47 protein-coding genes (1 of these 47 running past the window's edge) are annotated in these 57,671 nt (G+C 63.8%); 15 read left to right on the top strand and 32 right to left on the bottom strand.

The genetic code is table 11. The features are described from left to right. The 14 genes from aspS to ACOX7T_RS04210 form a co-directional block, all read right to left on the bottom strand. Positions 1-1,321, bottom strand: partial view of an aspartate--tRNA ligase gene (gene aspS / locus ACOX7T_RS04275; protein ID WP_433440210.1) — the 5' portion only. The gene continues 479 nt to the left of window position 1, outside the view; only the first 1,321 of its 1,800 coding nucleotides appear in the window; it begins with the start codon at positions 1,319-1,321; the stop codon falls past the left edge of the window. Positions 1,322-1,378: 57 nt separating this feature from the next. Beyond that, a complete protein-coding gene (locus ACOX7T_RS04270; protein WP_433440208.1) occupies positions 1,379-2,791 on the bottom strand; it encodes a hypothetical protein in 1,413 nt (470 codons plus the stop codon). 104 nt (positions 2,792-2,895) lie between these two features. Next, positions 2,896-4,335, bottom strand: coding sequence for a histidine--tRNA ligase (hisS, locus tag ACOX7T_RS04265; protein WP_433440206.1), 1,440 nt, complete (start codon positions 4,333-4,335; stop codon positions 2,896-2,898). Positions 4,336-5,489: 1,154 nt separating this feature from the next. Next, positions 5,490-5,906: a methylglyoxal synthase gene (locus ACOX7T_RS04260; protein WP_433440204.1), complete on the bottom strand. Its 417-nt coding sequence runs from the start codon at positions 5,904-5,906 to the stop codon at positions 5,490-5,492. Between the two features lie 16 nt (positions 5,907-5,922). Further along, positions 5,923-6,531, bottom strand: a complete 609-nt coding sequence (locus ACOX7T_RS04255) for a zinc-ribbon domain-containing protein (protein WP_433440202.1) — start codon at positions 6,529-6,531, stop codon at positions 5,923-5,925. A gap of 91 nt (positions 6,532-6,622) precedes the next feature. Continuing rightward, positions 6,623-7,360, bottom strand: coding sequence for a septum site-determining protein MinD (gene minD / locus ACOX7T_RS04250; protein WP_433440200.1), 738 nt, complete (start codon positions 7,358-7,360; stop codon positions 6,623-6,625). Between the two features lie 100 nt (positions 7,361-7,460). Continuing rightward, positions 7,461-8,177 carry a 16S rRNA (guanine(527)-N(7))-methyltransferase RsmG gene (gene rsmG / locus ACOX7T_RS04245; protein WP_433440198.1) on the bottom strand — a complete coding sequence of 239 codons (717 nt, stop codon included), beginning with the start codon at positions 8,175-8,177 and terminating at the stop codon, positions 7,461-7,463. A gap of 4 nt (positions 8,178-8,181) precedes the next feature. Next, complete coding sequence (locus ACOX7T_RS04240) at positions 8,182-8,550, bottom strand: hypothetical protein (RefSeq protein WP_433440196.1); 369 nt, start codon at positions 8,548-8,550, stop codon at positions 8,182-8,184. Positions 8,551-8,561: 11 nt separating this feature from the next. Continuing rightward, on the bottom strand, positions 8,562-8,954 hold the full coding sequence (mscL, locus tag ACOX7T_RS04235; protein ID WP_433440586.1) for a large-conductance mechanosensitive channel protein MscL: 393 nt from the start codon (positions 8,952-8,954) through the stop codon (positions 8,562-8,564). A 104-nt stretch (positions 8,955-9,058) separates the two neighbouring features. After that, positions 9,059-10,360, bottom strand: coding sequence for a serine--tRNA ligase (gene serS, locus ACOX7T_RS04230; RefSeq protein WP_433440194.1), 1,302 nt, complete (start codon positions 10,358-10,360; stop codon positions 9,059-9,061). An 81-nt stretch (positions 10,361-10,441) separates the two neighbouring features. Next, entirely contained in the window at positions 10,442-11,026 is a 585-nt protein-coding gene (locus tag ACOX7T_RS04225; protein WP_433440192.1) for a hypothetical protein, read from the bottom strand. Beyond that, on the bottom strand, positions 11,023-11,916 hold the full coding sequence (locus ACOX7T_RS04220; protein ID WP_006570936.1) for a ParB/RepB/Spo0J family partition protein: 894 nt from the start codon (positions 11,914-11,916) through the stop codon (positions 11,023-11,025). The genes ACOX7T_RS04225 and ACOX7T_RS04220 overlap by 4 nt, the downstream gene beginning before the upstream one ends. A gap of 37 nt (positions 11,917-11,953) precedes the next feature. After that, a complete protein-coding gene (locus tag ACOX7T_RS04215; protein ID WP_433440190.1) occupies positions 11,954-12,715 on the bottom strand; it encodes a ParA family protein in 762 nt (253 codons plus the stop codon). Positions 12,716-13,043: 328 nt separating this feature from the next. Continuing rightward, entirely contained in the window at positions 13,044-13,850 is an 807-nt protein-coding gene (locus tag ACOX7T_RS04210; protein WP_433440188.1) for a ParB/RepB/Spo0J family partition protein, read from the bottom strand. Between the two features lie 241 nt (positions 13,851-14,091). Here ACOX7T_RS04210 and ACOX7T_RS04205 point away from each other — a divergent pair, with 241 nt between their 5' ends. Genes ACOX7T_RS04205 through ACOX7T_RS04195 form a run of 3 tightly spaced genes read left to right on the top strand, consistent with a single transcriptional unit; the run spans position 14,092 to position 18,067 of the window. Continuing rightward, positions 14,092-15,729: an S-layer homology domain-containing protein gene (locus tag ACOX7T_RS04205; protein WP_433440186.1), complete on the top strand. Its 1,638-nt coding sequence runs from the start codon at positions 14,092-14,094 to the stop codon at positions 15,727-15,729. Between the two features lie 57 nt (positions 15,730-15,786). Continuing rightward, complete coding sequence (locus ACOX7T_RS04200) at positions 15,787-16,671, top strand: YitT family protein (protein WP_433440184.1); 885 nt, start codon at positions 15,787-15,789, stop codon at positions 16,669-16,671. Positions 16,672-16,717: 46 nt separating this feature from the next. Further along, the gene (locus ACOX7T_RS04195; RefSeq protein WP_433440182.1) at positions 16,718-18,067 is read left to right on the top strand and encodes a butyryl-CoA:acetate CoA-transferase; all 1,350 of its coding nucleotides are present in this window, start codon (positions 16,718-16,720) and stop codon (positions 18,065-18,067) included. 92 nt (positions 18,068-18,159) lie between these two features. Here the strand turns inward: ACOX7T_RS04195 and ACOX7T_RS04190 are convergent, their stop codons facing one another. Together ACOX7T_RS04190 and ACOX7T_RS04185 are read right to left on the bottom strand one after the other, a co-directional pair. Then, positions 18,160-22,143: an FtsX-like permease family protein gene (locus tag ACOX7T_RS04190; RefSeq protein WP_433440180.1), complete on the bottom strand. Its 3,984-nt coding sequence runs from the start codon at positions 22,141-22,143 to the stop codon at positions 18,160-18,162. 37 nt (positions 22,144-22,180) lie between these two features. After that, positions 22,181-22,882, bottom strand: coding sequence for an ABC transporter ATP-binding protein (locus ACOX7T_RS04185; RefSeq protein WP_433440178.1), 702 nt, complete (start codon positions 22,880-22,882; stop codon positions 22,181-22,183). A gap of 179 nt (positions 22,883-23,061) precedes the next feature. Here ACOX7T_RS04185 and ACOX7T_RS04180 point away from each other — a divergent pair, with 179 nt between their 5' ends. Beyond that, the gene (locus ACOX7T_RS04180; RefSeq protein WP_433440176.1) at positions 23,062-23,646 is read left to right on the top strand and encodes a TetR/AcrR family transcriptional regulator; all 585 of its coding nucleotides are present in this window, start codon (positions 23,062-23,064) and stop codon (positions 23,644-23,646) included. Positions 23,647-24,032: 386 nt separating this feature from the next. Here the strand turns inward: ACOX7T_RS04180 and ACOX7T_RS04175 are convergent, their stop codons facing one another. The 6 genes from ACOX7T_RS04175 to tadA all read right to left on the bottom strand — a co-directional run bounded on the left by ACOX7T_RS04175 (position 24,033) and on the right by tadA (position 31,257). Then, complete coding sequence (locus ACOX7T_RS04175) at positions 24,033-25,016, bottom strand: ABC transporter permease (RefSeq protein ID WP_433440174.1); 984 nt, start codon at positions 25,014-25,016, stop codon at positions 24,033-24,035. After that, the gene (locus ACOX7T_RS04170) at positions 25,009-26,118 is read right to left on the bottom strand and encodes an ABC transporter permease (protein WP_433440172.1); all 1,110 of its coding nucleotides are present in this window, start codon (positions 26,116-26,118) and stop codon (positions 25,009-25,011) included. The genes ACOX7T_RS04175 and ACOX7T_RS04170 overlap by 8 nt, the downstream gene beginning before the upstream one ends. Then, positions 26,118-27,692 carry an ABC transporter ATP-binding protein gene (locus tag ACOX7T_RS04165; protein ID WP_433440170.1) on the bottom strand — a complete coding sequence of 525 codons (1,575 nt, stop codon included), beginning with the start codon at positions 27,690-27,692 and terminating at the stop codon, positions 26,118-26,120. Before ACOX7T_RS04165 ends, ACOX7T_RS04170 begins: the two co-directional genes overlap by 1 nt. A 150-nt stretch (positions 27,693-27,842) precedes the next feature. After that, positions 27,843-29,054 (bottom strand): BMP family ABC transporter substrate-binding protein, encoded by a 1,212-nt coding sequence (locus tag ACOX7T_RS04160; protein ID WP_433440168.1) that lies wholly within the window; start codon positions 29,052-29,054, stop codon positions 27,843-27,845. 288 nt (positions 29,055-29,342) lie between these two features. Next, entirely contained in the window at positions 29,343-29,912 is a 570-nt protein-coding gene (locus tag ACOX7T_RS04155) for a xanthine phosphoribosyltransferase (protein WP_433440166.1), read from the bottom strand. 574 nt (positions 29,913-30,486) lie between these two features. Next, positions 30,487-31,257 carry a tRNA adenosine(34) deaminase TadA gene (tadA, locus tag ACOX7T_RS04150; protein ID WP_433440164.1) on the bottom strand — a complete coding sequence of 257 codons (771 nt, stop codon included), beginning with the start codon at positions 31,255-31,257 and terminating at the stop codon, positions 30,487-30,489. Between the two features lie 166 nt (positions 31,258-31,423). Here tadA and yqeC point away from each other — a divergent pair, with 166 nt between their 5' ends. From yqeC to ACOX7T_RS04120, 6 genes are all read left to right on the top strand, one after another. Then, a complete protein-coding gene (gene yqeC / locus ACOX7T_RS04145; protein WP_433440162.1) occupies positions 31,424-32,146 on the top strand; it encodes a selenium cofactor biosynthesis protein YqeC in 723 nt (240 codons plus the stop codon). Between the two features lie 53 nt (positions 32,147-32,199). Beyond that, entirely contained in the window at positions 32,200-33,006 is an 807-nt protein-coding gene (gene yqeB, locus ACOX7T_RS04140) for a selenium-dependent molybdenum cofactor biosynthesis protein YqeB (protein ID WP_433440160.1), read from the top strand. After that, the gene (locus tag ACOX7T_RS04135) at positions 32,994-33,749 is read left to right on the top strand and encodes an XdhC family protein (protein ID WP_433440158.1); all 756 of its coding nucleotides are present in this window, start codon (positions 32,994-32,996) and stop codon (positions 33,747-33,749) included. Before yqeB ends, ACOX7T_RS04135 begins: the two co-directional genes overlap by 13 nt. 25 nt (positions 33,750-33,774) lie before the next feature. Further along, a complete protein-coding gene (locus ACOX7T_RS04130; protein ID WP_433440156.1) occupies positions 33,775-35,352 on the top strand; it encodes a CAP domain-containing protein in 1,578 nt (525 codons plus the stop codon). A gap of 39 nt (positions 35,353-35,391) precedes the next feature. Continuing rightward, entirely contained in the window at positions 35,392-36,705 is a 1,314-nt protein-coding gene (locus ACOX7T_RS04125; protein WP_433440154.1) for an alpha-amylase family glycosyl hydrolase, read from the top strand. 112 nt (positions 36,706-36,817) lie between these two features. Beyond that, on the top strand, positions 36,818-37,231 hold the full coding sequence (locus tag ACOX7T_RS04120) for an EamA family transporter (protein ID WP_433440152.1): 414 nt from the start codon (positions 36,818-36,820) through the stop codon (positions 37,229-37,231). Positions 37,232-37,305: 74 nt separating this feature from the next. Here the strand turns inward: ACOX7T_RS04120 and ACOX7T_RS04115 are convergent, their stop codons facing one another. The 5 genes from ACOX7T_RS04115 to ACOX7T_RS04095 form a co-directional block, all read right to left on the bottom strand. Beyond that, positions 37,306-37,884: a nucleotidyltransferase family protein gene (locus ACOX7T_RS04115; protein WP_433440150.1), complete on the bottom strand. Its 579-nt coding sequence runs from the start codon at positions 37,882-37,884 to the stop codon at positions 37,306-37,308. Next, a complete protein-coding gene (gene hydA, locus ACOX7T_RS04110; RefSeq protein ID WP_433440148.1) occupies positions 37,875-39,269 on the bottom strand; it encodes a dihydropyrimidinase in 1,395 nt (464 codons plus the stop codon). Before hydA ends, ACOX7T_RS04115 begins: the two co-directional genes overlap by 10 nt. Before the next feature lie 43 nt (positions 39,270-39,312). Further along, on the bottom strand, positions 39,313-40,551 hold the full coding sequence (gene thrC / locus ACOX7T_RS04105) for a threonine synthase (protein ID WP_433440584.1): 1,239 nt from the start codon (positions 40,549-40,551) through the stop codon (positions 39,313-39,315). Between the two features lie 558 nt (positions 40,552-41,109). Next, entirely contained in the window at positions 41,110-42,579 is a 1,470-nt protein-coding gene (locus tag ACOX7T_RS04100) for a pyridoxal-phosphate dependent enzyme (protein ID WP_433440146.1), read from the bottom strand. A gap of 49 nt (positions 42,580-42,628) precedes the next feature. Continuing rightward, positions 42,629-43,261: a helix-turn-helix transcriptional regulator gene (locus ACOX7T_RS04095; protein WP_433440144.1), complete on the bottom strand. Its 633-nt coding sequence runs from the start codon at positions 43,259-43,261 to the stop codon at positions 42,629-42,631. A gap of 239 nt (positions 43,262-43,500) precedes the next feature. Between ACOX7T_RS04095 and ygeW the strand changes: the two genes are divergently transcribed. Both ygeW and ACOX7T_RS04085 read left to right on the top strand, forming a co-directional pair. Then, positions 43,501-44,697, top strand: a complete 1,197-nt coding sequence (gene ygeW, locus ACOX7T_RS04090) for a knotted carbamoyltransferase YgeW (protein ID WP_433440142.1) — start codon at positions 43,501-43,503, stop codon at positions 44,695-44,697. A gap of 166 nt (positions 44,698-44,863) precedes the next feature. Then, a complete protein-coding gene (locus ACOX7T_RS04085) occupies positions 44,864-45,322 on the top strand; it encodes an FMN-binding protein (protein WP_433440140.1) in 459 nt (152 codons plus the stop codon). Between the two features lie 81 nt (positions 45,323-45,403). Here ACOX7T_RS04085 and ACOX7T_RS04080 read toward each other — a convergent pair whose 3' ends face one another. Next, the gene (locus ACOX7T_RS04080) at positions 45,404-46,219 is read right to left on the bottom strand and encodes a MerR family transcriptional regulator (protein WP_433440138.1); all 816 of its coding nucleotides are present in this window, start codon (positions 46,217-46,219) and stop codon (positions 45,404-45,406) included. A 119-nt stretch (positions 46,220-46,338) separates the two neighbouring features. Between ACOX7T_RS04080 and ACOX7T_RS04075 the strand changes: the two genes are divergently transcribed. Beyond that, entirely contained in the window at positions 46,339-48,105 is a 1,767-nt protein-coding gene (locus ACOX7T_RS04075) for a flavocytochrome c (protein ID WP_433440136.1), read from the top strand. An 89-nt stretch (positions 48,106-48,194) separates the two neighbouring features. Here ACOX7T_RS04075 and ACOX7T_RS04070 read toward each other — a convergent pair whose 3' ends face one another. Continuing rightward, a complete protein-coding gene (locus ACOX7T_RS04070; RefSeq protein ID WP_433440134.1) occupies positions 48,195-50,423 on the bottom strand; it encodes an FAD-binding protein in 2,229 nt (742 codons plus the stop codon). 268 nt (positions 50,424-50,691) lie between these two features. On the opposite strand from ACOX7T_RS04070, the gene ACOX7T_RS04065 reads away from it, so the two are divergent. Continuing rightward, positions 50,692-51,600, top strand: coding sequence for a LysR family transcriptional regulator (locus ACOX7T_RS04065; RefSeq protein WP_433440132.1), 909 nt, complete (start codon positions 50,692-50,694; stop codon positions 51,598-51,600). Positions 51,601-51,715: 115 nt separating this feature from the next. Continuing rightward, positions 51,716-54,061 carry an FAD-binding protein gene (locus tag ACOX7T_RS04060; RefSeq protein ID WP_433440130.1) on the top strand — a complete coding sequence of 782 codons (2,346 nt, stop codon included), beginning with the start codon at positions 51,716-51,718 and terminating at the stop codon, positions 54,059-54,061. 69 nt (positions 54,062-54,130) lie between these two features. On the opposite strand, the gene ACOX7T_RS04055 is transcribed toward ACOX7T_RS04060, so the two are convergent. Genes ACOX7T_RS04055 through ACOX7T_RS04045 form a run of 3 tightly spaced genes read right to left on the bottom strand, consistent with a single transcriptional unit; the run spans position 54,131 to position 57,430 of the window. Beyond that, positions 54,131-56,164: an ABC-2 transporter permease gene (locus tag ACOX7T_RS04055; RefSeq protein WP_433440128.1), complete on the bottom strand. Its 2,034-nt coding sequence runs from the start codon at positions 56,162-56,164 to the stop codon at positions 54,131-54,133. Continuing rightward, a complete protein-coding gene (locus tag ACOX7T_RS04050) occupies positions 56,139-57,041 on the bottom strand; it encodes an ABC transporter ATP-binding protein (RefSeq protein WP_433440126.1) in 903 nt (300 codons plus the stop codon). The genes ACOX7T_RS04055 and ACOX7T_RS04050 overlap by 26 nt, the downstream gene beginning before the upstream one ends. Beyond that, on the bottom strand, positions 57,038-57,430 hold the full coding sequence (locus ACOX7T_RS04045) for a GntR family transcriptional regulator (RefSeq protein ID WP_433440124.1): 393 nt from the start codon (positions 57,428-57,430) through the stop codon (positions 57,038-57,040). The genes ACOX7T_RS04050 and ACOX7T_RS04045 overlap by 4 nt, the downstream gene beginning before the upstream one ends. Between the last annotated feature and the right edge of the window lie 241 nt (positions 57,431-57,671).

Below are 57,671 nucleotides of genomic sequence, written 5' to 3'. Positions count from 1 at the left end.
CGCCAATCTCGTACATGGGGAAGTCCACGATCCAGCAGAACTCGTAGGTCTCCTTGTGGAAGTGGTCGGGGCACAGGGGAGCCAGCATCTTGATGAGCACACCGGCGGTCTTCTGAGCGGAGAGCTTCTTGCCGGCGGTCAGGCCCACGAAGGTGCCCTTCTCCAGGCCCAGAGCGGCCACCACGGCGTCCTTGATGGGCTGGACAAACTTGGCGATGCCGCCCACAATCTCGCCGTTCTCGTCGTAGCGGAACCAGTAGACCTTGCCGCCGGACTGGACCTCCACGTCGGCGCACAGCTTGTCAATCTGCTTGCGGGTGGCGGAGAAGCCGGTGACCTTGACGGCCTTGACGGTGTTGCCCTCGAAGGGGCCGAAGCCGCAGGCGCCCAGGGCCTCGGTGGCGTCCTGAGCGGTCAGGTCAATGCGCAGGTCGGGCTTGTCGGAGCCGTAGGTCTCCATGGCCTCCAGGTAGGGGATGCGCTTGAAGGGGGCGGAGGAGGCGGTGTCATACTTGCCGTACTTGGCGAAGATGGGGGGCAGCACGTCCTCCAGAACGGTGAACACGTCCTCCTGGTCGGCAAAGGCCATCTCCATGTCCAGCTGGTAGAACTCGCCGGGGGAGCGGTCGCCGCGGGCGTCCTCGTCACGGAAGCAGGGGGCAATCTGGAAGTACTTGTCGAAGCCGGAGGCCATCAGCAGCTGCTTGAACTGCTGGGGTGCCTGGGGCAGGGCGTAGAACTTGCCGGGGTGCTTCCGGCTGGGCACCAGGTAGTCGCGGGCGCCCTCGGGGGAGGAGGCGGTCAGGATGGGGGTGGTGATCTCCATGAAGCCGTGGGCGGTCATGGCCTGCCGCAGGGCGGACACCACCTGGCAGCGCAGCACGATGTTGTTCTTCACCTCGGGGTTGCGCAGGTCCAGATAGCGGTACTTCAGGCGGGCGGACTCGTCAGCCTCACGGCTGCGGTTGATGGGGAAGGGCAGCTCGTTGTGGCGGCAGCGGCCCAGCACCTCGATCTTCTCAGGCACCACCTCGATGTCGCCGGTGGGCAGCTTGGGGTTCTTGCTGTCCCGCTCCCGCACCACGCCGGTGACCTGGATGGTGGACTCCTTGTTCAGGGCCTTGATGGTCTTGACCATCTCCTCGGTCTCGGCCACCACCTGGGTGGTGCCGTAGAAGTCCCGCAGCACTGCGAAGCCCAGGCTGGCGCCCACCTCACGGAAGTTCTCCAGGAAGCCCGCCAGGGTGACGGTCTGTCCCACGTGCTCCATGCGGAGCTCACCGCAGGAGTGGCTGCGGTAGCAGGTACGCGCGTTATCCATGAAAAATCAACTCCAAATTGTAATATACAATGTTATAAATAACAGATTGTATTGAATTTACCCCATCAGACTCTCCAGCAGGCTGTGGGAATAGGGCTGGTCAATGGGCAGGGTGACGCCCAGGTTGTCCAGCTTGAGGGCGCTGCCGTCGGCGGCGCAGAACCAGACGTTGAGGCTGTCCGGGTTGGCGGGGGAGAAGGCGCACTGGATGGTGCGCTTCACGCTGTCCAGCAGGGTGAAGGCCAGCTGGTTGGCGTCGTACATGTGGAAGCCCTCCTTCTGGGGCTCGGGGGGGCCCACAAACAGGGCGCAGGTGTCCGCCCAGGCCACGGTCACGCCATCCTTGCCCACGGTGACGGCGGCGGCGTCCAGATTCCAGCCGGTGAGGTCGCTCATCTCAGTGAGAAAATGCTCCACCAGAAGCGCGCTCTCTTCCGCCGGGTCCAGAGGGCTGTTGGTGAAGAAGGGGACAAAGTCTCCCTCCTGGCCCACATAGAGGGTGTACTCCGTGTTCCGGGTCACCTGGCCGCCGGTCAGGTCCAGATAGCGGCTGTAAAACACCTGCAGGTCCAGGTCCTTGTACTGCTCGGTGGCCATGTCCTTGGTGACGCCCAGGGCAGACATGGCGGTGTTCTCCACCCAGGCCTCGTTGGTCACACCGGAGGCGTGCTGCTCGTTCCACAGGAAGTCGCTGCCCAGGGTGGACACAGCGGTGAGAACGGCCTTCAGGTAGTCCCTGGAAGTGACGGTCTTGCCATTGCCCTGGAAGTACACCGTGTCGGGCACGTCCAGGGAGGCCCACACCACCGCGTCAAAGGTGGGGGTGAAGGTGGTGCGCAGCTCCTCCCGGGCTACACGGGCCACCATGGCGGCGGCCTCGCTGCGGGTCAGGGTGTTGGACCCGGCAAACATGCCGTACTCGTTGACGCCGGTAAGGATGCCCGCGTTGTAGAAGCGGAGCACGTCGGCGTCGGCGGTGTCGGGCAGGGAGGTGATGCTGTTGATGGCGCTCAGCTGGTCAGCGGGCAGAGCGGCGGACAGCAGCTTGAGGAAGCCCAGCCGGGTGACAGTCTGGTCGGGCTGGGACAGCAGGGAGAGCACCATGGCGTCGTCCTTGGCCAGACCCTTCAGGTAGTCCACCGCGCCGGTGTACCAGGGGGAGCCGGCGGGATTGTCAAACAGGCCGTCGCCGCCGTCCAGAATTTCGGCCATGCGGGCGGCGATGGCAGCCGCCTCGGACACGGCCATGGTGCGGTAGGGCTCAAAGCCCTTGTCGGAGCCGGTGATGAGGCCGGTCTCGTAGCAGATTTTGGCGCTGGACTCAAACCAGCTTCCGGCGGGCACATCGGCGTAGCCGGGGTAGGTGTTGAGGGAGGGGAAGGCGCCGTCCGCGGCGGACGCGGCCAGGGCGGGGGCGCCGGTGAGGGTGAGGGCCAGGGACAGGCCAACGGCAATGAGCTTTCGATTCATATTGAAATCCTCCAGTAAGCAGTCAGAGTGCGGCGGAACGCCGCCTCTGTATCAGACGGAAACCGGGGGTGAAAGTTCCCTTTTCGGGCGGGTTCCAGCCGCTGTCAGGCCTGGGGCTTGTCCAGGCCGTACTTGGCGGAGACATGCTCCTTGTCCAGGATGGGCCGGTCGTCCTTGGGGTCGCTGAGGCAGTTCTTCACGTAGGACACCGCCTCGGCCACGGGCAGGGTCACCTGCTTGTAGAAGCCCTGGCTCTCCATGTCGGCCTTCTCCTCCTCGGTGAAGTCGTCGGCCATGAGCAGGTTCTTCACGGTGACAGTGCCAGCTTTCACCTCGTCCTCGCCCAGGAAGGCGGCGAAGGGGATGGAGAGCTTGTTGGCGTAGTTGAGCTTCTGCTTGAACTTCTTCTGCTCGCAGTGGAGCTGGGCCCGGACACCCTGAGCACGCAGGGCGGTGGCAAAGGAGATGGCCGCGGACAGGTCCTCGGTCATGGGCAGGATGAGCACGTCGGCGGGAGCGGCGTTGGAGGCGGGATTGAGCATCTTCTGCTCCTGGAGCACGTAGAACAGGCGGGTCAGGCCGATGGAGATGCCCACGCCGGGCAGCTGCTTGTCGGTGTAGTACTCGGCCAGGTTGTCATAGCGGCCGCCGGAGCAGATGGAGCCCACCTCGGGGTGGTCCAGCATGACAGTCTCATAGACGGTGCCAGTGTAGTAGTCCAGGCCCCGGGCGATGGTCAGGTCCACCATGAAGTGGTCGGCGGGCACGCCGAAGGCGGCCATGTACTTCACCACGGTGTTCAGCTCCTCCACGCCCAGGTCGAACAGCTTGTTCCTGCCCTTGAAGGGCTCCAGAGCGGCCATGGGGTCGGCGGCGGAGAGCAGGCTGAGCAGGGTGTCGGCGGTGTCGGCGGGCACGGCGAAGTCGTCCACCAGGATTGCCTTCACCTTATCAACACCAATTTTTTCCAGCTTGTCGATGGTGCGCATCACGTCGCCGGCCTGCTGCTCCAGACCCAGCAGGGCGAAGAGGCCGTTGAGCACCTTCCGGTTGTTCACGCGGATTTTGAACCGGTGGAGGCCCAGGGCGGTAAAGGCCCGGTAGATGATGGAGGGGATTTCGGCCTCGTTGATGATGTCCAGCTTGCCGTCGCCGATGACGTCGATGTCGGCCTGGTAGAACTCGCGGAAGCGGCCCCGCTGGGCACGCTCACCACGGTAGACCTTGCCGATCTGGAAGCGGCGGAAGGGGAAGGACAGCTCGTTGTAGTGGAGGGCCACGTACTTGGCCAGGGGGACGGTCAGGTCGAAGCGGAGGGAGAGGTCGCTGTCACCCTTCTGGAAGCGGTAAATCTGCTTCTCGGTCTCGCCGCCGCCCTTGGCCAGCAGAACCTCGCTGGCCTCGATGGCGGGGGTGTCCAGGGGAGTGAAGCCGTAGAGGGCGTAGCTCTCCCGGAGGATGGCCACCATGCGGTCAAAGAGCACCTGATCCGCCGGCAGCAGCTCCATAAAGCCGGACAGGGTGCGGGGCTTGATACGTTCCATCAGAAAAACTCCTTTTTAATAGGGTAGACCGTTGCTACTCTTCGCCGCGAGTGCGGCGTCAAGCGTTTTGCGCAGCAAAACCTTGAAATTGACCGGATTCACTCCGGGCAATTTGAGTCAAATCGGGGGTCCCCGGCGAATCAGAGATTCGCTGGGGTGTGGCACAGAAAGACAAAAAAGCGCCTCCGTCCCCGGTCAATGGGACGAAAGCGCCTGCCTCCGTGGTGCCACCCATGTTCGGCGGGACGTTTCGTCCTGCCCTCTGTGCTCCTGTTACGGGGAGCGGGCCGTGGATGTCTCCATCCCCGCTGGTAGAGCCGTCTTTCCCGGGTTCCGGTCCGTGGGACGCTTTCAGCCGGGGGCGTCCTTCTCTGTCCGGCGGATGGCCTGGTACTCATGCTCCGTCATAGCGGTGCTTTGTCACTGCATACAGCACAATAGTATCCCAAATTGTCCCCAATGTCAACCGTTTGCGGCCCAAAACCGGGAAATTCAGGGGCAGATATCCCATCAAAATACGGCAAGGTTGTTCGGGCAGAGAGCAAAGCACGAGGAAGAGACTTGGGGCGGCATTGAGATCGCCAATGAATTGCAGAAACTGACAAGTTTGGGTGGGTAACGCTGCTCGGGCAGAAGGGGAACGGAACGCAGAACACCGAACCGGCAAGCAACTACTTTCAAATTTGGTGGGTAATTGAACCCCACCGCCGCGTCGTCCTCGCAAGCTGCGTATCGCTCAGCCTGCCGCAAGCGGCAGGCCTCGTTCACTCCGCTGCTCGTCCTCTCCCCACACGACCCGCTTCGCTGGGCTCGTGCGGGGGCCCCATATTGTCCCCGAAAGGGGGTACCAGGGGGAAACGGGCGCGTTTGGCCCTAACAGGGCCTCTCCGCACGTCGTCGCCGCAAGCTCCATATCGTTCGCTTCGCCATAAATGGCAAAGCTCATTCATTCCGCTGCGGCTCCTCTCCCCACCAAACCCGCTTCGCTAGGCTTTGGCGGGGCCCCTTTTTCCGGCGGCTTTTGGGTACTTTTCGCCGGAGAAAAGTACCTCCCCGAAGGGTGCTCACCTGCAAGCCAGGTGTTTGCCGATGGCTTTCCCCCAGGGGAAGGCAAAAAAACACGCCGCCCTGTGAGGACGGCGTGGTCGAACATATTACACAGTAAAGGGCTTGCTCTTGGGATTGATAATCTCACGCCAATCCAAATCGCCCCGCTCCAGGCCGTGGATGAGCATCTCGGCGGTGCCCACGTTGGTGGCGTAGGGGATGTTGTACTGGTCGCACAGACGGGTGATGTAGTTCAGGTCGGCATCCAGGTCGCTGGACTGGGGGTCGCAGAAGAAGAGGACCATATCAATCTCATTATAGGCGATACGGGCGCCAATCTGCTGGCTTCCGCCGTGCTCACAGGAAAGGAAGAGGTAGACCGGCAGCCCGGTGGCCTCGGCGACCAGCTTTCCTGTGGTATTGGTGGCGCAGACAGTGTGCTTGGAGAGAATGCCGCAGTAGGCAATGCAGAACTGGACCATCAGTTCCTTTTTGCGGTCGTGAGCCATCAGGGCAATGTTCATCGGAATTCATCCTTTCTCAGATAATCGGGCCCAGCCCGGATACAATATGCCAGCCCGCCCCGCCGTATTCCATCTGTACGTCGGGCAGCAGGGCGGTGGTGCGGGTTCCGTCAGCCCAGGTGAGCTGGACCAGAGCCGACCCCTGACAGGCAGTGCCCTCACTGTTGGTGTAGGACAGGCTGGCGGTCATAAGCCGGGCGGACCGGAGGGACTGGCCCGTGTCCGTGTCCAGGGGCAGCTGGAGGGCGGAGAGCAGGGCTGCCCGGCCCTGAGCCGCGGTCATGGATTTGATTTCGGCCAGCTCTCCCAGGGTCAGGTCCATGGCCTGAGCGGCCCTGGGCCCGTCGCCCTCCGCCAGGCCCTCCACCAGCAGGGTCAGGGCCCCGTCCGGAGTGGTGGTCCGGGGCGCTGTGGCCCAGAGGAAGGCCCCAAGGGCCACGGCCAGGGTAATGACGGTCAGGACAGCCGGGGCCAGAACAGTCCTCCATCCGGCCCTGCCCCGTGGCCTGGCACGGGGCGGGGGAGAGGGCTGGGCCTGAGCCGCCGGATTTTCCACCTTTGCGCCGCAGGCTGTGCAGAACTTCAGCCCGTCCTTCAGCGGCGCGCCGCATTTGGTACAGAACATAGTGCCTCCCGGGCCCTTTGGCCCATGGTTTCCGGGTGGGACCCGGAGCGCTTTCCACTAAAAAGCCGTCCTATGTGGAAAACGGGGACGGTCAGCGGATGTGCATGAGGGGCACCCGCTCACCCATCAGGCGGCGGGCGATGTTGAGATAGGCCACGGCGGCGCCCTTCCGGCTGGCCAGGATGATGGGCTTGCCCTGGTTGGCGGAGAGCATGACCTGCTCGTCCTCGGGCACCACGCCCAGCAGGGGCAGGCCAGCGGTATCCATGGCGTCGTCGATGGTGGTGTGGAGCCGCCGGAGCAGCTTGGGCTGCACCCGGTTGACCACCAGATGGATGGAGGGCAGCTGGCGGGAGAGCTGGGAGACCACCCGCTGGGCGTCCCGGAGAGCGGAGGCGTCGGTGGTGGAGACCACAATGGCCCGGTCCGCGCCGCACACGGCCAGCCGGAACCCCTCGCCCATACCGGCGGGGGAGTCCATGAGGATGTAGTCATACTGCTCTCTGGCCATCCGGAGGAAGGCCTTCATCCGCTCCTCGCTGATGCCGGGGGGCAGAGTGAGGGGGGCGGTGAGGAGGTAGAGATTTTGAATCACCGGGTGGGGTACCGCCGCCCGCTTCAGGGAGCAGCGGCCCTCCAGCACATCGGTGAAGTCCATGAGGGCCCTGTCAGTGAGGCCCAGGGAGATGTCCAGGTTGCGCAGGCCGATGTCCATGTCGATGCACAGCACCCGGCGGCCCAGGGCGGCCAGACAGGACGAGACGCCCCCGGTCAGGGAGGTCTTTCCCGTGCCACCCTTACCGGACGTGACCACAACGGCGGTACTCATAGCGTCCCTCCACTTCACACAGTGTTAGTATATCATGGCAGGCTGAGATTTCAAACATTTTTTGTGCAAAATATAAAAAGAAAGCAAAATTTGTGCCAATTTACAGGGGGGCCTTCTGGAGCTTTGCCCAGCGGCGGGGGTAGCCCTTGGGGGTGGGGGCGGTTTTGCGGATGAGCACCACCCGGTGGGTGACGCCCGCACCGGGAATTTCGTAGTCCCGCAGGGCCTCCAGCTTGCCGCCCAGGCGGGCGATGGCATTGGCCGCGCCGGAGAGCTCCTCGGTGCAGTCCACCGCCTTCATGGACAGGAACAGGCCGCCCGGCTTCACGTAGGGCAGGCACAGCTCGGTGAGCACCCGCAGGTCGGCCACCGCCCGGGACACGGCAAAGTCAAACCCGTCCCGCCAGCCCGGCTCCAGGGCCTGCTCCTCCGCACGGGCGTGGACGCAGTCCACGTCCGTGAGGCCCAGGTCGGCGCACACCTCGCCCAGCCAGTTGACCCGCTTGCCCAGACTGTCCAGCAGGGTGAGGGAGATGGACGGTTCCAGAATCTTCAGGGGCAGGCCGGGGAAGCCCGCGCCGGTGCCCACGTCGATGACCCGCTTGCCCTTGAAGTCCACGCCCTCCAGAGTGAGCAGGGCGGCGGAGTCCAGGAAGTGGAGGTCTGCCACCTTGTCCGGGTCGGTGATGGCAGTCAGGTTCATGACCTGATTTTTCTCCAGCAGCAGCTGTCCGTACCGGGCCAGCATGGCGGGTGCGGCAGGGGAGGGGAGGGGGACTCCCATGGCCGCCAGACCGGCGGCAATTCGCTCTTCCATTCCGTTAACCTCCGAAGTTGGCCAGCAGGGCCGGGATTCCGCTGATCAGGTTCACCACAATCAGGGCCAGGCACAGGGCGGTGATGAGGATCATCATGGCCCGGCGGGCAGGGGTGCGGCCCTCCTGGGGCGAGGTGAGCCATACGCACACCGCCGACGCCGCGCCGCCCCCCAGGGCGGGAATGACCATCAGTCCGGCAACGCCGTGGATATAGGTGCCCGTGCCGTACATATAGGTCATGAGCAGCACGATGATGACCATGTACACCACGCCAACCCAGGCCCAGATGCGCTTGAGGGGAGAGGCGGGGGTGTAGGGCTCTCTGGGCTGTTCCTCCTGGTCGTGGGGCGTCTTGTTGTGTTCGTCAGACATAACTGCGCTCCTTACTTGTCGCTGCCGTTGTCCCGCTGCTCCCGCAGCAGGTCACGGATCTCGGTGAGCAGCACCTCCTCCGCCGAGGGGGCAGGAGGGGCCGCGGGGGCCTCCTCCTTTTTCCGGCGGAAGGCGTTCATGGCCTTGACGATGCAGAAGATGACAAAGGCCATAATGAGGAAGTTGACAATGGCCTGGATAAAGTTGCCAAAGGCAATCTGAGCGCCGCCCACGTTGAAAACCAGGGAGGCGAAGGTATCCTGGCCGATGAAGATGCCCACAAAGGGCATGAGGATGTCGTTGACCAGGGAGTCCACGATGGACTTGAAGGCGGCGCCGATGATGACGCCCACCGCCATGTCCATCACGTTGCCACGGGCGATGAATTTGCGGAACTCACCCATAAAGCCCCGGGATTTCCGGTCGATTTCTTTGATATTCTCTTTGATGTTCTTCAAGTGTATAACCTCAATGCTTGTCGTTCAGAGGAGGGCCCTAAGGCCGCTCCTTACTTCTTGGGCACCAGCACTTCCTGGCCGCCCATGTAGGGACGCAGGGCCACGGGGATCTTTACGGAGCCGTCGGCCTGGAGGTTGTTCTCCAGGAAGGCGATGAGCATGCGGGGAGGCGCGACGACGGTGTTGTTGAGGGTGTGGGGCAGGTACATGCCCTTCTCGCCCTTGACGCGCATCTTCAGGCGGCGGGCCTGGGCGTCGCCCAGGTTGGAGCAGGAGCACACCTCGAAGTACTTCTGCTGACGGGGGGACCAGGCCTCGATGTCGCAGGACTTGACCTTCAGATCGGCCAGGTCACCGGAGCAGCACTCCAGCTGACGGACGGGGATGTCCAGGGAGCGGAACAGCTCCACGGAGTAGCGCCACATCTGCTCATACCACTTCATGGAGTCCTCGGGCTTGCAGACCACGACCATCTCCTGCTTCTCGAACTGGTGGATGCGGTACACGCCACGCTCCTCGATGCCGTGGGCGCCCTTCTCCTTGCGGAAGCAGGGAGAGTAGGAGGTGAGGGTCTGGGGCAGGTTGTCCTCGGGGATGATCTGGTCGATGAACTTGCCGATCATGGAGTGCTCGGAGGTACCGATGAGGTACAGGTCCTCGCCCTCAATCTTGTACATCATGGCGTCCATCTCGGTCTGGCTCATGACGCCCTCCACCACGTTGCCGTGGATCATGAAGGGGGGGATGCAGTAGGTGAAGCCCTTGTTGATCATGAAGTCGCGGGCGTAGGCCAGCACGGCGGAGTGGAGCCGGGCGATGTCGCCCATCAGGTAGTAGAAGCCGTTGCCGGAGACGCGGCCGGCGGCGTCCATGTCCACGCCGTTGAAGGTCTCCATGATCTGGGTGTGGTAGGGGATCTCAAAGTCGGGGGTGACGGGCTCGCCGAAGCGCTGAACCTCCACGTTGCAGGAGTCGTCGGGACCGATGGGCACGGAGGGGTCGATGATGTTGGGGATCTGGAGCATGATGTGGCGGATCTCCTCGGCCAGCTTGACCTCCTGCTCCTCCAGCTCGGCCAGACGGTCGGCGTTGGCCTTGACCTGGGCCTTGACGGCCTCAGCCTCCTCCAGCTTGGAGGGGTCCTTCTTGGCCTGGCCCATCAGCATGCCGATCTGCTTGGAGAGGGTGTTGCGGCTGGCCCGCAGCTCGTTGGCCTCGGTCATGGCCGCACGGTTGGCGGCGTCCAGCTCTAGCACCTTGTCCACCAGGGGCAGCTTGGCGTCCTGGAACTTCTTCTTGATGTTCTCCTTGACGGCTTCGGGATTCTCACGGATAAAACGAATGTCCAGCATGGAAATGACACCTCATAATCATATTATTATCGTGCGGGGGATGTCCCGCGGAGAAATGTTTCACGTGAAACAGGGAAGGACTCAGCCCAGGGCCTCTTTCAGCTCCTGGTACTGCTGAGCGGGGGAGAGGTCGCCCTCCCGGCCGGTGAGGGCCTCCTGGGGCAGGTACTGGGGCAGGCCGGCGGCCTCAAACTCCGCCATCATGTTGGCCGCGTCGGTGTAGTAGCCGCGGGAGAACTGCCGCTGGATGCGCCAGAACCAGTCCATGGCCTCCAGAGCCTTCTGGGCGCTGTCCTGGGCGGTCTGGGCGCTCTCGGCGTCGGACTGGGCGCCGGACAGCTGGCTCTGGGCCTCCTCCAGCTGCTCCTGCAGGTCGGCCACCTGGTCCTCCAGCTCCTCCACCTCACCGGTCAGCCGGTCCTTTTCGGCGATCAGGTTGTTGATGGAGTCAAAGGCGTTGTTGGAGGTGGCCTCCAGGCCGGAGATGGCCTGCTCATTGGCTCGCTGCTGCATGAAATAGGAGAGGAGCAGCAGCAGGAAGGCGGCGGCAAAGAGAATGGTGAGATAGCCCATCACCGAGACCTTTTTGTGGGGCTTGGCGTGCTCCGCCTCGTGCTGGAGGTGCTGCACCTCCTGCTCCTCATTGTTGTGGTCCTGCTGGTTCAAAGAGAAGTGCCTCCCTTCCCGCCGGAGGTCTGCTCCAGCGCCTCAAGAAGGGCGGTCAGGTCCTCGTCGCCGTAGTATTCCAGCTCCACCTTGCCCTTTTTGGCCCCCTGGACAATGGACACCTTCCGGCCCAGTCGGGCGGACAGATCCTTGGCGGCGGCGTCACGGTAGATTTTCATGGGGTCGGGGGCGGGAGCGGTCTCCTCCTCGGCCTCCTCTGCGGCTTGGCTGATGCGCTTGGCCATGGCCTCGGTCTGGCGGACGGACAGGTCCTCCTCCACCACCTTCTGGGCCAGCCGCTTCTGCAGCTCGCCGCCGGGGACGGAGAGAATGGCGCGGGCGTGTCCGGCGGACAGCCGTCCCTCCTCCAGCAGCATGCGCACCGCGTCGGGCAGAGCCAGCAGCCGCATGGCGTTGGCCACGGCGGAGCGGGACTTGCCCACCTGCTGGGCCACTTCCTCCTGGGTGAGGCCGTACTCCTCCACCAGGACCTTGTAGCCGCCTGCCTCTTCAATGGGGTTCAAATCCTCCCGCTGGAGGTTCTCGATGAGGCCCAGCTCCATGACCTTCCGGTCGTCGGCCTCAATGACCACGGCGGGCACCTCGGTGAGCCCCGCCTGCTTGGAGGCACGCCAGCGCCGCTCTCCGGCGATGATCTGGTAGTAGCCGGAGGAGAGGCGGCGGACGGTGAGGGGCTGAATGAGTCCATGGGTGCGGATGGACTCGGCCAGGTCGCTGAGGGATTCCTCATCAAACCGTTTGCGGGGCTGCTTGATGCCCGGCTCTACCTGGGAGATGGGCAGCATGACCGAGCCGCCCTCCTGGGTTTTCAGGGCGGCGTCGCCCAGCAGGGCGCCCAGGCCCTTGCCCAGGCCACGGTCCTTGTTCACCGGCAAAATATATCATTCCTTTCCTGTGGGCTGGGGCTCAGCCCTTGTTTTTCTCCATAACCTCCCGGGCCAGCTCCTGATAGGCCTCGGCGCCCCGGGAGAGACTGTCGTAAGCGCTGACGGGCTTGCCGTAGCTGGGAGCCTCAGCCAGCCGCACGTTGCGGGGGATGACGGTGGCGTACACCTGGCCGGGGAAGTGACGCTTGACCTCCTCCGCTACCTGCATGGACAGGTTGGTGCGGCCGTCGTACATGGTGAGCACCACGCCCTCCAGCTCAATGGCCGGGTTGAGGGAGCGCTTCACAATGCGGATGGTGGACAGCAGGTCGCTGAGGCCCTCCAGGGCGTAGTACTCGCACTGGACGGGCACCATAATGGTGTCGGCGGCGCAGAGGGAGTTGAGGGTGAGCAGCTCCAGAGAGGGGGGACAGTCAATGAGGATGTAGTCGTACCGGTCCGAGAGCTGGGCCAGGGCATTTTTCAGGAGATACTCCCGCTTGTCAATGCCGATCATCTCCACGGTGGCGCCGGTGAGGGCCTTGTTGGCGGGGAGCACATCGCCGTAGGGGGTCTCCACCACGGCCCGCTTCACATCGGCGCCGTTGATGAGCACATCGTAGATGTTGGGGGAGACGGTGGTTTTGTCCACGCCGAAGCCGGAGGTGGCGTTGGCCTGGGGGTCGAAATCGCACACCAGCACCCGGGCGCCCTCTTCTTTTAGGGCTGCGGCCAGGTTGACGCACGTGGTGGTCTTGCCCACGCCGCCCTTCTGATTGACGATTGCAATGGTTTTAGCCATAGGGGCACCTGCCTTTTTACAGCATTTGTGGGGCTGAAAAGCACCCTCCGGGCCGGAGTGGGCGGTGGTCTGGGTTCAGACATTCGGCAGGGCGGTTTGTTCAGCAGACATTATTATAATATCGATGTCCGCGCATTTCAACTGATTTTGCCCATGTTTCACGTGAAACATACGGAGTAAATGGCAAAGCCCGTAAAAAAGGCCCGGAGTGTTTCACGTGAAACACTCCGGGCGGAGAGGGGGACGGGAAGATGTGTGCGCAGTGGGAGGACGGTGGAAGAACGTGGGGACAAGTGGAAAACTCACCGTGTTTCACGTGAAACACAGGTCACGCCGTCCGCTTGGGGATGCGGATGGTGAGCAGGATGGAGTCCTCGGTCTCCTGCCGCTCACAGGCCGCGTCCACCCCGGCGGTCTTCATCATGGTCAGACCCTTGGTCACCGTGTTGAGAAAGAACCGCACATCCTTAATTAAATAGGTGGGCTTGCGCCGCTTGGCCGGGGCAGGGGAGAGCAGGGACTCCACATAGGCCTCGGTCTTGGCCACGGTGAGGTGTTCCTGGGCGATGTACTGGGCGGCCTTCAGCTGGAGCTCCGGGTCCTCCAGCCTGAGCAGGGCCCGGGCGTGGCGCTCGGTGCACCCCGCCTCCAGCAGCAGCTTGAGCACCTGTGGGGGCAGACGGAGCAGCCGCAGCTTGTTGGCCACCGCCGACTGAGACTTGCCAATCCGCCGGGCGGCCTCCTCCTGGGACAGATTGTAGGTACAGATGAGCCGGGACAGGGCGGTGGCCTCCTCCACAAAGTCCAAATCCCGCCGCTGGAGGTTCTCCACCAGGGCCAGCAGGGAGGAGTTCTCCTGGTCCACCCGCAGGATGATGCAGGGTACCTCCTTCAGCCCCGCCATCCGGGAGGCCCGCAGCCGCCGCTCCCCGGACACCAGCTCATAGCCTCCGCCGGCCTTCCGCACCGACAGGGGCTGGAGCACCCCGTGCTCCCGGATGCTCTCCGCCAGCTCCTCCAGTCCCTCCTGGGAGAAGTATTTCCTGGGCTGGTCCGGGTTGGGCACAATCAGGCTCTCCGGGAGAAAATGCACCCGATTGGTCTCATACAGTCCCTTTCTGCGCAGCAGGGCCATGAAAATGACCTCCTTTGTAAGATGGGTTGTCCTGTTATCCATATTTTACCACACCAAAAGGAGAAACAAGCCGCAGACCGTCGAATGGGAAATATTTTCCATTTTCTGCTCCGGACAGCCTCCACCGCGGCATTTTCTCTTTCCTCCCGCCCCCGATTATGCTATGATGGAGACAAGCACGGGCGCCCTGTTTTGGGGCTGCCTGAGGAGAGAATCCACCTGAAACGGAGGTATTTCGACTATGAAGCATCGTGTTGCCGCCGCTGTTTTGACGGCGTGTCTGCTGCTGTCCCTGCTGGTGGTGCCTGCCGCCGCCGCCGGGCGCTATTCCGACGTGCCCCAGGGAGACTGGGCCGAAGAGGTCATTCAGAAGGCCACGGAGTACGGCCTCATTGAGGGCAAGGGGGACGGCACCTTTGGCTACGGAGAGTATATGAACCGGGCCTCCTTTGTGACGGTATTGTGCCGCCTGTTCGGCTGGGACATGGTGACGCCGGACAAGCCCTCCTTCTCCGACTGCGACCCGGGCGCGTGGTACTACTCCGCCGTGGAGACCGCCCTGGCCAACGGGGCCATTGACTCGGGGCTCTACTTCCGGCCCAACGACGACATCAGCCGCCAGGACATGGCCATTATGCTGGTGCGGGCCCTGGGGTATGAGAACCTGGCCATGACCCAGGCCTCGGCGGAGCTGCCCTTCTCCGACGTGACGGAGAACAAGGGGTACATCGCTCTGGCCTATGCGTTTGGCATCATCAACGGCGTCAAGCAGGCCGACGGCAGCCTGAACTTCCTGCCCGGCCACTCCTCCACCCGCCAGGAGGCGGCGGCCATGCTGGTGCGGGTGTACGACAAGTACCACGCGGACATTGATTTCCTCCACGGCTTCTACGCCATGAGCTCCTACAGCCAGATTGACATGGCCAGGGAGATGGACGGCGTCAGCCTGGGCTGGGCCCGCATGACCCTGGACGAGAGCGGCAAGCCCTGGCTCAACCAGACCAGCGCCGGCGGCAACGAGTGGGCGGTGCCCCAGGGGTCCGAGCTGGCCACCGGCGCGCTGAAGGAGGCTGAGGTGGACTGCAACCTGAGCGTCTACGCCGCGGGGAGCGACCTGACCATCATTCTCAGCGCCGACAACCGCCAGAGCGTGGTGGAGCAGCTGGTGAAGGCCGCCGGGGACTACAACGGCCTGACCATCGACTTTGAGGGCCTGGGCACCTCTCTGCGCACCTCCTTCACCCAGTTCATGACCGCCCTCCGGGCCGCTCTTCCGGAGGGGAAAAACCTGTGGGTGTGCGTCCAGCCCGACGAGTGGTACGGCGGCTACGACTACAAGGCCCTGGGTGAGACCTGTGACAAGGTGATTCTCATGGCCCACGACTACCAGGACACCAACCTGCCCGAGGGCTGGGTGGGCACCAGCCAGACCCGCAACGCCCCCGCGCCCATCAACAAGGTGTATGAGGCCCTGTGCGCCATCACCGACCCGGACACCGGCGTGGCGGACAAGAGTAAGATTGTGCTGGCCGTGTCCATCACCAGCGTGGGGCTGAAGGTGGACCAGAACGGCCTGCTGGCCTCCACCGACATCTACACCCCCGCGCCCGACACCCTGGCCGCCCGGATGAAGCAGTCCGACGCCGTCCGTACCTGGAACGAGGCCGCGGCCACCCCCTATCTCACCTACTCGGTGGACGGGGAACACTATAAGGTGTGGTACGAGGACGCCCAGAGCATCATGGCCAAGGTGAAACTGGCCCACATGTTCGGCGTGGACGGCCTGTCCATCTGGCGCCTGGGCATCATCCCCAGCTACGCTGACGCCCAGAGCTACGACGTGTGGAGCGCCGTCCAGACCCAGCGGACAGGGAAGTAAGGGCCCGGAGCATGACGGCACAGGAGAGAGGAACAGCAGAAAACGGGAGTGAATAGAATGAATCACAATTCCGCGCGGGAAGAGGGAAGAGCGCTCAAGGCAGCCAAGGAATTTCTGATGATGACCCTGGGCACGTCGCTGGTGTCCATCGGCGTGTACTTCTTCAAGTTTCCCAACAATTTCTCCATGGGCGGCGTGTCCGGCCTGTCGGTGCTGCTGGGCGGACTGTTTGAGTCCACCTGGCTGACCCCTTCCACCTTCAACACCATCATCAATACCCTGTTCCTGGTGCTGGGCTTCATCTTCCTCAACAAGGGCTTCGGGCTCAAGACCGTGTACTGCTCTCTGCTCTACGCCGGTCTCATCCAGCTCTTTGAGGCGGTGGTGCCCCTGTCGGGCCCCCTGACCACCAACAAGATGCTGGAGGCCTTCTTCGCCATCATCCTGCCCGCCCTGGGGTCGGGCATCCTGTTCAACCTGAACTCCTCCACCGGCGGCACGGATATCGCGGCCATGATTCTGAAAAAATACACGGGCATGGACGTGGGCCGGGCCCTGCTCATGTCGGACATCATCATCGCCGGCGCGGCGCTGTTCATCTTCGACATCGAGACCGGCCTGTTCTCCCTGCTGGGCCTGGTGCTCAAGTCGGTGCTGGTGGACAGCGTCATCGAGTCCCTCAACCGGCGCAAGAGCTTCACCATCATCACCTCCCAGCCCCAGCTGGTGTGCGACTATATCATCAAGGAGCTGGGCCGGGGCGCCACTGTGTGGGAGGGCCAGGGCGCCTACACCCATCAGACCCACTACGTGGTGCTGACGGTCCTCTCCCGGGGTCAGGCGGTGGTGCTCCGCCGGTACCTGAAGGAGCACGACCCCTCCGCCTTCCTGCTGGTGTCCAACTCCAGCGAGATTTTCGGCAAGGGCTTCCTCCGGGCCTAAGGGCGGCAAAACCCTGAAAATCTGATTACGGCAAGGAATAATTTCTATGAACGATATCGAACTGTATTTAAAAAAGCGGCGTACCGCCCGGGAGGCGGTGGCCTGCGTCAAGTCGGGAGACTGGGTGGACTACGGCTTCTGCGGCCAGATGCCCTATGAGCTGGACCAGGCGCTGGCACAGCGCATGGCGGAGGAGCCGGAGCTGACCGACCTGAATTTCCGGGGCGGCGTGGCCCTGCGTCAGCCCGCGGTGACCGCCCTGCCCGACGCGGCGGAGCGCATCACCTGGAACTCCTGGCACTGCTCCTCCATTGAGCGGCGGCTCATCGAGCAGGGGATTGGCTACTACGCCCCCATCCGCTTTTCCGAGATGCCCCGGTACTACCGGGAGAACATTGAGCGGGTGGACGTGGCCATGATCCAGGTCTCTCCCATGGACGCCCACGGCTTTTTCAGCTTCAGCCTGAACACCACCTATCTGGCCGCCATGCTGGAGCGGGCCCGCATTATCATTGTGGAGGTCAACCCCAGAATGCCGGTGGCCTTCGGCGGCCTGGGCACCGCCATCCACATCTCCCGGGTGGATATGGTGGTGGAGGGGGAGGGCCACGAGCTGGACCAGCTGCCCGCCGCCCAGCCCACCGAGGTGGACGTGGCGGTGGCCGAGCAGATTGTGCCCCTCATCCCCGACGGGGCCTGCCTCCAGCTGGGCATCGGCGGCATGCCCAACGCGGTGGGCGGCCTGCTGGCCCACTCCGATTTGAAGGACCTGGGTATCCACACCGAGATGCTCACCGACTGCGTGGTGGATCTGGCGGAGGCGGGCAAGCTCACCGGCCGGAACAAGAACCTGGACCGGGGCAGCGCCGTGTTCACCTTCGCCGCGGGCACCCGGCGGCTGTACGACTTCATCAACCGCAACCCCACCGTGATGGTGGCCCCGGTGGACTACGTCAACGACATCGACGTCATCTCCACCCACGACAATGTCATCTCCATCAACAACACCATGGAGGTGGACCTGTTCGGCCAGGTGTCCGCCGAGACCATGGGCACCCGGCACATCAGCGGCGCCGGGGGACAGCAGGACTTTGTCCTGGGCGCCTATCGGTCCAAGGGGGGCAAGAGCTTTATCTGCTGCTCGTCCATCTACCTGGATAAGCAGGGGAGGGCCCACAGCCGTCTGGTGCCCACCATCACCCCGGGCAGCATCATCACCTCCACCCGTACCAACATCCACTACCTGGTCACCGAGTACGGCATGGTGAACCTGAAGGGCCTGTCGGCCTGGCAGCGGGCGGAGGGGATTATCTCCATCGCCCACCCGGATTTCCGGGAGGAGCTCATCGCCGCGGCGGACAGGATGCACATCTGGAAGCGATCCAACCGCCGCTGAGTTTCCACAAAAGCGGCACGATATGTGGATAATGGAACAGCCCCGGAGCACGGCTTGCCGTGCTCCGGGGCTGTGTTTTGGAGGGTATCTTTTTAGTCCACTGTCTTGAGGGACTCCACCATGTCGATTTTTTTCAGCTTCTTCCGGGAGATCACGTTGACCAGGAAGGAGAACAGGGCGGTGAGGACTGCGGCGTACACATAACTCATCACGCCCGCCTCCCGGCCGAACATGACCATGTCGATTTCCACCGTGAGAATCAGCCACTGGTGGAGGAACTTGCCCAGCACCAGGCCCAGCAGGATGCCAAAGATGGTGAGGAAGATGTTTTCCCGGTAGATGTAGGCGTTGAGCTCGCCGGTGTAGAAGCCCAGCACCTTGAGGGTGGCCAGCTCCCGCATACGCTCGGTGATGTTGATGTTGGTCAGGTTGAAGAGCACCACAAAGGCCAGAGCGGCGGCTGACACGGTGATGACCACCACGGCGTAGTCCACGCCCTTCATGCCTTCGATGAAGGTGTTCTTGGTGCTCTCAATGCGGCTGACCGACGACACGCCGGACAGGGGGATGAGCTGCTCGGCCACCGCGTCGGAGTTTTCCTCGGTGTCCTCGGTGTAGGTGACCATCAGGCTGTTGATTTCGGAGACCTGGCCGAAGAGGGACTCGTAGCATTCCTCGGTGATGTAGATGTAGTGGAACACATAGTTTTCCGTCAGGTCGGTGATGGTGACCTCCGCCCGGCGGTTGTCGCCGTCCACCAGGGTGATGGTGTCGCCCACACCCACGTCCAGCATATCGGCCAGCTTTTCGGTGATCACCGCGCCGTCCTGGGACAGGCTCACTTCGGCATTGTCCTGCCGGTGGCGCAGGTGGACAAAGCGGCTGAACTGCTCCTCATCGGCCACGGTGAACAGGTACACGTTGCTGTCCAGGCTGCGGCTGTCGCTCTCGGCGGTGACGGGCTGGTTGGACACGGACATCCACTCGGACACCAGCTCGCTGCCGTCCAGCACGGCGGCGATCTCGGTCAGCTCGTCTTCGGTGATGTTGTCCATCAGGCTGACCTGAGCGCTGTAGGGGGTAATCTCGTCGTACTGCTTGTCAAACACGTCGTACAGGGAGTTGCGGATGCCAAAGCCGGTGATAATCAGGGCGGTACAGCCGCCGATGCCGATGACCGTCATCCAGAACCGCTTCTTGTACCGGAACAGGTTGCGCATGGTCACCTTCCAGGTGAAGGACATGTGCTTCCACACCGGGCGAATCCGCTCCAGCAGCACCCGGCGGCCGGGCTTGGGGCTCTTGGGCCGCATGAGCTGGGCGGGCACGGCGGTGAGGGCGGCAAAGCAGGTGGCAAAGGCCGTACCGGTGACGCACAGCACCGCCGCGCCCACCGAGAACAGCGCCACCTCGGGCAGCAGGAAGAGATTCATGTCGCCCACGGTGTAGAGCACCTTCCAGGCGTTGAAGATGATGGTGGGGATGATGGTCACGCCCAGGGCCAGGCCCAGAATACCGCCCAGGAAGGAGGACAGGAAGCCGTACCCCACGTACTTCAGTGCGATGGCGCTGCGGCTGTAGCCCAGGGCCTTCAGGCCGCCGATCTCCACCCGCTGGTCCTCCACCATGCGGGTCATGGTGGTCAGGCACACCAGCGCCGCCACCAGGAAGAAAATCAGGGGGAACACGCTGGCCAGGTTGCCCATGCGCTCCGCGTCCTGCTGATAGGACACATAGCCCACGTTGGTGTTCCGGCCCAGGATGTACCACTGGCAGTCCTCAATCTCGGCCACCTCACGGCGGGCGTCGTTGAGCTTCTGCCGGGCGTCGGACAGCTCTTTGTCCGCCTCAGCCTTGCCGTCGGCGTACTCCTGCTCGCCGTCCAGCAGCTCCTGATAGCCGTCGTCCAGCTCTTTCCTGGCGTCCGCCAGCTCGCCGGGCAGGGTGGCCTTGGCCTCGGCCAGGTCGGCCACGCCGTCATAGTACTGCTGCCAGCCGTCGTCCAGCTCGGCGCGGGCGTCCACAAGCTCCTGTTCGCCGTCCAGAATCTCCTGCCTGGCGTCCTCCAGCTCGGCCCAGCCATCCTCCAGCTCCTTTTGGGCGTCGGCAATCTCCCGCCAGCCATCGTCCAGCTCCTTGCGGCCGTCGGCAAGCTGCTTCCAGCCGTCCTCCAGCTCCACCCGGGCCTCAAACAGGGTCTGCTCCGCCTCCTGGGACTGCTTCACGCCATCCTCAAACTCGGCCCGGGCCTCGTCCACCGCCTTTTTGCCCTCGGCATACTGGGCACGCCCTTCGGCAAGCTGGGCGGAGGCGGCGGAGAGCTGGGACTCACCTTCCGCAATCTGGGCCTCGCCGGCGGCAAAGAGCCCGGGAATGCTCTGGCTGAAAAAGGCCTTCAAAGGCTCCGGATTGGGTTCCACCGGGTTGCCCTCTCCGTCCGTGCCGCCCGCGGCCGCCGCCAGAGCGGCGTCCAGCTGGGCAATCAGGCCGTCGGCCTGCTCCTGGGTCATGAGCCCCTGGTCCACCATGTCCTGGAACTGGCCGGTGAGGGCGCCGCTGCCCCCCGCCATGTTCAGCAGGGTGACAATGGCCTTGCCGTCGGCCGCGGTCCAGGGGGTCTCAGGGTTCAGAATGGCCTCGGCGCTGGTGAGGGCGGTGCCCGGACTGAACATGGGCAGCACCTGGGCCAGAGTGCCCAGCTGGGTGTTCAAATCCTCCTTTGCCTTGGACAGGGCGGCCTTGCCCGCCGCCAGCTGGTCGTATCCGGCGGAGAGCTGGGCGGCGCCCGAATCCAGCTGGGCCTTGGCCTTTTCCAGTTCGGCCTCAGCGGCCATCAGCTGCCCGCCGCCGTCCTCCAGGGCCACCAGACCGTCCTGGTACTCCTGCCAGCCCTCGTCGTACTCCTGCTGTGCGTCGGAGAGGGTCTTGTAGTTCTTATCGTACTCGGCTTCGCCGTCCACCAGGTCCTGATAGCCCTGGTCGTACTCGGCCTTGCCGTCCTGCCACTCCTTGACGCCGTCCCAGTACTCGGCCTTGCCGTCGGCCATCTTCTGCACGCCATCGGCATACTCCTTCTCGCCGTCCTCCAGCTCCTTCAGGGCCTCGGGCAGATCGGCCTCCGCGTCGGCAATCTGCTGCCAGGCGTCCGCCGACTCCTCCTCGTAGGTGGCCAGACCGTCGTAGTACTCCTGCCAGCCGTCGTCCAGCTCCTGCCGGGCGTCGGCAAGTTCCTGGTTGGCCTCGGCCTCCGCGTCGTCAAACTCCTTCTGGGCGTCGTCCAGTTCCTTGTTGGCCTCGTCGATGACCTCGTCGTACCGCAGGGCGGCCCGCTCATCCCCCAGCGGCTCCAGGGCATCCAGCAGGGCGTCCATCCGGTCGCTGTACGCGTCGTCGTAGCAGTACAGGTCTTTTGCCCAGGACACGGTCAGGTAGGCGTCGGTGTAGGTCTCCATGGCAAAGGCCCCCGCGGGCAGCAGCACAAAGCCGTTGACCCTGCCGGTGCCCAGGGAGGAGGTGCCCCGGTCGGTGGACAGATAGAGGGGGGAGTTGGCGGTGCCCACGATGGTGAACTCTTCCACTGCCAGGGCGTCCTCATAGTCGCCGGTGCCGGTGTCAAAGGAAATTTTGTCCCCGATGGACAGCCCGGACTGCTCCAGCAGCAGGGGCTCCACCAGGCACTCGTCATCCGCCTCGGGCATGCGGCCCTCCAGCAGCGCGGGAGAATTGATACCCTGCTCCGACAATGACACCAGCTTGACCACCAGGTCGTTGCTCTCCAGGTGGACAATGCCGTCGGCGGTGTAGCACCCCTCGGCGGCGGAGATGTCCTCCAGGGAGGAGAGGTAGTCGATGTCGTCGTCGGTCAGGCCCAGGGTGGACAGCACGTGGATGTCCATCAGGTTGTGATGGTCGTAATATCCGTCGGCGGTGCGCTCCATCACCGGGGCGGTGGTGCGCAGGCCGGAGAGAAAGGCCACCGCCAGAGCGGACAGCAGCAGCAGGGAGAGGAAGCGGCTCTTGGTCTTGCTTATCTCCCGCAGCGCGTCGGTGATCAGGCGGTTGTGCTTGGGTCTCATGGGGGAATCCCCTCCTTTTCGGGGCGCTCAGGCCGGATTACCACTCGATTTCCTCCACGGGCGTGGGGTGATCGGTGCGCTCAATGGCGGCCACGGTACCGTTCTTGATGTGGATAACCCGGTCGGCCATGGGGGTGAGGGCGGTGTTGTGGGTGATGACCACTACGGTCATGCCCTGCTTGCGGCAGGTGTCCTGGAGCAGCTTGAGAATCTGCTTGCCGGTGACATAGTCCAATGCGCCGGTGGGCTCGTCGCACAGCAGCAGCTTGGGGTTCTTGGCCAGGGCGCGGGCGATGGCCACCCGCTGCTGCTCGCCGCCCGAGAGCTGGCCGGGGAAGTTGTCCATCCGCTCAGACAGGCCCACATGTCGCAGCACGTCCGCCGCGTCCAGGGGCTCCCGGCAGATCTGGGCCGCCAGCTCCACGTTCTCCAGGGCGGTCAGGTTCTGCACCAGGTTGTAGAACTGGAACACAAAGCCGATGTCGTAACGGCGGTAGGTGGTCAGCTCCTTCTGGCTGTAATCGGACACCTTCTGTCCGTCCACCAGGATGGTGCCCTCGTCGCACTCGTCCATGCCGCCCAGAATGTTCAGTACTGTGGTTTTTCCGGCACCGGAGGGCCCCACGATGATACAGAACTCGCCCTTTTCAATCTCAAAGGAGATGTCCCGCACGGCGGTGATGACTACCTCGCCCATCTGGTACCGCTTGACTACGTGTTCCAGGGAAATGTATGCCATGGTTTCCACCTCTGTGTGTTATTAAACAGGTGTTGATTTATCAACTTAATTATATTATATTGGATTTAAGGTTCGTTGCAATGGGCAGTTAGGCCCTGTGCCGTACGAAATGAGACAGGTTTGCACTCAAGTGTTGATTATTGTACAGATGAACAAAAGCTGTTGAAGGAGGAACCGCTATGGCAGAGGAACAGGGGGACCGCCGGGTAAGGCGCACCAAGGCCATGCTGCGCGCGGCGCTGACCGAGCTGCTGAAAACCAAGCCGGTGAACGAGATTTCGGTCACCGAGCTGACCCGGCTGGCCGACGTGAACCGTGGCACCTTTTACGGCCACTACAAGGACATTTTCGACATGGTGGAGCAGCTGGAGAATGAGATGTTCCAGGAGTTCAGCGCCCTGCTCCACGCCTATCCCGCCGACGCCCTCAAGCACGGCCTGCGGCCCATTCTGCGGGATGTGTTCGAGTTTCTCCAGCGGTACGGGGACGTGTCGGCCGCCCTGCTGGCCGGGGACCGGGACACCCGCTTCCTGGAGCAGCTCAAGGCCATGGTGGCGGAACGGGTCAGCCTGGAGTGGGGCAGGCTCTACCGGTTTGACAACCCCAGGGAGCAGGCCTTCTGTCTGGCCTTCCTGGTGGGAGGCGTGGTGGGGCTCATCCAGAGCTGGCTGGAGGGGGAGCGGAAGGAGACCCCCGACGAGCTGGCCGCCCTGTCCGAGGCCATGATTCTCCGGGGGATTGATGGGCTTAATCTGCCCCGGTGAGGGGACTTCCCTTTGGGGAGGTACTTTTCTCCGGCGAAAAGTACCCAAAAGCCGCCGGGGACACAGGGGCGGAGGGCCCTGTTAGGGCCAAACGCCCCCGTTTCCCCGGACCCCTTTCGGAGTACGTCCGGCGGCGGTGCAATTCAAGCAGCCACTGTATTTGAAAGTAGTTGCTTGCCGGTTCAGCTGGTTCGTGCCGTAACTGCTGTCCCCGAGCAGCGTTACCCGCCCAGACTTGCCACTCTCTGCAATTCATCGGCGATCTCAATGCCGCACGAAGTCTTTGCGCTTTGCTTCAGTCGCTGCCCGAACAACCTGGCCGCCTAAAAAATGAAAAGAGCGGGTCCGGACATTGTCCGGACCCGCTCTTTTTTAAAATTAATGTTTCAGCGCTCTTCTCTGAAGTAGGCCAGACCCAGGCTCTGGGGCGGCTGATTCTCGCGCTTGCGGCGCATACTGACGGCCACCAGCACGATGACGGTGGCGATATAGGGGAAGATGTCGTAAATCTGGGCGGGAATACCCAGGGACACATAGAGCCGCATGACGGACAGTGCGCCGAACACCAGGGAGCCCAGCAGGGCACGGGCGGGGCTCCAGGTGGCGAAGATGACCAGGGCCACGGCAATCCAGCCCTTGCCGTTGACGCAGTTGTGGACCCACACGCCGCCCACGCCGTTGGCAGAGTTCATGACGATGTACAGTCCGCCCAGACCGCAGATGCCGCCGCCCACGCAGGTGGCCAGGTACTTGTAGACGGTGACGTTGATACCGGCGGCGTCGGCGGTGGCGGGGGACTCGCCCACGGACCGCAGGTTCAGTCCCGCACGGCTCCGGCCCAGGAACCAGGCCAGCACGATGGCCACCGCGATGCCCAGGTAGACCATGAAGTTGTAGGAGAAGAGGAGCTTGCCCACCACGGGCAGGTCCTGGAGCACCGGGATGCCTGAGTTGAAGGCGTTCTTGGTCACATTGCCCACGGCCATGTAGCGGCTGGGGGCGGTGTTGCCGATGGCCTCGCCCAGGAAGTTGGCAAAGCCGGTGCCGAAGATGGTGAGGGCCAGACCGGTCACGTTCTGGTTGGCCCGGAGGGTGATGGTGAGCACGCTGTAAATGAGAGCGCCGAAGGCGGCGCACAGGATGGCGCACACCATGGCGATGATCATGGACACCACCGGGTTGGGGTTGGCCACGGCCTGCTCGTAGTAGTAGGACCCGGCCAGGCCGGCCACGCCGCCCATGAACATCATGCCCTCCACGCCCAGGTTCAGGTTGCCCGACTTCTCGGTGAGAATTTCGCCCAGGGTGCCGAAGAGGAGGGGCGTGCCCGCCAGCACGGCGGCCACCACAAAGCTGAGGACTTTATCCATTGCTGTGCTCCCCCTTTCCGCGGAAAATCAGCCGGTAACGGATGAAGAACTCGCACCCCAGCATGGCGAAGAGGATGATGCCGGTGAGCACGTCGGCCACCGAGGCGGGGATGCTGAAATTGGTCTGGATGGTGCCGGAGCCCTTGGTGAGGACGGCCAGGAAGGCGGCGATGAACACCATGATGATGGGGTTGAGGCCTGCCAGCCAGGCCACGGTGATGGCGGTGAAGCCCACGCCGCCGGCGGTGTTGGCGTTGAGGGTGTAGTCCGCGCCGGACACCACCGTGAAGCCCACGATACCGGCGATAGCGCCCGAGATGCACATGGTGCGCATGACGATTTTGGGCACACTCATGCCGGAGTAGCGGGCGGTGGCCTCGCTCTCGCCCACCACGGCGATCTCATAGCCCTGCTTGGTGTACCGCAGGTAGAGGAACATGAGCACCACGAAAATCAGCACGATGATCCAGCCCGCGTGGACGCCCAGCACCTTGGGCAGCCGGGCATTGGAGGCGAACTGGGTGATGATGGGGAAGCCGGTGCCCTTGGTGTCCTTCCAGGGGCCGTTCTGGAGGTACTGCTCAATGCCCAGGGCGATGTAGTTGAGCATCAGGGTGAACAACGTCTCGTTGGTGCCCCACTTGGCCTTGAAGAAGGCGGGAATCAGGCCCCACACCGCGCCGGCGATGGCGGCGGCCAGGAACATGACGATGAGCAGGGGCACACGGGGCAGGGTATCGGCCCAGAAGAGGGCGAAGTAGGTGGCGGCGATGCCGCCGGCCAGGATCTGGCCCTCCGCGCCGATGTTCCAGAACTTCATCATAAAGGCGGGGGCGATGGCCACGGCGGCGCCCAGCAGGGGCACCGCGATTTTCACCGTCTCCCGGCGGCCGATCTGGGTGCCCAGGGAGCCCCGGACCATGTCGGCGTACACCAGGAAGGGGTTGTGGCCCAGCAGGAGCATAATCAGGGCGCCCAGCAGCAGGGCCAGCACAATGGCTGCGGCCCGGATGGCCCAGGACTTGCCCCGGGAAATATCGGTCCGCTTGGCGATGCGCACCAGGGGCTCCCGGTGCTCCGCCGCTTTCACTTGAGCTGCCATCAGGCCTCAGCCTCCTTTCCAGCCGACTGGGTCATGAGCAGACCCACCTGGTCCTTGGTGGCGGTGCGGGCGTCCACCACGCCGGTGACCCGTCCGCCGCACAGCACCACAATCCGGTCGCACAGCTCCAGCAGCACGTCCAGGTCCTCGCCCACCAGCAGCACCGCTACGCCCTTCATCTTCTGCTCGTTGAGCAGGCGATAGATGGTGTAGGAGGAGTTGATATCCAGGCCCCGGACCGGGTAGGCGGTCATGAGCACAGTGGGGGAGGAGGCGATCTCCCGGCCCACCAGCACCTTCTGCACGTTGCCGCCCGACAGCTTGCGCACCGGGGTGGACACGCCGGGGGTGACAATCTCCAGCTCCTCAATCAGCTTCTCGGCCAGGGCTCTGGGGGTTTTGCGGTCCACCAGGGGGCCCTTGCTCTCCTTGTAGGTCTTGAGCATCATGTTGTCCACCATGTCCATGGAGGCAACCAGGCCCATGCCCAGCCGGTCCTCGGGCACAAAGGCCAGGGACACGCCGATTTTCTGAATCTGGGTGGGGTTCTTGCCCACCAGCTCCTCACCGGCCTTGTCCACGGGGACATGGTTTCCGGCGATGTCGCTCTTGGGGTGGGGAGGATAGTAGAAGATGTGGCCCGACTCCACCTTCTGAAGGCCTGCGATGGCCTCCAGCAGCTCCTTCTGGCCGGAGCCGGCCACGCCGGCGATGCCCAGAATCTCGCCACCCATGGCGGTGAAGCTGACGTCGGTGAGGGCCTTGACGCCGTCGCTGCCCCGGCAGTTGAGGCCCTTGACCTCCAGACGCAGGTCGTGGTACTTGGCCATGGGCCGGTCGATGTCCAGGGTGACGGCGTGGCCCACCATCATGTCGGTAAGGGCCTGGGGGTTGGTTTCGGCGGTGTTGACGGTGCCGATGTACTTGCCTTTGCGGAGCACGGCCACCTTGTCCGAGATGGCCATGACCTCGTTGAGCTTGTGGGTGATGATGATGATGGACTTGCCGTCGGCCTTCATGTTGCGCAGCACGGCAAAGAGCTTCTCGGTCTCCTGGGGGGTGAGGACGGCGGTGGGCTCATCTAGGATGAGGATGTTGGCGCCCCGGTAGAGCACCTTGACAATCTCCACCGTCTGTTTCTGGGAGACCGACATGTTGTAGATCTTCTGGTCGGGGTCGATGTCGAAGCCGTACTTCTCGCTGATGGCCCGCACCTCACGGGCCACCTTTTTCCGGTCCAGGCGGCCCTTCTGGTCCAGGCCCAGGACGATGTTCTCGGCGGCGGTGAGCACGTCCACCAGCTTGAAGTGCTGGTGGATCATGCCGATGCCCAGCTCAAAGGCGTCCCTGGGGGAGCGGATGGTGACCTCCTTGCCGTCCACCCAGATCTGGCCGGCGTCGGGGAAGTAGATGCCCGAGAGCATGTTCATCAGGGTGGTCTTGCCGCTGCCGTTCTCGCCCAGCAGGGCCAGAATCTCACCCCGGTCCACCTCCAGGCTGATTTTGTCGTTGGCCACCACCGGGCCGAAGGTTTTGGTGATGTCTTTCAGGCGGATAGCTGTGTTGGCGTCCAAATCCTTCACCTCGCTTGCGCGTCGTATGGGCGGGGGACCTGGTCCGCCGCCTGTGGTTGTGTTCCTCCGCCGGAGGAAAGAGCGGGTGGAGCTGCGGGAAAGCAGCGTCCACCCGCTCCGTAGGGACTGTGCCGGACTCCGGGGAGCCGGTTACTGGATGATGCTGGTGATGCCGTCGATGATGTAGCAGAAGCTGGGGGCGGAGGCGGTGCCGCTCTCGTCGTAGAACTCGCCCTCGGGCAGGGACCAGTCCTCAGTCTTCTCGCCGGTGTTGGCGTCAAAGGCGTAGCCGTTCAGGGGGCCGGAGAACACGTGGAAGTCCTCCTCCACGAACTTCTTCTCGGCGGCCTCGATGGCCTCGGCGGTACCCTCGGCGATGATGTCCTCATTCAGGGGGGAGAGGTACACGGCGCCGTCGGCATAGCCCTGGCACCAGTCGTCGGGGATGGTCTCACCGTTGATCATGCAGTTGAGGGCGAAGGTGTAGTACACGCCCCAGTCCACGCGGGCGGACACCAGGGAGGCCTTGGGGGCGGCGGAGATCATGTCGGCGTTGTAGCCAACCTGGAAGGCGCCGTTGGCCTCGGCGGTGGTGGCGGGGGCGGTGGTGTCGGAGTGCTGGGAGATGACGCCGCAGCCGTCGTCAATGAGGGCCTGGGCCACCTGGGCCTCCAGAGTGGGGCTGGACCAGGAGTTGGTGTACATGACCTCCATGGTCACCTCGGGGTACACGCTCTTGGCGCCCAGATAGAAGGCGGTGAAGCCGGAGACCACCTCAGCGAAGGGGTAGGCGCCCACATAGCCCAGCTTGGGATTGCCGATCTCCTTGGCCTTCATGCCGGCGGCGATACCGGCCAGGTAGCGGGCCTCAAAGATCTTGGTGAAGTAGTTGTGGTCGTTGGTGTTCTCGGTGCCGGCGGCCTGATAGCCGGTGGCGTGGCAGAACTGGATGTCGGGGTACTCCTGGGCCAGGGGCACCATAAACTGCTCGTGGCCGAAGCTGTTGCAGAAGATGATCTGGCAGCCGGCCTCAATGCACTCCTGGATGGCGGTGGTGCAGGAGGCGTCCTCGCCCACGTTGCGCTTGACCACCAGCTGGGTGGACTCGTCCAGGCCGCAGGCCTCGAAGGCCTCCTCCATACCCACCATGTGGTTGTAGTTGTAGCCGTTGTCGTTCTCCTCGCCGATCATGACCAGGCCCACCTTCAGGTCGGCGGCGGCAATACCGGCGGTCTCGCCGCCGGACTGGCTGCCGGAGGGGGCGGGAGAGTTGGAGCCTCCGCCGGTGGAGTCGTTGCCGCAGGCACCAAGGGCGAGCACCATGGACGCGGCCAGGAGCATAGCAAGCAGTTTCTTCTTCATGGCTTTGTTCCTCCTTAAAATTGCTGGTTTCTTTCTCATTCCTATGGTTTAAAGGACAGCGCTATGAATCACGGCGGAGGACAACGAGACCGCCAGGGTCCCGGCCGTACTCCGCCGGTAATTCCTGCGGAGTACGGCCGGCAGAATACCCTGACGGTCTCACTCAAAGAATCCGCTCATCACGGCCCGGCGGGGCCGCCTGCGGCAGCAGGGGTGCTATGTACAGCGGAAACAGGCTCCGGCGCACCGAACCGGAGCCGTTCTTCAGATGGGGGGAACAGCGGGAGCTCAGCAGAACTCGATGCTGTCCTCAGTCATGCTCTTGATGCGGGCCAGGGACTCCACACGCACGCCCATGGAGCGGATCAGGTCGCCGCCGGGCTGGAAGGCCTTCTCAATGCAGATACCCGCGCCCACCACGGTGGCGCCGGCGTCCTTCACCAGGTTGATCAGGCCCTGGAGGGCGCTGCCGTTGGCCAGGAAGTCGTCGATGATGAGCACCCGGTCCTCGGGGTGGAGGAATTCCTTGGCCACAATGATGTCGTACACCTTGCCGTGGGTGAAGGACTCCACCTTGGAGGTGTACACATCCCCGGCGATGTTCTTGGTCTTGTTCTTCTTGGCGAAGATAACGGGAACATCAAAAAACTGCGCGGCCACGCACGCGATCCCGATCCCCGATGCCTCGATGGTCAAAATCTTGGTGACCCCACAGTCCCCGAACAGACGATGAAATTCCTTGCCGATCTCGGCGTACAGCTTCACATCGATCTGATGGTTCAGAAAGCTGTCCACCTTGAGCACGCCGCCGCTGCGGATCTTGCCATCCTGGCGGATGCGGTCTTCCAAAAGCTTCATAAGTAACGCTCTCCCTACCGATAAAAATAGATAGCTACATTGTAGCGAAAAAGAAGCGCCAATTCAATCACCTATATTCTATCAAAAAAACAGACATTTGTCATCTTTTTTTAGAAATTTTCACAGAACCATCAAATTAGGCTGAAAAGGGGGGAAAACCGGGTGGAAAAAGCAGAAGAGAGAAAAAAAGAACGGCAAAGGCCGGGCGTCCGCTCCTTGACGCCCGGCCCCTGCCGAAGGAAAGAGGATACAATGAAATGAAAAGAAACTGTCTCTTGCAGGTATTATAATACCCGGCAGTTGTTAACAGAGAAAGGGGAAGATGTTACAAGAGAATTAAATATCCGGGATTTTATGTAAAGTTCCTGTAACGGAGCGGGGCAATTGGAACAAGCAGGGAAAAAAGGAACCGGGCCGCGGTGTTCCGCGGCCCGGCCTGAAAAAGGATAGGAGGATAGAATGAAAAGAAGTTGCTGTCTCTTGCAGGTATTATGTTACCAGCAGGATATTAAGAATATAAGGTGGAATTGTTACAAAAGAATCAAATCTTCCCGCCGGAACCTGTTTTGAACCCTTACAGCAGCACGTCGGAGGCCTCGGGGTGCTTGTCCCGCCAGTTCACCGCGTAGGAGCAGGTGGCATGGGCCTGACGGCCGCTCTGCCGCAGGGCGGCCACCGCCGCCTCCATCAGCTTCCCGGCCACACCCTGGCCCCGCAGGCTGTTGTCCACAAAGGTGTGGTCGATGACGGGCAGGCCGTCCGCGCCCACGGGGAAGGTGATCTCCGCCAGCACGCCGCCCTTGCCGTCGGGCAGGAAAATCCGGTTGTCCTCATACTGAAATTCCATGGTAAAATCTCCTTTCTTCTCTCCGCAGCAGGAGGAGGCAGGTTTCTTCCGCTTCTCCCGCAGCCGCTGGAAAAATTGCTGCATCAGCGCCAGGCTCTCTTCAGCCAGAATGCCGCCGGTGACCTGGGGACGGTGGTTCAGCGGGGCGGAAAACACGTCCAGCGCCGAGCCGCAGGCCCCGAACCGGGTGTCTGCCGCGCCGTACCACACCCGGGGAATCCGGGCGTTCACAATGCCGCCGGCACACATGGCGCAGGGCTCCAGGGTCACGTACAGGTCGGCCTTGTGGAGCCGCCAGCCCACCAGGGTCTCATTGGCCTGACGGATGGCAATGAGCTCGGCGTGGGCCAGGGCGTCCCTGTCCTCCTCCCGGCGGTTGCGGCCCCGGCCTACCACACGGCCCTCCCATACCACCACGCAGCCCACCGGCACTTCACCGGCCTCCATGGCCTCCCGGGCCAGGTCCAGGGCCTGGCGCATATACTCCTCGTGGTCCATCGGTCTCCGCTCCTCTCAAAGGGGTGCTTCAGCTCTCTATTTTATCTATTTTCTCCATACCGCGCAAGGGATAGCTGTGGCAAATCCGGCGGATTTGTGCTATGCTGTGTAAGATACAGCATACCCGGCGGTGCGGCTGCCGGGCCGGAAGGAGAAAAACAGACATATGAGACTTTGGGATAAACTGGGGCTGGACATGGACCGCCACCGGGTCATCGCCCTGGTGGGCGGCGGCGGAAAGACCACCACCATGTACGCCCTGGCCCGGGAGGCCCGGGAGGCGGGAAAGACGGTGATTGTGACCACCACCACCCACATTCTGCCCCACCCCGCCCTCTTTATGACCCACGAGACCGACCCGGCGGCCCTGCGGGGGCTGGTGGAGCAGCACGGCATCCTCACCGTGGGCGCCCTGGACCAGAGGGGCAAGATGACCGGCGGCGACGTGGCCGCCTGCGCGGCAGCGGCGGATATCGTGCTGGCCGAGGCCGACGGCGCCCGGGTGCGGCCCCTGAAGGTGCCGGCGGACCATGAGCCGGTGATTCCCGCCCAGACCCAAGCGGTTGTGGCCCTGTCGGGCATGGACTGCCTGGGCCGGACGGTGGAGGACATCTGCCACCGGCCCGAGCGGGTGTGCGCCCTGCTGGAGTGCGGCATGGACCATGTGATTACCCCCGCCGACGTGGCGGCCATCCTGTCCAGCCCCCGGGGCAGCCGGAAGAGCGTGGAGGAGGCCATGGCCTTCCGCTGCGTGCTCAACAAGGCCGACACCGACGAGCGTATTAAGGGCGCGGAGGAAATTGCCGCCCTGCTGGAGCAGCGGGACATTCCCGCCGTCATCACCGCCTATCCTCCGGAGGAGCAGGGCGGCCTGAGCTGGTTTAAATAAGCTGAAAACAGACTGAACCCCGGCGTTTTGGGGTAAAAAGGAGTGGAAAGACAGTGAAACGGATTTTGATCAAGGGCGCCGGCGACCTGGCCACCGGCACTGCGGTACGGCTGTACCGGGCGGGCTTCCCCCTGGTGATGACCGACATCGAGCAGCCCACTGCGGTGCGGCGCACGGTGGCCTTCTGCCAGTGCATGTACGACGGCGTCTGTACCGTGGAGGGCATCACCGCCCGGCGGGTGTACAGCGGCGTGGAGGCCCTGGCCGCCCTGGAGAAGGGGGAAATCCCCGTCCTCAACGACCCGGAGGCCAAAATTCTCAAGGAGCTGGACTTCTTCGCGGTGGTGGACGCCATCCTGGCCAAGAAGAACCTGGGCACCGCCATCACCGACGCCCCCGTGGTGCTGGCCCTGGGACCTGGCTTCACCGCCGGGGTGGACTGCCACGGCGTCATTGAGACCCAGCGGGGCCACGACCTGGGCCGCCTCATCACCGACGGCTCCGCCGTGCCCAACACCGGCGTGCCGGGCAACATCGGCGGCTACACCACCGAGCGCATCATCCGCGCCTGTGCCGACGGCACCTTTGAGCCTGTGGCCGCCATCGGCGACCAGGTGCAGAAGGGCGACCTGGTGGCCAGGGTGGACGGTCAGCCGGTGTACGCCCTCATTACCGGCGTGGTGCGGGGCATGCTCCCCGCCGGGCTGAAGGTGTGCAAGGGCATGAAGTCGGGGGATATTGACCCCCGCTGCGAGGTGCGCCACTGCTTCACCGTGTCCGACAAGGCCCGGGCCATCGGCGGCGGCGTGCTGGAGGGACTGCTTTACTTCGGAAAGGAGAAGGGACTATGGAACGACTGATTATCTGCGGCGGCGGCCACGTGTCGCTGGCCCTGGCCCACATGGCCTCTATTCTGGACTTTGATATCACCGTCATCGATGACCGGGAGGAATTCGCCAACAAGGAGCGGTTCCCCATGGTGAGCCAGGTGCTGTGCATGGGCTTTGAACAGGCCCTGGACCAGCTGGGCAGCCGTGCCGACGACTACTATGTCATCGTCACCCGGGGCCACGCCTTTGACCGGGACTGCCTGGCCCACGTGCTGCGGGGCAAGTACGCCTACGCGGGCATGATCGGCAGCAAGGGCAAGGTGGCGGCCGTGATGAAGAGCCTCCTGGCTGAGGGCTTCCCCCAGGAGCAGCTGGACGGCGTCCACTCTCCCATCGGCATCAAGCTGGGCGGCCAGAGCCCCGCTGAGGTGGCGGTGTCCATCGCCGCCGAGCTGGTGGCCGAGCGGGCCCGCATCGGCTCCATGCCGCCCCCGCCTCCCGGTGAGGAGCCCGGCGTGCTGGTGACCATCGTCAGCAAGAAGGGCTCCGCCCCCAGAGGGGAGGGCACCTGGATGCTGGTGCGGCCCGACGGGTCCATCCTGGGCACCGTGGGCGGCGGCGCCGCCGAGCACAAGGCCCGGCAGGACGCCCTGAAGCTGTGGAACGGAGAGGATATCCCCGTCCGGCAGGTCTATGACCTGTCGCCCAACGCCGCCGACCTGGGCATGGTGTGCGGCGGAATCATTGAGGTGGAGTTCGCCCTCCGCCGCTGAACAGGAAAAAGGGAGGAAACCGAGAATGAAACGGGGAAAAATTGGAACGCGGATTGTGGCCGGGGCGCTCACCCTGAGCCTGGCGGCCGGTCTGGCGGGCGCAGCGCCCGCCAGAGCCCTGGACAGCTGGTTCTCCCAGCCCTCCGGCTGGGCGGCCGCCGATGTGGAGCGGGCAGAGGCCGAGGGCCTGCTCATCCCTTACTACTTCAGTTCTGAGCTGCAGGGGGACATCACCCGTGAGGAGTTTGCTGTTCTGGCCGTCACCCTGGCACAGAAGCTGGGTCTGCCCGTGGACCTGTACGATCCCAATATTCCGGAGGCTCCCTTTACCGACATAAACAGCGCTGTCAACAGGTACTATGTGAAGGCGGCCTGGAACATGGGGCTGATGAACGGCGTGTCCGCCACCGAGTTCGCCCCCGGTCGCACCATCACCCGCATGGAGATCTGCACCCTGCTCAGCCGGGTGATGGAGAAGTGCGGCGTTGACCTGCCCCAGACCGTGTCCGGCGTGGAAGAGCGGCTGGACTCGGGCGCGGAGGGCGTTGTGCCCGACTGGGCCAGAGACGGCGTGGTGGACATTGTGGGCGCCGGCCTAATGCAGGGCGGCGACAACGGCAGCCTGGCCCTCACCGCCCAGACCTCCCGTGAGCAGGCCATGATTCTGGCCCTGCGGAGCCTGGACCTGGGCGACGGCATTCTGAAGGAGCAGAACTTCACCGCCGCCGAGCAGGCCAAGATTGCCCGGCTCAATGAGCTGCGGGCCACCTTCGGCAACCCGGGCGAGCCCTATGCCCAGGCGCCCTCGGTCTCCGCGCCCTACAGCGCCGGCAAGCTCAACGACGCCTTCCTTCAGGACGGCCTCAACGCGCTCAACTATATCCGGGCCGTGGCCGGTCTGGAGGCGGTGACCATGAGCGAGGAGAAGAACCAGAACGCCCAGGTGGGCGCCATGCTGCTGGCAGCCGGTGAGTTCAGCCACTACCCCAGCCAGCCCGCCGGTATGGCCGACGACCTGTACAAGCAGGGCTATGCGGCCACCTCCACCAGCAACATCGGCTCGGGGTACGGCAGCCTGGCGGACTTCAACCTGGACTGTGCCGACGACTCCGACCCCTCCAACATCACCCGGCTGGGCCACCGCCGCTGGCTGCTGGACCCCACCCTGACCACCGTAGGCATGGGCTATGCGGAGCGGCGTGCCCTTACCCAGGTGACCAGCGGCACCTATGTGGAGTGGAACGGGCCGGACTATGTGACCTGGCCCTCCGAGGGTGTGTTCCCCATGGAGCTGTTCAATAAGAACCTGGCCTGGAGCTGCTCCCTGAGCACCGACGTGTATGTGCCCAACCGGGAGGGCCTGACCGTCACCGTCACGGACGGCAGCGGCCACACCTGGACCGGGCAGGCCTCCAGCCAGGTGGACACCACCGCCGACTTTGTCCTTCTGGATGGCAGCGGCTATGGCGGTGCACCGGCGGTCATCTTCCGGCCCGCCGGTCTGGAGTACCGCGCCGGCGTACCTCTCACCGTGACCATCTCCGGCCTCCAGCTCAAGAGCGGCGGCACCGGAACCATCACCTATACCGTCAAACTGTTCTAAGCTCCAAAAATCCAGACCTCAGAGGAGGAAGGCAAGTATATGTGGGCATATGAGCGGACCTTTTATCAGATCTACCCCCTGGGCATGTGCGGCGCGCCCATGGAAAACGACGGCGTCACCGTTCCCCGCATCCGGCGTGTGCTGGACTGGGGGGACCACCTGGAAAAGCTGGGCGTGGGGGCCGTGGTGTTCAACCCGGTGTTCCAGTCCGACCGGCACGGGTACGACACCCGGGATTTCCTCACCGTGGACTGCCGCCTGGGCACCAACCAGGACTTCAAGGACGTGTGCGACGACCTGCACCGCCGGGGCATGAAGGTGGTGCTGGACGGCGTGTTCCACCACGTGGGCCGGGGCTTCTGGGCCTTCCAGGACGTGCTGCGGAACCGGGAGGGCAGCCCCTACAAGGACTGGTTCCACATCAACTTCGGGGGCAACAGCAACTACAACGACGGCCTGTGGTACGAGGGCTGGGAGGGACACTATGAGCTGGTGAAGCTGAACCTGTCCAACCCCCAGGTGGTGGATTACCTGTTCTCCTGCATCCGCCAGTGGGTGGAGGAGTTCGGCGTGGACGGCCTGCGGCTGGACGTGGCCTACCTGCTGTCCCAGGACTTCCTGGGCCGCCTGCGCTCCTTCTGCGACAGCCTCAAGAGCGACTTCTTCCTCTACGGCGAGATTCTGGGCGGCGACTACCGCCGCATCATGGGCGACGGCCTGCTCCACTCCTGCACCAACTACGAGTGCTTCAAGGGCCTGTGGTCCAGCTTCAACGACAAGAACCTGTTTGAGATCAACCACTCCCTCAACCGGCTGTTCTCCGACGGGCAGTACACCCTCTACCGGGGCTGCCACCTGTTCTCCTTCGCGGACAACCACGACGTGAACCGTCTGGCCAGCAACCTGCACCGCAGCGACGATATGCCCCTGTGCTACGCCATCCTCTTCGCCATGCCCGGCGTGCCCTGCCTGTACTACGGCAGCGAGTGGGGCATCCAGGGGGCCAAGGGCAGGGGGGACGACAGCGCACTCCGTCCTGCCCTGGAGAAGCCGGAGTGGAACGACCTCACCGACCGCATCGCCGGGCTCATCAGGGCCCGCGGGGGCAGCAAGGCCCTCAACGGCGGCGGCTACCAGACCGTGGTCATCACCAACCGGCAGCTGGTGTTCCTGCGGCAGTACGAGGGCGAGCGGGTGCTCTGCGCCGTCAACCTGGACGATGCCGACTACACCGCCCGGCTGGGAGGCTATTCCGGCCCGGCCACCAATTTGGAGACCGGCGAGAAGCTCACCCTGGGCGAGAACCAGCTTCTCCCCGCCCGCACCGCCTTCCTCTGGCGGCTGGAGGGATAAAAAAGACACGAAAAAGGCCCCGGAGCAGATGCTCCGGGGCCTTCCGCCTGCCCGCAGGACAGGGATACATCATCAATCTGTGCCGCGTGATGCGGCGAAACGGGGGATTTTTATGTGGTTCGTGTTTGCGCTGCTGTCGGCGGTCTTTGCCGCTTTGACCTCCATCCTGGCCAAGGTGGGCATTGAAGGCGTCAACTCCAACCTGGCTACCGCCATCCGCACCGTTGTGGTGCTGGCCATGGCCTGGGGCATGGTGTTCCTCACCAACACCCAGGGGGGCGTGGTGTCCATCAGCCGCCGGAGCTGGATTTTTCTCATCCTCTCCGGCCTGGCCACCGGCGCCTCCTGGCTGTGCTACTACCGGGCCCTTCAGATCGGGGAGGCCGCCAAGGTGGTGCCCATCGACAAGCTGAGCGTGGTCATTACCATCCTCTTTGCCTTCGCCTTTCTCCACGAAAAGCTGACCGTCAAATCCCTGCTGGGCTGCCTCCTCATTGGAGCGGGCACCCTGATTATGGTTCTCTGAGAGAAAGCCAACGGGCCCCGGAGCAGCTGCTCCGGGGCCCGTTTCCACATATGGAGTAAAAAATGTTGAAAAATTCAGTTCTGCCCCAGGTCGGCGGGGGTGTCCACGTCCAGCAGCTCGGCGGGGGAGTGAGCCTCCACCAGCCGCAGCCGGTCCCGATGGGCTTTAATCACCGCGCCGCCGCCGGTGTCCCCGGTGAGGGCGGACAGCTCCGGGAACAATTTCCTGGGAAAGAGGCAGGGATTGCCCTTTTTCCCCTGCCAGCTCAGGGCCGGGATGGTGTCCGGGTGGGAAGCAAAGGCGGCTATTACCCGCTCCACACTTGCCCGGGTGAGCCAGGGCTGGTCGGCAACGGCGAACAGCGCCCCGTCGGCGCCCGCTGTCTGGGCCGCGGCAGTGCCCAGCCGGACGGTGGCCGAAATGCCCTCATCCGCGCCGCTGTTGAAGATGGGGGTGTATCCCAACTCCTCCGCCAGGGAGAGGATTTCCGGGTAGCGGCTCACCACCAGGGGCGGGGTGAACAGCTCAGGCGGACAGGCGGCCATCACCCGGCGCACCAGGGGCAGGCCGTCTACGGTCTGGAGCAGCTTGTTGGCCCCGAAACGCCGCCCGGCCCCTGAGGCCATGAGCACAAGGGCGACCTTTATCTCCACAGCTGAGAGCTCCCTCTGTGGACAAACTGTCCCGCCTTCTCCAGCACCACCTTGCCGTTCTCCGCCGCCACCTGGCCGGAGAGGAACACAGTCTCGGGACGGCCCACGGCCTCAAAGCCCTCGTAGGGGGTGTAGTCCACCTTCTGGTTCTGCTCGGCGGCGGTGATGGTCCACCGGGCCTCCGGGTTCCAGATGACCAGGTCGGCGTCGCTGCCCACCGCCAGCACGCCCTTCTGAGGGTACATGCCGAAGAGCTTGGCGGGCTGCTCGGAGAGCAGCCGGGCCATGTCGGCGGCGGTGATGCGGCCGGTGGCCACGCCGGCAGTGTACATGAGGGCGGGACGGTGCTCCACACCGGGCATGCCGTTGGGAATCTTGGAGAAGTCCTCACGGCCCAGCGTTTTCACGCCGTTGAAGTTGAAAGAGCAGTGGTCGGTGCCCATGGTGTCAATCTCACCGGCGGCCAGAGCCTGCCACAGAGCGGCGCAGTCCTCCTCCTTCCGAAGGGGCGGAGACAGCACAAACTTGGCACTTTCGAATCCGGGCAGTAGATATTTATCCTCATTCAACAGGAAGTATTGGGGGCAGCTCTCCACATAGCACTTCTGACCCCGTGCACGGGCGGCCCGGATGACCTCCAGACCCCGCAGGGTGGACAGGTGCACCACGTTCACCGGGTAGCCCGCCATCTCGGACAGGGCCAGCCACCGGTTCACTGCCTCGGCTTCCACCACCGGCGGACGGGACATGGGATGAGCCGCCGGGGTCAGGTGCCCGGCCGCCCGCTGGGCACGGATGCCCTCGGTGACCATGTCGCCGTTTTCGCAGTGACAGCCCACGATGCCGCCCTCTCGGGCCACCGCCTCCACCACCTCCAGAGCCTGGCCGTCGGTGATGCGCAGGTTGTCGTAGGCCAGGTAGATCTTGTAAGAGGTGACGCCCTCGGCGGTCATGTCGGCCAGCTCGGCCTTGATGCGGGGGTCCCAGTCCTTGATGGTCATGTGGAAGCCGTAGTGGCAGGAGGCCCGGCCGTCGGCACGTCCGTGCCAGGTCTCCAGGGCGGAGGCCAGGGAGCAGCCCCGCTGGGACTCGGCAAAGTCCAGCACGCAGGTGGTGCCGCCCGCCAGAGCCGCTCTGGTGCCGGACACCCAGTCGTCCGCCGTCTCGTTGGGCAGGCCCTTGTTCATCTCAAAGTGGGTGTGGGTGTCGATAAAACCGGGGAACACCAGCTTGCCCGCCGCCTCGATGACCTTGCAGCCCTCAGAGGGCAGGTTGGGGCCGATGGCGGTGATTTTGTCCCCGTCAATCCGCAGGTCGGCGGCCACGGGACCCTGGGGCAGGATGAGGGTGCCCCCACGGATGAGGGTAGATGTACGCTCAGACATAATAAAACCTCCGTTCCGCCGCATGGCGGTGTATCTCTTAGGTTCAGGGATGGATATTCCGCGCCTCAAAGGCGGACAGCAGGTCGGCCATGTCCGGCTTCACCACCATGGGCTCACCGGCGGCCTTGATACCGTTGGCCGCGTCCTTCAGGCCGTTGCCGGTGACCACGCTGATCACCGTGGACGCCGGGTCGATGAGCCCCAGCTCCACCGCCTTTTTCACGCCCGCCGTGCCGGTGACCCCGGCGGGCTCGCCAAACACGCCGCAGGTGCGGCCGATGAGCCGCATGGCGGCCAGAATCTCCTCGTCGGACACGTTGACCGCCACGCCGCCGCTCTCTCTTACGGCGGCCAGAGCTTTGTCCGCGTTGCGGGGTACGCCCACGGCGATGGAGTCGGCCAGGGTGTTCTCCTCCATGGGCTGCCAGGGCTCCCCGGTCTGGAGGGAGCGGTTCAGGGGGCAGCAGCCCTCGGCCTGAACCGAGATAAGCTTGGGCAGACGGTCGATGAATCCGGCGGCATACAGGTCCTTCAAGCCCTTCCACGCGCCGGCGATGGTGCAGCCGTCCCCCACGGACAGGGCCACATAGTCGGGCACCTGCCAGTGGAGCTGCTCCATAATTTCCAAAGTCACCGTCTTTTTGCCCTCGGACAGGTAGGGGTTGATGGCGGCGTTGCGGTTATACCAGCCCCAGCGCTCAATGGCGGCCTTGGACAGGGCAAAGGTGTCCTCATAGCTGCCGTCCACACTGATAACGGTGGCCCCAAAGATTTGCAGCTGGGCCACCTTGCCTCTGGGGGCACGGGAGGGGACAAAGATGTAGCTGACCAGGCCAGCCGCCGCCGCGTTCCCCGCCAGGGAGGAGGCGGCGTTGCCGGTGGAGGAGCAGGCGATGGTGTCCGCCCCCGCCTCACGGGCCTTGACCACTGCCATGGCCGAGGCCCGGTCCTTCAGAGAGGCGGTGGGGTTGAGACCGTCGTCTTTGAGGAAAAGCCTGTAAAGGCCAATTGCTTGCGCCAGACGGTCGGCCCGGTACAGGGGGGACCAGCCCACCCGCAGGGGCGGCGGGGGAGAGTCGGGCTCCACGGGCAGAAACGGACGGTACCGCCACATGGACCAATCGGTGCAGTCAGCCAGGGAATTTGGGGAGAAAACCGAGCGAATATAGTCGTAATTGTACTCAATATCCAGAATTCCGCCGCACTCGCAGGTGGTCAGGCCGGGCACGGCCTCGTACTCCCTGCCGCAGCGGACGCATTTGGCACAGCGGACGTTTTTCATCATAAAAATTACTCCTTTCGGCTGCAAAAGAGTTGAAACTATGAAAAAAGAGCGAAAAGAGTGTTCGGGCAGAGACGAGAACAAACCGCAAAAACTTTGTGCGGCATTGAGATCGCCAATGAGTTGCAGCGACTTTCAAGTCTGGGTGGGTAACGCTGCTCGGGCAGAGGGGGACCGGTACACAGGGCACTGAACCGGCAAGCAACTACTATCAAATACGGTGGCTGCTTGGATACCACCGCCGCAGGACGCGTCTCCGAAAGGGGGTACCAGGGGGAAACGGGCGCGTTTGGCCCTAACAGGGCCCTCCGCGCCTGTTGCCCCATGGCGAGCTTTGCCTACTTTCCCTCGCTGGAAAGTAGGCCGTCGGAGACCCTCGTCGCCACAAGCTTCATATCATTCGCTTCGCCATAAATGGCAAAGCTCATTCATTCCGCTGCGGCTCCTCTCCCCACGAAAGGCGTTCCGCCTTCCGCGGGGACCCCATTTTTGCTTCGCTGGGCTTCGGCGGGGTCCCCGAGAAGCGGCTACCTTTCTCCAGGGGAAGGCCAATTTATCTCACAGCTGATTCAGTACGCCGGAGGCGGTGTTGAACTGGTCGATGAGGGCATCCAGCTCGCCCACCTGGGCGTGGACCTTCTCCCACTCGTCGCCGTACCACAGGGCGTCCAGCTCCTCGGCGGTGCGGCCCTGCTGCTCCACCCAGGTGTAGTACTTCAGGTTGTGGACCCGCTTGCGGTCGTAGTAGTTCAGCTCGGCCATGGAGTCGGTCTTGAGGCCCAGCAGGTGGAGGTGGTGGTCGATGGCGGCGGCACGGCGGTCGTAGGGGCCGTACTGCTCGGCCAGCTCGGCCACCCGGGAGCCGTACATGGACGCCGAGTCGGTGAGCACGGTGACCACCACGTCCCGGGCGGTGAACTCGTAGTACCTGGCCATCTTCACGCAGCAGAGCACGTTGGCGATGCCGCTGATGCCCAGCCAGGACAGCTTCTCCAGGGTCCCGGCGTCCACACCGGCCTCCTCGGCCAGGTACCGCAGGCCCTCCTCCTCAGCGAAGAGCCGCAGCAGCCGCTGGGAGTCCTCGTCGTCAATGTCGATGACCATGTCGGTGTTCTTCACGTTGTGAATCCAGGGGATGTGCTTGTCGCCGATGCCCTCAATGCGGTGGTCGCCAAAGCCGTTGTTCAGGATGGTGGGGCACTGGAGGGCCTCGCCCACCGCCAGCTTCATGCCGGGGTAGACCTCCTTGAGATAGTCCCCGCAGCCGATGGTGCCCGCGCTGCCGCTGGTGAAGCAGGCGCCGGCAAGCCGGTCGCCGGGCCGCTTGATGCCCTCAAACAGGGCGGACAGGGCCTCGCCGGTGACCTGATAGTGCCACAGGTGGTTGCCCATCTCCTCAAACTGGTTGAAGATCATGCAGCCCGGGTCCTGCCGCAGCTCGTTGGTCTTGTCAAAAATCTCCTTCACGTTGCTCTCGCAGCCGGGGGTGGCGATGACCTCCGCGCCGATGGACTCCAGCCAGTCAAACCGCTCCCGGCTCATGCCGGCGGGCAGAATGGCCACACCCCGGGCGCCCAGCAGTTTGGAGTTGAAGGCGCCGCCCCGGCAGTAGTTGCCGGTGGAGGGCCAGACCGCCCGGTGGCGGGTCACGTCGAACTGGCCGGTGACCAGCCGGGGGGCCAGACAGCCGAAGGAGGCGCCCACCTTGTGGCAGCCGGTGGGGAACCACTTGCCCGCCATGGCCACAATGCGGCAGGGCACGCCGGTGAGGGAAGGGGGCAGCTCCACGTAGTTGGGCACATGCTGGAACAGGCCGCCGTACTCCTTGGCCTCGTTCTTCCAGGTGATGCGGAACAGGTTCAGGGGGTTCACGTCCCACAGTCCCACGGACTTGAGCCCCTCCTTTACCTTGTCCGGCATGGAGTCGGGGTGCTTCATCTGCCGGAAGGTGGGGATGAGGATGTTGTTTTCCCGGGCGTTGCGCAGGTTGCGCTCCAGCGCTTCAGGGCGGATGGTCAGGTCAATCATGGCGGTGCCTCCTTTTTTATGTCTGTTTCTGGGGGACGGCGGGACGGACTCAGCCGTTCTTGTCGTCCAGGTAGCTGTACAGGGTGTACTTGGAGATGCCGAAGAAGGTGGCGATCTTGTCGCCCGACTTGGTGATGAGCAGGGCGCCCGCGTCGTTGAGGAAGCGGATGGCCCGGATCTTGTCCTCACGGTCCATGAGGGCCACCGGCTTGCCCACCAGCTCCACCGACTCCCGCAGCAGGTCGTCCAGCAGGTCGGACACGCTGCGGGTGATGCGCTCGGGCTCCCTGGCGGTGGTCTCCCTGGGGGAGACCAGGGGCCGCAGGGCCTGCTCCACGGTGAGAAGGGCGGACACGTCGAAGTTGATGGAGAAGATGGCCTCCGCCTTGCCGGAGGCGTCCCGGATGAACAATGTGGAGGACTTGAGCACCTTGCCGTCGGGGGTGCGGGTCAGGTAGGCCAGGTGGTCCTCCTGCTGCTCGCCCTTCAGGGACTCCAGCACCACATGGGACGGGCCGTCCCCCAGGGCACGGCCGGACACGTGGCCGTTCTCGATGTGGACCACGGTGTGCTCCGGGTCATCGGTCAAATCGTGGATGACCACCTCGCAGGAGGGGCCGAACTGGACAGCCAGACCGTGGGCCATCTGGCGCAGGAGGGAGAGACGTTCTTCACTGAGCATGGGGAAAGGGGCTCCTTTCTGAGGGTGTGGGCCGGAAAAAGGGAAAAAATCCCGCCCGGCACAGCTGTTTCTTCCATCATATCACAGCGGGGAGAGAAATCAAGGCGAAAACAAAAAAACTGTAAGTCTCCCTGAAAAAGATGCAATCAGGTGAAATTGTTCACAAAATACCGGTTGATTCCGGCGGGGGAGATGCTATGCTTATTCCAGTGAAATTTCGAACCAAGGAGGACATAGCCATGAGCGCGCAGTTTGATGAAATTATCCGGGAGCTGGCCATGCTGGACCTGAAGAACATGTACGGGAAGGACTTCTTCCTCACCTGGGACAAGACCGGCCAGGAGCTGGCGGGTGTATTCGCGGTGGCGGACGCCCTGCGGGACCTGCGGGAGCGGAACATCTCCACCCGTCTCTTTGACTCCGGCCTGGGCATCTCTCTGTTCCGGGACAACTCCACCCGCACCCGCTTCTCCTTTGCCTCGGCCTGCAACCTGCTGGGCCTGGAGGTCCAGGACCTGGACGAGGGCAAGAGCCAGATTGCCCACGGCGAGACCGTCCGGGAGACTGCCAACATGATCTCCTTTATGGCCGACGTCATCGGCATCCGGGACGACATGTACATCGGCAAGGGCCACACCTATATGAAGGAGGTGGCCGACGCGGTGGAGCAGGGTCACAGGGACGGCGTGCTGGAGCAGCGGCCCACCCTGGTCAACCTCCAGTGCGACATCGACCACCCCACCCAGTGTATGGCCGACGCCCTCCACCTCATCCACCACTTCGGCGGCGTGGACAAGCTGCGGGGCAAGAAGATCGCCATGACCTGGGCCTATTCTCCCAGCTACGGCAAGCCCCTCAGCGTACCCCAGGGCATTATCGGCCTGATGACCCGCTTCGGCATGGACGTGGTTCTGGCCCATCCCGAGGGCTACGAGGTCATGCCCGAGGTGGAGGCCCTGGCGGCGGAGAACGCCAGGCGCTCCGGCGGCTCCTTCACCCGCACCAACTCCATGGACGAGGCCTTCCGGGACGCGGACATTGTCTACCCCAAGAGCTGGGCGCCCTTTGCCGCCATGGAGAAGCGCACCGACCTGTACGGACAGGGGGATACCGAGGGCATCAAGGCCCTGGAGAAGGAGCTGCTGGCTCAGAACGCCCTGCACACCGACTGGGAGTGCACTGAGAGCCGCATGGCCACCACCCGGGGCGGCCGGGCCCTGTACATGCACTGCCTGCCCGCCGACATCACCGGCGTGTCCTGCCAGCAGGGCGAGGTGGCGGCCACTGTGTTCGACCGCTACCGGGACGACCTCTACAAGGAGGCCAGCTACAAGCCCTACATCATCGCCGCCATGATCCTCCTGGCCCAGTGCGAGAACCCGGTGGAGACCCTCCAGCGCTTCCAGAAGGAGGCCCGCCCCCGCCGGGGAAAGTAACATATAGTGGCAAAAACAGGGTATTTCAGGCAGAAATCAGAAGAAAACAGTGAAAAAGGCCCCATTCCTCCGGCTGGGTGGATTGACAAAATACCGACTAACTTGGTATAATATCCGGGCGTCTGTACCCGCAGACAATCCAACAGATTCCCGGAGGAAAGATACCATGAAGAAACTGATTCTGCCGGCCGCCCTGTCCGCGGCCATGCTGCTGTCCCTGGCCGGCTGCTCCAAGACTGCCGCCGAGACCCCCAAGACCATGGCCGACGGCACCTACACCGCCGAGATGGACGACGCCTCCACCCAGGCCGCCTACGGCTGGCGGGACCGGCTGGTGGTGGAGTATAAGGACGGCACCCTGGTCTCCGCCGTCTTTGACAGCTACGACGCCGACGGCAACAAGAAGAGCGAGACCACCCCCGAGACCTACCCCATGGACCCCGCTCCCTCCGCCTGGATGCCTGAGCTGAATGACCACATCCTCAAGGCCGGCGGCAGCGCTGAGATTGACGGCGTCACCGGCGCCACCATGGCCTCCAACAACGCCAAGGCCATGATGAAGGCCATTCTGGACTCCGGCGTGGCCGGGGAGACCGTGGTGGTCTCCGAGCCCACTGCCGGCTGATTCCCAACAGGAGAAAAAGAGCGCGGTGCACATCTGTGCACCGCGCTTTTTCTGTCTGCCGGACCGGGCGTTTGCCCGGGTCTATCCCTGCTCCGGGTCCACCCGGACCCACACCAGCACATAGTAGAGGGGCTTTTTGCCCGACCGCTCAATAAACAGCAGCCGGCCGCCGGTGTGGCTGACAAAGCGCATGTGGTGTGCGGCGGCGTAGTCGTAGAGGGGGCGCAGGTCCTCCGGCGACAGGGCCAGCACATCCTCCACCGGCACGCAGGTGCGGATGAAGTGGCCTCCGGGCTGGAAAAAGGCCCCCTGGGGCAGGGGGAGGTGAAACCGCTCCACATACTTCTCCAGGGCGCCGCTGCCCACGGAGAGCCGGTAGGGCTCCCGTCCGGCGGAGGAGCGGTTCAGCTCCTCCAGAGGGATGGTAATGGACACGTAGGTAAAGGGGAAATGGTCCACCCACTGGTCCAGGCAGCTCTCACGGGTCAGGCCCTCCCGGGTGAGCACCCCTACCGCCCAGGTGGGCGGCCCGTCAAACTCCTCCACGCCTCCCAGAATCCGCACGCCGCAGCTGGCATACACCTGGGTCTCCCGCAGCCGCTCCTGCTGGAGCCGCAGCAGCTCAACCTGCTCCTCCAGGGCGGCCTGCCTGTCGTCCAGCATCCGGCAGTAGTCCCCAATGGTCTGGGTGTCCAGGGCCTGTTTGATGTCGTGGAGGGAGACCTCCTGACTGCGCAGCTCCCGCACCAGCAGGGCGGACAGGGCGTCCCCCGGATCATAGGCAAAATAGCCGTTTTCCCGGAGACGGGGATGGAGCAGACCACACTCGCGGTAGTGGCGCACCGTCTCGGTGCGCAGGCCCAGAGCCTGGGCCAGACGGCTAATCGTGAAATTCATAACAAAAAATTTCCTTCCCGTATTGACTCTGTGGCAACCACAGGGTTTATAGTCTATTCGCAAATCTACAACAGATTATAGTGAAAGATTTGTGACATGTAAACAAGGAGGAAGAGAAAATGAAGAGAAAAACCAGTGGCCTGCTTGCGGCGCTCCTGTCGGCATCGCTCCTGCTGACCGCCTGCACCTCTACCGGGGAGCAGACCGGCCAGGAGACCCCGGCCCCCACGCCCAGTGAGAGCCAGGCTGTCCAGACCGAGCAGACCGGCATGACCCCCGGCACCTATGTGGGCATCGGCGAGGGCCGCAACGGCGCCATCGTGGTGGAGGTCACGGTGGGGGAGAGCAGCATTGACAGCATTGAGGTAGTCTCCCACAAGGAGACCTACCACGTGGGCGAGGTGCCCCTGTTGGAGTACCCCGAGCAGATTGTGGCCAACCAGTCCCTGGCGGTGGACAACGTCTCCGGCGCCACCATCAGCAGCATGGCCTTCCTGTCCGCTGTGAAGGACTGCATCACCCAGGCCGGCGGCGACCCCGCGGACTTTGACGGTGAGATTCCCAGCACCGCCGTGGCCGAGGACTGCACCGCCGACGTGGTGGTGGTGGGCGCCGGCGGCGCCGGTATGACCGCCGCCATCCACGCCGCCCAGGCCGGCAAGCAGGTCATCCTGCTGGAGAAGCTGGGCTTTGTGGGCGGCACCTCCTGCTTCTCCATCGAGTCCATGGGCGCGTCGGAGAGCAATGTGCACAAGGCCCTGGGCACTCCGGTGACCATGGACCAGATGTATGAGAACTACGTCAACGCCAACCCCAACGGCATTCCCGAGGCCTTTGACATCCTGGCCCACAACAACGGCGCGGCGGTGGACTGGCTCAAGAGCATCGGCGCCATGCTCACCGTCACCAGCTCCGGCTCCAGCGTGACCTCCTCCCGTGAGGCGGGCAAGCTGGGCCTGGTGATTGTCTCCGCCCTGGAGGCCGAGTGTGAGAAGGCGGGGGTGGACATCCGCCTCAACAGCGCCGCCACCGAGCTGGTCATGGAGGACGGCGCCGTGACCGGCGTGAAGGTGGAGAACGACGCGGGCACCTACACCATCTCCGCCAAGAGCGTGGTTCTGGCCACCGGCGGCTTCGGCGCCAACAGTGAGATGGTCACCGAGCAGGTGCCTGAGCTGGAGGGCTACCTGAGCTCCTGCTCCGTGGGCGCCACCGGCGACGGCCACAACATGGCCGCTGCGGTGGGTGCGCAGCTGCGGGACATGGACTACATCCGGGTCAACTTCACCTACCACACCCAGCCCAACGGCTACTATTACTACATGGGCAGCCTGTTCAATACCGGCGCCATCTTTGTCAACGACGCCGGACAGCGCTTTGTCAACGACCAGGGCGGCTACGGCGTAGGCATGCAGGTGGTGGAGCAGGGCGGCTCCGGCTGGGCCATCTTTGACAACTCCATCGTCAGCTCCATGCAGGATGTGCGTGAGTACATGGAGCTGGGCCTCTTTGAGCAGGCGGACACCATCGAGGAGCTGGCTGAGAAGATCGGCGTGGACCCCGCGGCTCTTCAGGAGACCATCACCACCTACCAGGGCTACGTGGCCAACGGCGTGGACGAGGAGTTCGGCCGGGCCATGCTGAACATGACCTTTGACGAGGCCCCCTACTACGCCTGCCGCATGACCTGCCGGGTCCAGGGCACCTTCGGCGGCATTGCCACCGACACCGACACCCGTGTCCTCACCGAGGACGGCCAGGCCATCCCCGGCCTGTACGCCGCCGGCGAGTGCGCCAGCGTGGGTACCTGGGGCGCCAATCCTGTGGCTGTGAACCTGGTGTTCGGCAAGATTGCCGGCGAGAACGCCGCCGCCTGGGCGGAGTAAGACGCCGGAAACAGAGAGGGAAAGACAAGGCCCCCGGAGCAGATGCTCCGGGGGCCTTGCTGTATTTTCGACCCTCTGCCGCGCCGGGATTAGCCGGCAAAGGCGGCGGCGGCGTTGGCTCCGGCCAGACGGCCGGAGGTGATGACCCAGCCCTGGGCCGCGCCGCCGTAGGTCACATAGGCCTTCTCCTCGCAGAAGAGGACGCCCATGGAGTCCTGGCCGACAGCGTACAGGTTGTCAAAGGCAGTGCCGTCGGTCTTGAGGACCTGCATGTCGGCGTTGATGTCCAGGCCGCCGCAGGTGCCGTAGTAGTAGCCCGCGCCCACAATGGCGTAGAAGGGGCCCTCCTCCAGGGTGGACATCATGGCGGTGTCCTTGCCGAAGGGGTCCTCAGCCTCGCCCTTGGCGTAGGAGGTGTAGTCGGCGGCGGACTGAGTCAGCGCCGCGGCGTCCACACCCAGCTTCCCGGCCAGCTCCTCCATGGTGTCGGCCTTCACCACGATGCCGTAGGACTCACCCACGGACAGGATGGTGTCCAGGTCGGTGATGGGGGTGTTGGCCTCCACAGCGCCGCCCTGAGCCAGGAACATGGGGGTGCCGGGAGAGAGCATGCCGCTGGTCTTGAAGGAGTCGATCTGAGCCTGGGAGTAGATGGCGTAGTAGGTGTCGCCGCCCATCCAGTTGTCAAAGGCGATGTTGCCGGCCTCGCTCATGAAGCGGGTGCCGTCGGTACCCACGATCATGGACTCGGGGGAGAGGACCATGCCGGTGAGCACGGCCTTCTGGTCGGCGGTCAGGTCATCGTTCTTGATGATGGTCTTGGTCTGGGCGATGTGGACCATGCCGGGCATACCGATGTTGTAGGTGGCAGCGCCCTGAGCCAGAGCCATCTGGATGCCGGCGCCGTCGTTCTGGAGCATGGCGTCGGCGGTGAAGGTTCCGCCCATGTACTCCTCGGTCATCTCGCTGTTGCCCAGGAAGCCGCCGGTGGCCAGGATGACGCTGTCGCCGTAGATCTCATAGGTGGTGCCGTCCCAGGATACGGCCTTCACGCCGGTGATCTTGTCCCCGTCGGTGATGAGGTCGGTGGCGGTCAGCTCCAGCATGTAGTCGTTCTTCTCGTTCATGGCCTTGGCCTTGTCCACGGCGGAGGTGAACATGTCGGTCTTGTTGCCCTGGTAGGAGGCCCACACCTTCCACATCTTGGGGTGGAAGAAGGCGGAGATGTCGCCGAACTGGAAGCCGTAGTCGTTGATGAGCCAGTCCATGGTCTCGCCGGACTCGTTGACGAACTCACGGACGATATCCTCCTTGGCCTCGCCGTTGCAGTACTCCAGCCAGTCGGCGATGAGGTCCTCTTCCTCCAGGAACTTCTCGCCGCCGTTCTGGCTGTCCATCTTGGTCTGGGGGTTGATGGCCATGGGGCCGGACACGTTGGCGGAGGTGCCGCCGATCTTGCCAGCGGTCTCAATGCCGAACACGGTGGCGCCGTTCTCAGCGGCGCTGATGTAGGCGGTCACGCCGGCGCCGCCCAGGCCCACCACGATGACGTCGTAGCCCTCCAGGGTGACCACGTCGGTCTTCTTCTCCACGGGGGTGTACCACTCGGAGGAGTCGCCGCCGTTGGCGTCAATGGCCTGGGCCACGCAGCTCTTCACCGCGTTGGAGGACACGGTGGCGCCGGAGATGGCGTCCACGGCAAGGGACTGGGTCTCAATGATGCGGGGGATCAGGTTGTCGATGACGGTCTGGAGAATCTCGGCGGTCTCGCTGTTGTCCCCGACGGTGATGGCCTCAATCCGGTTGTCCTTCAGGGTGACCTCCACGCTCACCTGGCTGGTGACGCTGTTGCCGGGGGCCTGATAGGTGGCGGTGGAGTCGGCCACGGGGGTCTTCTCGCCGGTGGCCTCGGTGCCGGTGGCCTGGGCCAGCACGTCCTTCAGGGCGTTCTGCACGGCGGTGGAGGTGAAGGTGGCGCCGGACACGGTGTCCACCACGGCCACCTGGTCCACGCCCTGGCCCTCGTAGGCGGCCAGAGTCTCATTGAAGCCGGTGATGGCCGCGCCGCCGATGGCCTCGGTCTCGTTGGGGCCCTCCACCAGGATGGAGTCCACGGTGGCGCCGGTGACAGTCAGGGTCACCGTCACGTCGCCGCCGTAGCCCTTGGCGGTGGCGGTGTAGGTCTGGGGTTCGGCAGAGGCGCTGCCGGTGGGCGCGGGACTGGTGTCGCCGGTGTCGGTGCCGCAGGCGGCCAGGCTCAGCACCATAGCGCCGCTCAGGAGCAGGGCAGTCAGTTTGCGGATGGGTTTCATGCTCATGTATCCTCCTTGATGCGAAATAAATTGGGATCGTGCACGATTTCCCGACGAAACAGGGGAAAAAGTACTTTGTCCGAGAGGGTATTATAATGCCTGCCGCGGTTCTGCGCAAGTAAAATAAAAACATTTTTTTCACAATCTTTTTTCACAGGCGCTTCCGGTATTTGACTTTCTTTGTGATTTTTTCTACAATACGGATAGAAATTGTCCGGCGACAGGAAAAAGAGGGGGAAAATATCCCTTTTTACGGCATATCGGAGGGAAGAAGATGGAAATCAGACAGCTCAAATACTTCATCAGCGCGGCCACCCATTTGAACTTCACCCGGGCGGCCCGGGAGTGCTTCATCGTCCAGACCGCCATGACCCAGCAGATTGCCAACCTGGAAAACGAAATCGGCGTGCGGCTGTTTGAGCGGGGCTACCGGTCCCTCACCCTGACTCCGGCGGGGGAGGTGTTTCTCCAGGACGCCCGGGAGATTGTGGCCCAGGCCCAGGCGGCGGGGGAGCGGGTGAAGAGCTTTGAGGAGGGGTACGCCAACCTGCTGCGCATCGGCTACCACGGGGAGATGGTGAAGGAGGACCTGGTGGGGCTGCTGCGGCAGCTGCGCCTGGAGGGGGCCAAGTGGAAGCCCCTGCTCTACCAGAAGCCCCAGACCGAGCTGCTGGACAGCCTGCGGGACGGGGTGCTGGACTTTATCATCACCCTGTACGGGGCCTATTTTGAGGCCGAGGACTGGCTGGAGTGGGAGCTTCTGGAGGAGGACCGGCTCATGCTGGCCGTGGCCAAGGACCACCCGCTGGCCTTGCGGGAGAGCGTGACCATGGCGGAGGTGGAGGAGCAGCCCCTGGTAAACTTTGACGAGAAGAACAACGAGGAGCGCACCATTGAGCTGGCCCGCTCGGGCCGACATCCCCGGGAGTACTGCCGGGTGGAGGACCACACCAGCGGGGAGATTCTGGTCCGCAGCGGCTGGGGGTCTGCTATCTGGGTCAGCCGCCTGTGCCGCCCGGAGCTGTACCCGGAGCTGGCCTTTGTGCCCATCACCGACCACCCGGGCCGGGAGCGGCTGGTACTGGCCTGGCGGAAGGGGGGGCTGGACCCGGACCGGCTGGCCATGAAGGACCGGCTCTCCGTCCTGCTCCGGGGCGGGGAACAGGGTATTGTGAAAAAATAATCAAAAATATTGAGTCAGCCATCATTTTTCCTTAGTGGCCTCGGCGGGGCGGGACAATTATAATAAAGGGCAGGATAGGCGGCAAAAGCCGTCCAAAATGGAAAGGAAGAGAGCAATGAAGAGAAGAATCCTTGCAGGCGCCCTGTCCGCCGCGCTGGTTCTGTCCCTGACCGGCTGCCAGCAGACCCCGGCGGAGACCAGTCCCAGCCCCTCCGGTAGCTCCGAGGCCCAGGGCATCTACACCCCCGGCGAGTACACTGCCACCGCCCAGGGCTACGGCGGCGACGTGACCGTCACCATGACCTTTGACGCCAACAGCATCACCGACGTGGCCATCGTGGGCGACAGCGAGAGCGACGGCATCGGCTCCAACGCGGTGGAGCAGATGCCCCAGCAGATTCTGGACGCCCAGAGCGCTGAGGTGGACGGCGTGTCCGGCGCCACCCTCACCAGCGACGCGGTCCGTGCCGCCGCCGCCGACTGCATCGCCCAGGCCAAGGGCGAGGAGAACACCGCCGAGGTAAAGATGGCCCCCGGCACCTACACTGCCTACGCCGAGAGCTACCGGGCCCGGGACGGCCTGAACGTGACCGTTGAGGTGTCCGAGACCGAGATTCTCTCCATCACCGTGGACACCGAGAACACCTCCGACACCCCCACCATTCTCCAGGCCGCCATCGACAAGATGATCCCCCGGATGATTGAGAACCAGTCCATCACCGTGGACTCCATCACCGGCGCCACCGTGTCCTCCAACGCCATCAAGGCGGCCACCAAGACCGCCCTGGAGGAGGCCCTTGTGGCCGGCGGCTCCGACGCATCCGCCGTGTCCGCCTTCCAGGTGGACGTGCCCAAGAAGGGCGGCGAGGAGACCATTGACACCCAGGTGCTGGTCATCGGCATGGGCGGCTCGGGCACCACCGCCGCTCTGGCCGCCGCCGAGGAGGGCCTTCAGGTGCTGGCCATTGACAAGGCCGGCCGGTACGGCGGCACCTCCTCCATCACCACCGAGGCCCTGTTCGTCAATCCTCCCAAGTTCCAGGCCGAGCACAACAACGGCCAGGACTACACCGACGCCGACGTGATGTACGACGCCTGGGTGGCCTACGGCGAGGGCGACGCCAAGGAGGACATTGTCTACCGCATGATCTACGAGTCCGGCGAGGTGCTGGACTGGCTGGTCTATGACCACGGCGTGGGCTTTGCCGAGCCCATGACCGGCTTCACCGAGAGCGACGTGTACGTCACCAAGTACCAGTGGCTGCCCAACGACATCATGTACAACAAGGCGGAGATCGGCGCCTACTTTGACGGCATGTGGTCCGACTTCGAGGCTCTGGGCGGCACCTATATGCTGGAGACCGAGGGCTACGAGCTCATCTACGACGAGGCCACCAACACCGTCACCGGCGCCAAGGCCCGCAACCTGGCCGACGGCACCGAGTACACCATCAACGCCGACGCGGTGGTCATCGCCACCGGCGGCTACGCCGGCAGCCCCGAGCTGGAGCAGGAGCTGCTGCGCAACGACTACTATCCCATCAACGGCGTGTGGAAGCACCTGGGCTCCACCCAGAACGACGGCAAGATGCTTCAGGCTGCCATGGACATCGGCGCCGGCACCTACAACATCAGCATGCCCCCCGAGGTCCACAACTCCGGCACCGAGACCTGGCTGACCACCCAGTTTGACGCCCACTACATCGAGGGCGAGGTGGGCAAGGTTACCGGCCGTCCCGCCTTCTGGACCGAGGGCGACCTGCCCGCCAACCTGGGCTGGAGCGCCGACTCCCTGGCCGTGGACGCCAACGGCGAGCGCTTCACCTCCGAGACCGGCGTGTCCTTCCTGGACCCCTGGATTGCCGGCCCCAACTACTACAGCATCTGGAGCCAGGAGCAGCTGGACAAGATTGCCGCCGAGGGCTTTGACACCGACCGCTCCGGCCCCTCCGCCGAGTTCCTCAGCTCCGGCACTCCCATCCCCATGAACACCCCCGTGCCCAATGTGGCTGACGTGATGGCCGCCGCCGAGGAGGCGGGCATTGTGGTCAAGGCCGACACCATCGAGGAGCTGGCCGAGAAGCTGGGCATGGACCCCGCTGTCCTCTCCGCCACTGTGGAGACCTACAACGGCTACTGTGAGACCGGCGTGGACGAGCAGTTCGGCAAGCCCGCCGAGTTCCTGGACAAGGTGGGCGAGGGCCCCTACTACTGCGTCATCATGGCCTCCTACTGCTACGGCAGCTGCGGCGGCCTGGACATCAACAGCGACATGCAGGTCCTCTCTGAGGACGGCGAGACCGTCATCAACGGCCTGTACGCCGTGGGCACCGACTCCATGGGCGTCCTCTTCACCGAGAAGAAGCCCTACGTCACCTACGGCGGCGCCAACAACGGCTGGGGCCTGGTCTCCGGCTACCTGTGCGGCAAGGGCCTGGGCCAGCTCCTGAACCAGGAGTAATCCAGAAGCAGAACAAATCCCCCGGCGCGTATCACGCGCCGGGGGATATTTTTGTGTCCGCTCAGGTTTTCAGTCCGCGGGGATGACCTCGGCCCGGGGGCCGTCGACTACTTCTTCGGTGTAGGGACCATCCTCCCGGACGGTATCGGCGGCGCCGGGCTCACCGGAGTAGCGGAGCATATCCTCGGTGTGGGTGGTCAGCTGGTGATTCTCGTCTATCAGCCCCAGCTCCTCCAGACAGGCGATGGTGTCGGTGGCGGTAATCTGGAGGCCAATGGTCACGGTGGTGCTCCAGTCGTGCTCCCATACCTCGCCGTACTGGTCGGGGTCCTTGACGGTCTTGAAGAAGCTCAGCTTCAGGTCGGCCAGACAGCAGGTGTCGTTGCGCTCCTTGTCGTCAAAGAGATACCGCTGGCCTAGCCGTCCGGCGGCCAGGTCGGACCGTACAGCGGCAAGCAGGGCGTTCCGGTCGGCCTCGGAGAGTACCTCCAGGCTGTCATAGGTCTGACTGCCTGCGTTGTACACATTTTCCACAGAGGCCTCTGCCAGGCTGTCAAAGGCGTCCTGGCTCTCCACGCCGGAGAAGTAGGAGTCCTCTATGGCATCGGGGGCGTTGATGATGTTGTTGAGCAGGGAGGCCACGGAGTTGGGGTCGGCCAGGTCGGTGGTGTAGAGCTGCAGGGTGTATTCCCGGGTCAGCTGGGAGCCGTCGGCCAGGTTGTAGGAGAAGTACACGTTCTGGGACTGAACCAGGGGCTGGTCCGGATTTTCGGGGTCGTAGCCCGTGGAGTAGCGGTCATGCTCCAGCCGGTCCTGCAGCTCCTGCTGGTCCCGGGCGATGGCCTGGTGAAGGGCCAGGACCGCCTCGATGTCCTCGCTGTCGGTGCAGTAGATATCAAAGTGAGAGGCGCTGTCGCTGGGGTAGGTGTAGGGGCCCCACAGATTGACAGACACCACGTTGTACCGGGAGGGGGCCCGGTTGAAGCCGATGAGGTCGTAGTTCATGGTCAGGGCGGCGGCGGTGAGTACCAGGCACAGGGCCAGGGCGCCCTTCCAGCTCCGGCGGAGCACCCGGAAGGTCTTGCGCAGGAGCATTTCGGCGGCAAAGTAGCCGATGAGGCCGCCCAGCACCATGAGGCCCAGCATGGGCCACATGCCTCCGGGCAGGAGGGAGCGGAACAGCTCACGGAGGAAGATGCCGATGGTGACGGCGGCGCAGAAGGCCACGCCGTACTTGAACACGGGCCGCACCCACTTGACGGCCACCACGTCGCCGGCGGTCTCCAGGGGACGGGTGCGGTACACCAGCAGGCCCAGAGCGGCCAGGACCAGGCCGGCCAGAGCGTAGACCAGAGCGGTGGCCAGGCCGGTGAAGAAATAGCCGCCGGTATCGCCCACCCGGACACCGCCCTCCCGGTAGAGCACGATGAAGGGGGAGAGCCACTGGGCCAGCTGGGACATGGCAGGCCAGCTGTGATAGCCGTAGACGAACTGGCGGAACAGCTCGCTGAGGAGCTGACTCATACCGAAGGCCAGGAAGTTGAGGATGCCGTAGAACACGGGCAGGGCCACGATATGGCCCACAAAGAGGGCGCAGAAGGCGGCAAAGGAGTAGAAGAACAGGGCGAAGCACACCTGGGCGATGAGCCACTGGAGCAAAGGCCACAGCATCAGGGTGCCCGACACCGCCTCCACCCCCAGGGTGAGCAGGAACACAACCCCCAGGGGCAGCACCAGGAAGCTGAGGCCGGACAGGTAATTGGTCAGGTACAGCCCCTCCCGCCGGATGGGCAGGGCGTGGTAGAGCTGGACGCTGCGGCTGTTATAGAGGTAGGAGAACACGGCCATGGCGCTGATAATGGACCACACCGCAGACAGAATCAGGCCCATGGGGCTGATAAAGCCCAGCAGGTCCATGGCCACGCTGTTGACGTCCAGGTAGTCGCTCCGGTCCAGCCAGGTCAGCAGGAAGAAAAGGGGAACGAGGAACAGAATCACCCCGTAGGACCCCCAGATGGGCCAGAAGCGCTTGAGATTCTTGCGGTACAGGGTGGAATTCCACCAGGGATTGGGCCCCTTAGAGCACAATGTCGCGGACGGCATAGTCCTCACCTCCCAGTTCGTAAATGAAAATCTCCTCCAGTGTCAGCGGCAGGGCCTCCATGAGGATGGGGGCGTACACCGCCAGACGGTTGGTCACCTCGGTGGCGTTGCCCCGGACAATCAGGGTGTGGATACGGCCCACGTGGGACACGTGGAGCACCTCCATGTCGTCGGGCAGCCTGGGCAGCTCCTTCTCCTGGAACACCACCTGCATTTTCACCAGGTTCTCCTGCAAGTCGCTGAGGGAGCGCTCAATGAGCACCTTGCCGTGGCTGAGGATGCCCACATGGTCGCACACGTCCTCCAGCTCCCGCAGGTTGTGGGAGGACACCAGCACCGTGGTGCCGTGCTCCGCCACGTCCCCCATCAGCAGACCCCACACCTGACGGCGCATCACCGGGTCCAGGCCGTCCACCGGCTCATCCAGCACCAGAATGTCCGGCCGGCAGCACATGGCCAGCCAGAAGGCGGCCTGCTTCTGCATGCCCTTGGACAGGCGGCGGATGGCCCGCTTCTCGTCGATGCCGGAGAACACCTCACGCAGGGCGGCGTACCGGCCCATGTCGAACCGGGGATAGAAGCCCCGGTAGAAGGCGGCCATGTCCGCCGTGGAGGCGGAGAGGAAGTAGTACAGGTCGTCGGGGATGGAGGCGATGCGGGCCTTCACCGCCGGATTTTCGTAGATGGGGGCTCCGTCGGCCAGCACCGTGCCGCTGTCCTGCCGCCACACGCCGGTGATGTGCCGCAGCAGGGTGGACTTGCCCGCGCCGTTGGGGCCCACCAGCCCGTAGATGGAAGCGGTGGGTACCGTCATGTTCAGTCCGTCCAGAGCCCGGAAGCCGTCAAAGCTCTTGACCAGCTCTTTGACCTCAATCATTGCGCTTTCTCCTCCTTCACTCCGGCGGGAACCGACCCCGCCGCCATAACCCGCCGGGCCAGCTCGTCCGGGGACAGCCCCAGGAACAGCAGATCCGCTGCTGACCGGTCGAACTGCCGCAGCAGCTCTTCCCGCCGCTGGGCGTTGACATCTCTCCCGGGGGCGGCAAAGGAGCCCTTGCCCGGCTGGGAGGTGAGATAGCCCTCCGCCTCCAGGGACTCGTAGGCCCGCTGGATGGTGTTGGGGTTGATGGCCAGGGAGGCGGCTAACGCCCGCACCGAGGGCAGCTTGTCACCGGTCTGGATGGCCCCGGTGACCACCAGATGGCGCAGGCCGTCCTTGACCTGTTCATAGATGGGACGCTGGTCCCGGTAGTTGAGAGAGATCATGGCGCTCTCCTTTCCCGTGCGGGCCCGCCCGCACTGTATGAGCTTTCTTGGTACAGTCAGTATACACGCCTGCCGCTGAAAAGACTTTAAGAAATTATGATATTTCATTCAAAATTGCCTTTGCAACACTCATCTGAATCACACACAGGCAAAACGGATGTGACAGCTCCGGTTTCCCGTGTGTTTTCTATGTAACCGGTTGCCCGGAAGAAGTCGTCGTAATCTTCTTTCGAACAGCCTT

Source organism: Pseudoflavonifractor sp. (genome assembly GCF_050943825.1).
GTDB lineage: Bacteria > Bacillota > Clostridia > Oscillospirales > Oscillospiraceae > Pseudoflavonifractor.
The sequence above is the reverse complement of the archived record's forward strand: the minus strand, read 5'-3'. Positions and strand labels throughout refer to the sequence as shown.

Excerpts from the sequence above, each read along its gene's own strand:
- ACOX7T_RS04270 (WP_433440208.1), bottom strand. The coding sequence starts at position 2,791 with ATGAATCGAAAGCTCATTGCCGTTGGCCTGTCCCTGGCCCTCACCCTC.
- hisS (WP_433440206.1), bottom strand. The coding sequence starts at position 4,335 with ATGGAACGTATCAAGCCCCGCACCCTGTCCGGCTTTATGGAGCTGCTG.
- ACOX7T_RS04260 (WP_433440204.1), bottom strand. The coding sequence starts at position 5,906 with ATGAACATTGCCCTGATGGCTCACGACCGCAAAAAGGAACTGATGGTC.
- ACOX7T_RS04255 (WP_433440202.1), bottom strand. The coding sequence starts at position 6,531 with ATGTTCTGTACCAAATGCGGCGCGCCGCTGAAGGACGGGCTGAAGTTC.
- minD (WP_433440200.1), bottom strand. The coding sequence starts at position 7,360 with ATGAGTACCGCCGTTGTGGTCACGTCCGGTAAGGGTGGCACGGGAAAG.
- rsmG (WP_433440198.1), bottom strand. The coding sequence starts at position 8,177 with ATGGAAGAGCGAATTGCCGCCGGTCTGGCGGCCATGGGAGTCCCCCTC.
- ACOX7T_RS04240 (WP_433440196.1), bottom strand. The coding sequence starts at position 8,550 with ATGTCTGACGAACACAACAAGACGCCCCACGACCAGGAGGAACAGCCC.
- mscL (WP_433440586.1), bottom strand. The coding sequence starts at position 8,954 with ATGGGTGAGTTCCGCAAATTCATCGCCCGTGGCAACGTGATGGACATG.
- serS (WP_433440194.1), bottom strand. The coding sequence starts at position 10,360 with ATGCTGGACATTCGTTTTATCCGTGAGAATCCCGAAGCCGTCAAGGAG.
- ACOX7T_RS04215 (WP_433440190.1), bottom strand. The coding sequence starts at position 12,715 with ATGGCTAAAACCATTGCAATCGTCAATCAGAAGGGCGGCGTGGGCAAG.
- ACOX7T_RS04210 (WP_433440188.1), bottom strand. The coding sequence starts at position 13,850 with ATGGCCCTGCTGCGCAGAAAGGGACTGTATGAGACCAATCGGGTGCAT.
- ACOX7T_RS04205 (WP_433440186.1), top strand. The coding sequence starts at position 14,092 with ATGAAGCATCGTGTTGCCGCCGCTGTTTTGACGGCGTGTCTGCTGCTG.
- ACOX7T_RS04200 (WP_433440184.1), top strand. The coding sequence starts at position 15,787 with ATGAATCACAATTCCGCGCGGGAAGAGGGAAGAGCGCTCAAGGCAGCC.
- ACOX7T_RS04195 (WP_433440182.1), top strand. The coding sequence starts at position 16,718 with ATGAACGATATCGAACTGTATTTAAAAAAGCGGCGTACCGCCCGGGAG.
- ACOX7T_RS04190 (WP_433440180.1), bottom strand. The coding sequence starts at position 22,143 with ATGAGACCCAAGCACAACCGCCTGATCACCGACGCGCTGCGGGAGATA.
- ACOX7T_RS04185 (WP_433440178.1), bottom strand. The coding sequence starts at position 22,882 with ATGGCATACATTTCCCTGGAACACGTAGTCAAGCGGTACCAGATGGGC.
- ACOX7T_RS04180 (WP_433440176.1), top strand. The coding sequence starts at position 23,062 with ATGGCAGAGGAACAGGGGGACCGCCGGGTAAGGCGCACCAAGGCCATG.
- ACOX7T_RS04175 (WP_433440174.1), bottom strand. The coding sequence starts at position 25,016 with ATGGATAAAGTCCTCAGCTTTGTGGTGGCCGCCGTGCTGGCGGGCACG.
- ACOX7T_RS04170 (WP_433440172.1), bottom strand. The coding sequence starts at position 26,118 with ATGGCAGCTCAAGTGAAAGCGGCGGAGCACCGGGAGCCCCTGGTGCGC.
- ACOX7T_RS04160 (WP_433440168.1), bottom strand. The coding sequence starts at position 29,054 with ATGAAGAAGAAACTGCTTGCTATGCTCCTGGCCGCGTCCATGGTGCTC.
- ACOX7T_RS04155 (WP_433440166.1), bottom strand. The coding sequence starts at position 29,912 with ATGAAGCTTTTGGAAGACCGCATCCGCCAGGATGGCAAGATCCGCAGC.
- tadA (WP_433440164.1), bottom strand. The coding sequence starts at position 31,257 with ATGGACCACGAGGAGTATATGCGCCAGGCCCTGGACCTGGCCCGGGAG.
- yqeC (WP_433440162.1), top strand. The coding sequence starts at position 31,424 with ATGAGACTTTGGGATAAACTGGGGCTGGACATGGACCGCCACCGGGTC.
- ACOX7T_RS04135 (WP_433440158.1), top strand. The coding sequence starts at position 32,994 with ATGGAACGACTGATTATCTGCGGCGGCGGCCACGTGTCGCTGGCCCTG.
- ACOX7T_RS04130 (WP_433440156.1), top strand. The coding sequence starts at position 33,775 with ATGAAACGGGGAAAAATTGGAACGCGGATTGTGGCCGGGGCGCTCACC.
- ACOX7T_RS04125 (WP_433440154.1), top strand. The coding sequence starts at position 35,392 with ATGTGGGCATATGAGCGGACCTTTTATCAGATCTACCCCCTGGGCATG.
- ACOX7T_RS04120 (WP_433440152.1), top strand. The coding sequence starts at position 36,818 with ATGTGGTTCGTGTTTGCGCTGCTGTCGGCGGTCTTTGCCGCTTTGACC.
- hydA (WP_433440148.1), bottom strand. The coding sequence starts at position 39,269 with ATGTCTGAGCGTACATCTACCCTCATCCGTGGGGGCACCCTCATCCTG.
- thrC (WP_433440584.1), bottom strand. The coding sequence starts at position 40,551 with ATGAAAAACGTCCGCTGTGCCAAATGCGTCCGCTGCGGCAGGGAGTAC.
- ACOX7T_RS04100 (WP_433440146.1), bottom strand. The coding sequence starts at position 42,579 with ATGATTGACCTGACCATCCGCCCTGAAGCGCTGGAGCGCAACCTGCGC.
- ACOX7T_RS04095 (WP_433440144.1), bottom strand. The coding sequence starts at position 43,261 with ATGCTCAGTGAAGAACGTCTCTCCCTCCTGCGCCAGATGGCCCACGGT.
- ygeW (WP_433440142.1), top strand. The coding sequence starts at position 43,501 with ATGAGCGCGCAGTTTGATGAAATTATCCGGGAGCTGGCCATGCTGGAC.
- ACOX7T_RS04085 (WP_433440140.1), top strand. The coding sequence starts at position 44,864 with ATGAAGAAACTGATTCTGCCGGCCGCCCTGTCCGCGGCCATGCTGCTG.
- ACOX7T_RS04080 (WP_433440138.1), bottom strand. The coding sequence starts at position 46,219 with ATGAATTTCACGATTAGCCGTCTGGCCCAGGCTCTGGGCCTGCGCACC.
- ACOX7T_RS04075 (WP_433440136.1), top strand. The coding sequence starts at position 46,339 with ATGAAGAGAAAAACCAGTGGCCTGCTTGCGGCGCTCCTGTCGGCATCG.
- ACOX7T_RS04070 (WP_433440134.1), bottom strand. The coding sequence starts at position 50,423 with ATGAGCATGAAACCCATCCGCAAACTGACTGCCCTGCTCCTGAGCGGC.
- ACOX7T_RS04065 (WP_433440132.1), top strand. The coding sequence starts at position 50,692 with ATGGAAATCAGACAGCTCAAATACTTCATCAGCGCGGCCACCCATTTG.
- ACOX7T_RS04060 (WP_433440130.1), top strand. The coding sequence starts at position 51,716 with ATGAAGAGAAGAATCCTTGCAGGCGCCCTGTCCGCCGCGCTGGTTCTG.
- ACOX7T_RS04055 (WP_433440128.1), bottom strand. The coding sequence starts at position 56,164 with ATGCCGTCCGCGACATTGTGCTCTAAGGGGCCCAATCCCTGGTGGAAT.
- ACOX7T_RS04050 (WP_433440126.1), bottom strand. The coding sequence starts at position 57,041 with ATGATTGAGGTCAAAGAGCTGGTCAAGAGCTTTGACGGCTTCCGGGCT.
- ACOX7T_RS04045 (WP_433440124.1), bottom strand. The coding sequence starts at position 57,430 with ATGATCTCTCTCAACTACCGGGACCAGCGTCCCATCTATGAACAGGTC.